The following is a 45998-nucleotide window of genomic DNA, read 5'->3' on the forward strand; positions in this document are numbered from 1 at the left end:
TACTGCTGTTTTTCTGACATTTATGTCCCAGCATCTTTTTGTCTTACTACTAAGCTAATATTAATTTAAAAAATATGCTTCCACTTCTTTCCAACCATTTACACGTGTAAAGCGTGTTTCGTTTACATTATGCGCTGCAGTGTATATAATGGGTTCGCCTTCAAAAATAGCTAATTGACGTGGGTTATCATCAATTAAATAATCAGTTTTCACGATATTTTTTCGTCCACAAAACACAAAGTGTTGAGGATCTAAAAATGGAAAGTGTTGTAATAACCATTCATATTTATCATGAAATGATGTTGGAACATCCATCGCAGCCGTAGCAATATATACATCGTACTGTGCCGCTAATTTTTCTACAACTTCTTGTGCAGCTGGTAATACTGGTAACTGTCTAAAGAAGCCAGGCGCATTTAAAATCTCCCTAACTAAGCCATCATGTTCAGGTATCATGTGCTTTAATTTTTTCCCATTTAAGCCTTCCATCGTTATTCCCAAATTCGTTTGTTTATTCACCGCTTCAATAATAGCTCCCAAAGTATCGGCTAATACTTCATCCATATCTATCGCAATTTTTTGTCGGGTCATTCCTTTGATCGCTCCGTTTCTATTTGTTTGTGTAGTTATACAGTATGAGTATAGCAAAATTTTGTTATACTTTCAGACTGTAGCCAAATGCTTTTTCATTTCATTATCATGCGTTTGTCTTGCTCATTTACACTTGGTACAAATCTGTTTATTTGTAAATTAAAAAGTCATACTCTTACTTAAAAAGTAAATAGCATGACTTTGCTTATATATTTATTATGTCTTATCGTTTCGATTTTAATAATCAAATTGTTGTAAGACTTCAATCATTTTATCGTTTTGTTCTGGAAAACCAATAGTGATACGCACACCTGTTGGGAATGGTCTTGTAATGCATCCTACCTGTAGTAATTGTTGATATAATTCCTGAACTTTATCTGTCACTACAAAAATAAAATTCGTTTGACTAGGTAAGAAGTGCTTACTTTGTGGAATCGCATAAAATTTTTGGCGCTCTTGTGCATTTTTTTGTGTAATATCATGTAAATAATCTTGATCTTCCAATGCTGCGATTGCTGCATATTCTGAAATACGCGTCACATTAAATGGCGGACGAATAATATTCCATTTATCAATTGCTTCATTCGTTGCAATAACATAACCAACACGTAAACCAGCCAAACCATATGCTTTAGAAAACGTACGCAGTAAAAATGCATTATCAAATTCTTCTTGTAACTTCAAAGTATCTGGATAATCTTCAGCCGTCACAAATTCAAAATACGCCTCATCAATTAATACTGGGACGTGACTTGGAACACGTGATAAAAAGTCATGCAATTTTTCATGTGTAAAATACGTCCCTGTTGGATTATTAGGATTACACAACCATACTAATGCCGTTTGTTCATCAACTTCATTTAAAATACCTTCTAAATCAAAGCCGCCATTTTTAAGTGGTACTTGAACCACATCTGCAGATTCAACGATCGCATTATGATAATATTGTCCAAAGGTTGCTTCACTTGTAACAATCTTATCGCCAGGCGTTAATACCGCCCTAGAAATCATTAAAATGACTTCATCAAGACCAGCACCAAATAAGATGCGTGACTCATCTATATGTAGGTGAGCACTAATCGCTTTTCTTAATGAAGGTGAACCAGTTTCTGGATAATAATACAATTCATCTAAATGATCTGTTATGGCTTGTTTGACTTTCGGAGAGGGCCCATACAAGTTTTCATTAGATGCTAACTTATATAGTTCTCCCTCAATACCAAACTGCTGTTTCAATGCTCTAGGGGATAATCCAGGTTGGTATGCAGATAATTGATCTAGTTGCTTTTTCAAAGTTAACCACTCCTCCGATAATTGTCTGAAATTTTAAAAAACTTAATACTAATTATAACGTGTTTCCTAGTTACATATCAAGTTCATTATATGACAATTAGCATCGAAAATCAGGCTTCCTATTAATGTACACCACGCATTGCTCGAATCACTATAGGTGAAATTAAAAATAATAATACACCAATAATTAAGGTAAACAACCCTGAATACATGAAGAATTGTTGTTCTGAAATGCGTTTGAAAAATACGACTGTTTGGCTATTAATACTTTGTGCTGTGGCATTGCTTAGCATCCATAGCGCCATCATTTGTGCAGATAAATGTTTAGGTGCTAATTTAGATGTTACGGATAAACCTACTGGAGAAATACAAAGTTCTCCGACAGTAATAAATAAAAAGCTAAGTGCTAACCACAACGGGTGTGTTAATTCTGTAGAACTCATCAAAGGAATCATCATCACTAAATAGGATAGTCCGGCAAAGATTGCACCAAGTGCAAATTTGTGCACTGTGCTTGGATTATGTTTACCCAGCCTTGTCCATAAGTTAGCAAATACCGGAGCCAACACAACAATAAATATTGGATTAAGTGATTGGGCCCAAGCTGCTGGTATTTGAAAATCAATCAGTCCATTTGTCAGCTTGCTCATACTGAGTTGAGTGTTTTGATCTGCAAAATTAGCTAACACGGTTGATCCTTGTTCTTGAATCATCCAAAATGCGACTGATGTTATAAATAAAGGAATATAACTATAAATACGCTTACGTTCAACTTCATTTGTTTTTTTATTCGTAATCATATAAATAAAAATATATATAGGTAAAACGATACCAATAATAGTTACTATTAAGGTAAAACTTTCAAGACTAAGTAACCCGGTAAATTGTAAGACAATTAAGATAATTGCAAACATAATAATTGCACTACCCACCATTAAACTTAATCGTTTAATTTCTTCTTTTTTTAATGGATTGGGAACACTGAGTCCAGCTAACCCTAAAAATCTTTTATTGGTAACCACATAGACCACAAGACCAAGGAACATACCTACAGCTGCTGCCGCAAAACCAACATGGAAACCAAGACGTGTTTGTAAATATCCAGTTATAAATGGCGCAAGTAAGCTTCCAAGGTTAATACCCATATAAAATATTGTAAAGGCACCGTCCAAACGTACATCATCATGTGAATATAAATCGCCTACAGTGGTAGATATATTAGGCTTTAATAATCCGGTACCGGTAATTAATAATAATAATGCAATAAGCACTAATGTAAAGTTACCTGGTATTGCCAACAGGATATGCCCAAACATGATTAAAATACCACCATAAAACAACGCGTGTCTTGTACCTATAATCCTGTCTGCAATCCAGCCACCTATAGATCCTGACATGTAGATTAACGCACCATATATTGAGACAATTTGTAAGCCTGTTGCTTGGCTTAACCCAAAACCGCCATCCGTTACAGCGTAATATAAATAATACGCTAAAATAGCTTTCATCCCATAATAACTAAAACGTTCCCAAAATTCAGTAAAAAACAGTGTGCTTAATCCTTTTGGATGCCCAAAGAAACCTTTTTGTGGCACACTACTAACGATTTCTTGACGTGTATAATTCTTGTTATTCATTTCCCCACCTCATTCGTAATACCCTCAATTTTATACTTCATATGAATTAATCACAAGTAAAATCAAAAGAAACACAATTAAATTTAGTTACAATATGTTACTAAAGTTTTATTATTACAATTTATCATTTGAATATATTTCTTCTTACATTCCTTTATCATACACCTATATATCCATGCTTCTCACGCTAAAAAAGACGCAGAGAACAACTTGATTTAATCGTTGTTTTCCGCGTCTTCAGTTCAATATGGAGGCATTTTATCTTATGAAGTATACAGTGCTATTTTATAAGCCCTTCTTTTTTGAGAAACGCTTTAGCAACTTGATATGGATCTTCATTTTTCACAGTAACTTTATAATTCATTTCTTGCATTTCTTCATCTGAAATTTTACCTGCTAATCGATTCAATGGTGCTTTAATTTCCTTATGTTCATTTAAGAATTTTTCTTTAAACATTGGCGCACCTTGATATGGTGGAAAGACATGTTTATTATCTTTGAGCACAACCATGTCATATTGTTTCAGTTCTGCGTCAGTTGAGTAGGCATCAATTAAGTTGATATCTCCCTTTTCTATAGCAGAATAACGCAATTTGGGCTCCATCGTTTTTACATTATTAATATTTAAGTTGTAAGCCTTTTTGACTGCTTTAAAACCATCTGGACGATCGTTAAATTCTAATGTAAATCCTGGTTTCAATTGGTCAGTAACCTTGGCTAAATCATCAATTGTTTTAAGATGATGCTTTTGAGCAAAATCCCGTTTAACTGCTAAAGCATAAGTATTATTATACTTCATTGGCTTAAGCATCGTCATATCATATTTTGATTGTAAGCTATCTTTAGCTTGTTGATAAACTGCTGCCTCTTTTTTAGATTTTAAATCTTCTTTTGTCAATTCTCCTAACACTGTACCAGTAAATTCTAAATAGCCATCTATATCATCGGATTTTAAGGCGTTGAATAGAAATGCTGTCTTACCCATACCATCTTTCACTTCGACAGTATCATCCGTTTCTTCTTCTATTAAAATCTTATACATATTCGTAATAATAGATGGTTCTGATCCTAATTTCCCTGCAAGCGTAATCGTATCACCTTTATGACTAAGCAATGGTGCAACAATCGCAATAATGATAACTAATAAGATGGCACCCGTTGCCAGCATTAATTTTTTATAAGATAATTTTGCCATTAATCTTAAAATAACATCAAAAATAATAGCCAGTAACGCAGCAGGAATGGCACCAATTAAGATAAGCGATGGATTGTTACGGTCAATACCCAAGAGAATCAGATCTCCTAAGCCACCTGCACCAATGAGCGCAGCAAGTGTAGCTGTACCAATAATTAGAACCATTGCTGTACGAATACCTGCCATAATCACCGGCATGGCAATCGGTAATTCAACTTTCGTTAAGCGACGAAATGGTTTCATCCCAATCCCTTTTGCTGCTTCAATTAACGATGGATCTACTTCTTTAATTCCGGTATATGTATTGCGTAATATTGGTAATAATGCATAGACCACTAAAGCAATAATGGCAGGCACACGGCCTATACCAAACAATGGAATCATTAAACCTAGTAATGCTAGAGATGGAATAGTTTGTAGGACAGCAGCGATATTCATCACGATTTCAGAAATACGTTTTGCTTTTGTTAATACAATGCCTAACGGTACAGCAATCAAAATAGCAATAAGTAACGCAATAAAAGAAATTTGGATATGCTCTATTAAAGTAGCCAATAATTCTTCTTTACGCGCGTTTAATGTAGTAATAAACTCATTCATGCTGTTTCACCTCTTTGCCCTTGTGCTAAATATTCAAAGACATCTTCTCTTGTAAGAAGTGACTGAACATGAGTGTCATGATTTTCTACTAACAATGCCTCATGTTTGCTTAACATATCAAATAAGTCATCAATATACTGGTCTGCGCTCACGACTGGGTAATCTGTTGACGCAGCCATTTCATTTAACGGTGTTGTGATATCTAATTCTTTCAACTTAATATGTTGTGATACAGATGTTTGTTGTAAATAATTCCCCATAAATTCTTGGACAAACTTACTTTGTGGGTGTGTTTTAAATCCTAATGGTGTATCGATTTGTTCAATATGGCCTTGATTCATGACACAAATACGATCACCAAGTTTCATGGCTTCTTGAATATCATGTGTTACAAAGACAATCGTTTTGTTAATTTTAGTTTGGAGTGCAAGTAAATCGTCTTGCAACTTTTCTCGACTGATAGGGTCAAGTGCACTGAAAGGTTCATCCATTAAGATGACTGGAGGATCTGCTGCCAGTGCACGCACTACACCCACCCTTTGTCGCTGTCCACCAGATAGTTCATCAGGCTTGCGATTTTTATATTTATCTGGTTCTAAACCAACCATTTCTAATAGTTCGTCTACGCGCTGGTCAATCTCTTTCTCTTTCCATTTTTTCATTTGTGGAACTTGTGCAATGTTTTCTTTTATTGTCATATGGGGAAATAGCGCGATTTGCTGTAGTACATAGCCAATGTCCCATCTCATTTCATATACTGGAAAATCACTTACTGGTTTATCTTTAAAATAAATATAGCCTTCAGTTAATGGGATAAGTCGATTAATCATTTTTAACGTTGTCGTCTTCCCACAACCTGAAGGACCAATGAGCACAAAAAATTCGCCTTCATTGATTTTAAAACTAAGGTCATGAACCGCAATATTTTGGCCATAACGTTTCGTTACATTTTTAAATTCAATCACATTTACACCTCTATTACGCAAATTAATAATATTTTGTCTATTATTTATAAAAGATAGACATCATTACAACGCGTACATTTTTCTTTGTTATTCCCTTTTATCATAAAGTTAATGATAATACTAGAAAATTTTACTTTTATATATTAAAAAGATGAGTTTGAATGCCATTGCCATTCAAAAACTCATCTTACTTATTTTAAGTGTATGCTATTACTTTTATGATATGTTTGCTTTGTAAGATTGAATGCGTTCTAAAAAGTTAGGACAATAATGTTTTAATTTATAACTACCTACACCTTCTATAGCAATCATTTCTTGTTTCGACGCTGGTTTACGTTTAGCAAATTCTTCTAACGTATAATCCGAAAAGATACTTACTGGTGCAATGCCTAACTTATTACTTAATTGTTTACGTACATCAACAAGTTCATTGTATAGCGCGCGATCAACGCCTTCGACAGTATTGATATAAACCTTTTCTTTAGATTTTTGTCTGAATGGCGTTGTAAATATCGTTACGTCTTCCTTTAATAAACTTTGCACACTTTGGTCACAAATCAATATTTCGTTATGTTCATTTAAAAATCCTTTGAATCTTAACTCATCAATAAGATGACTTAATTCTGACGTTGTATATGCTTTCATAATGCCATAAGTAGATAGCTGATCATAGTGATTGTATTTAATATAATCGCTTTGCTCTCCTCTTAATACTTGAATAATGACACTATAATTTTCTTGCTGTCGCATTCGCGCCACACAACTTACTATCATTTTGGCTTCTTTGGTCATATCATATGTTTTATTTTCTTGAACACAATTGCTACATTGTTGACATTCTTCTAACTTTTCATTGGGTTCAAAATAATGCACAATTGTGGCTTCGAGACATTTTTTAGTCTTGGTATATTGCAACATTTTAGTTAATTTTTCACCCATTTTATCTTTGTAGTCATCATCAGCTTGAGACACAGAAATAAAATATTCATGTAAACCTTTATCGCGCTCACTGTATAATAAGATACATTCACTTTTTAACCCATCTCGACCAGCACGTCCTGCCTCTTGATAGTATGATTCTAAATCACCAGGCATATTATAATGAATCACATATCTCACATTAGACTTATCAATACCCATACCAAATGCATTTGTTGCTACAACAACTTTAATACGATCATAAACAAAATCATTTTGTGCTTGTTCTCGTTCTTTGTTTGACAATCCTGCATGATATATCGCTGCTTCAAGATCAATGCTTTGAATGGCCTCTTGCAGTTCTTCAACTTGTTTGCGCGTCGAACAATATATGATACCTGCTTCATCTCGATGCGCTTGCACATAATCAAGGACAAATTTTTGACGCTGATACGTAGGATTAACTTTGAAGATAAGATTACGACGTTTAGTACTTGTCTTAACCCGATTATCTGCAGAAATATAAAGTTTATCCATAATATCTCGTTGCACTTCAGTTGTTGCGGTAGCGGTAAGCGCAATAACAACAAAATCTTGAGGTAGTGTCATTACTTTTTGAATGACATTCTGATAACTCGGTCTAAAATCATGTCCCCATTTAGAAATACAATGCGCCTCATCAAATGCAATTAAATGAATCTCCAGCTTACGCAATATACTTAAAAAATATTGGTTTTCAAAGCGCTCAGGTGCCACGTAAAGAAATTGAATTTTACCAGAAGCCAACTCCTGTTCAATCTGCTTTTGTTGCTTTTGACTTAGACTACTGTTCAAGTACGCTGCATGAATTCCCATTGCTTTAAGTTGATCTACTTGATCTTTCATCAATGAAATAAGCGGACTAATAACAACAGTTGTACCACCTAACTTCAGCCCGGGAATTTGATAACAAATCGATTTTCCCCCGCCTGTTGGTAATACACCTAATACATTATGATGAGCTAAAATTTTAGTTATAATTTCTTTTTGACCTGGTCGAAAAGATTGATAACCAAAATAATGCGATAATATTGCTTCCATTTCTGCATTCCCCTTATACCTCTTTTAATTCTTCTAACTCGCTCCATCTCGTTATATCTTCATCATATGTCTGTTCTAGTTGTTGTTGTTCAATAGTTAAATCTTTGATTTTAGCGTAATCCGCACTTGCCTCAATCATTTCTTGTTCAATTTCTGACAAGCGTATTTCGGTCTCTTCTATACGCGACATCAATGACTCGTATTCACGCTTTTCTTTATACGATAGTCCTGTTTTTTTACGTTCTTTTATCTGAGTTTTTGATGTGTTGGTTGCTTGCTTTTCTATTGCTAGCTGTTTATCCTTTTCTTTTTTATATGTTTCGTAGTCTTCAAAACTACCAACAATACGTTCCATCATGCCATCATGAATAAACCAATATTCCTGAGCAACCTTATTCAGAAAGTAACGGTCATGGCTAACCGTTATTACTGAACCGCCAAACGAAGCAATATAATCTTCAAGTATCGTCAATGTCTCAGTATCTAAATCATTTGTTGGCTCATCTAGTAATAACACGTTTGGCTGATGCACAAGCAAGCGCAATAAGTATAATCGCTTTTGCTCACCGCCAGATAACTTATAAATCTTTTTACCATGTGTTGAACTTGGAAATAGAAATCGCTCAAGTAGTTGAGTGATTGACACTGTCGTTCCATCTTTTTCTTTGGCGACTTCACTCTCTTCCCTTAAGTAATCAATCATGCGGATATCACGATTTAACGTTTCTTCAGTTTGTTTAAAATAAGCCACCTTAACAGTCTGACCTATCTTTAACGTTCCCTCAAATTGTTGATCTTCGCCGCTAAGTATATTGAGCATCGTTGTCTTTCCTGCACCATTGGGTCCAACGATACCAATACGTTGCCCACTCTGTATAATTTGAGTTATATCTTGAAATAGCGTTCTGCCATTAATTATTTTTGTTAGACTATCAAGCTCATATACTTGTTTGCCTAAACGAGAATAAGCTAAATTTAACTCGCCTTTATCTTGTGTCTGTTGCTGCTTTACATCTGCCTCTAAATCGTTGAAGCGATGAATACGTGCTTGTTGCTTCGTAGAACGTGCTTTTGCTCCTGCACGCATCCAAGCTAACTCTTGTTTATAAAGCGCACGTTGTTTATCATTTTGCTTTTGTTCAATTACTTCTTTTTCGGCACGCATCGCTATATAGTCTTCATAATTTCCAGGGTATGTCGTTAATTTTCCACGGTCAAGTTCAACAATGCGTGTTGACACTTCATTTAAAAAATATCTATCATGCGTTACAAATAATACGGTATAAGGATATTGTTTAACATAATTAATCAACCAATTAATCGATTCGAAATCCAAATGGTTCGTTGGTTCATCTAACAATAATAAATCAGGTTGTTCAATCAACGTTTTAGCTAACACGACACGTTTTTGTTGTCCACCTGATAAAGAACTGACTTGTTTTGTCGTGTCATGAATACCTAATTTAGATAAAATCGTTTTTATCTCCGCATTATAATCCCATGCTTCATGTCGATCCATAGCTTCTTGTGCAGCCATCATTGCTTGAAAATTTCGGTCGGTCTGTTCAACTGTATATTGTTGTACCGCTTGTTCATAGTGTTTAATGATTTGTAATGTGCTTGTCTCTGAACTGAGCACGGCTTCAAACACCGATAAATTACCATCTAAATCTTGTTTTTGAGAAGAATACCGAATACGATATTGATTAGGATGTGTGATATCTCCAGTAAAATCATCATCTATACCACCCATTACTTTGAGTAGCGTGCTTTTACCTGTACCATTGATACCAACTAATCCAATTTTTTCATGATTTGAAATCGCTAAACTCAAGTCATCGAAAATAACTTTATCTGCATATGACTTATTAAGATGTTCTATTTTATATGCTTCCATGACGTGATTTCCTCTTTTACTATCGAAATTTCAAAATGATTTTGATAAGCTTAATTCAGTTCTATATATTATACACCTTTTTACAGGTAAATGATACAAGGAGTCACGTTTATGGAAGAATTATTTGGAAGCTTACCATCCTATTTCCAAGCACTAATCGCTGGAATAATTACCTGGCTTCTTACAGCATTAGGTGCAGCTGGTGTATTTATTTTTAATAAAGTAAACGGGAAAGTTCTTGCTTCCATGCAAGGATTTGCAGCTGGTATCATGATTGCTGCCAGTTTCTGGTCATTATTACAACCTTCGATTGAATTTAAAGAAGGTACTACATTACCTTGGTTACCTGCTGCAATTGGCTTTTTACTAGGTGGCTTATTTATTCGGTTGCTAGATGCTATTATTCCTCATATACATCAACGTATTGGTGATAAAAGTCATTATCGTGAAGGTGTAAAAACGTCATTAAATAAGAATACTTTGCTCGTTTTAGCAATCACATTGCACAACATCCCAGAAGGTCTATCAATTGGCGTTGCCTTCGGAGGTATTGCCTCTAGTAATGAACATGCGACCTTTCTAGGTGCACTGGGCTTAGCTATAGGCATTGGCATTCAAAACATTCCAGAAGGTGCTGCTTTATCAATGCCTATTCGTGCTGCTGGAGCTTCAAAATGGAAAGCCTTTAATTATGGGCAAGCATCTGCACTGGTTGAACCCATATTTGCTATACTTGGTGCTGCACTTATAGTAGTTATGACACCAGTTCTTCCCTATGCATTAGCATTTGCTGCTGGGGCAATGATATTCGTTGTCGTGGAAGAACTCATTCCAGACTCACAGTCAGGTAATAACACAGATTTAGCAACATTGAGTTTAATGATTGGCTTTACAATCATGATGATATTAGATGTTGCTTTGAGTTAATATTATATGAATTAGAATACAATAAAAAGGCAGTCTGACTTCATTCGTTCAGACTGTCTTTTGTTTGGTCGCTAATAATTATAGAGGTAATTGCGCTGTTTTTATATTCAAAATTTAAAAATCGGGCTAGTGATTTAAATCACCAGTCCGATTTATTATAGAACCAATTATTTTTGATTGCCTTTTGGTCCCGTCTTATATTCATATTTAGCTGGATTGACCTTTTTGAAATCTGGATTGTTGTAAAATCTGAATAAATCACCATTCAGAATACTATCGCTCATTTCAAGGTCTTTTTCAACTTGTTGTTTATTCTTATCAAAGTCTTTTGGTTTCTTTTCTAATAGTTTGTTGTCTTTATTAGAATATATTTTACCATTAACATATTTATAATTTTGGGTAATGAAATCACCATTTCTAAATGGTATCACATCTTTATGCTCTTTTGATAACAAGTCGGTACCCATCATAATATAGTTCTTCGTATCAATACCAACTAAATGTAAAATCGTAGGCATAACGTCCATTTGGCCAGCGTATGTTTTGTCAACTGTACCTTCTTTGCCTGGTATTTTTAACCAGAATCCCGTACGGTTTAAGTCTGTAAACTTGGCTGGTGTAATTTGTTCACCTAATAATTTTTCCATTGCATTATTATGATTTTCAGAAATACCATAATGGTCACCATAAATCATAATAACAGAGTCGTCATATAAACCTTCTTTTTTCAAGTCATTAACATACTGTTCTAACGCTTGGTCTAAATAATGTGCCGTTTGAATATAGCCATCTACTGTAGAATCTCCCGTATTTGGTTTATCTATATCAGCATCTTTATCATCTAAAGTAAACGGATAGTGGTTCGTTAATGTGATTAGATGTGAATAGAATGGTTTTTTCATTTTCTTTTGATAACCTGCTGATTCTTTAAAGAACTCTTTATCTTTTAAACCTAAGTTCACGACATTATCTTCAGACATATCATAGTATGTTGCATCGTAAAATTTATCAATACCAAAGTGTCGATAGATTTGATCACGATTCCAGAATGTTTTGTAATCACCGTGCATCACGTTAGACGTATATCCTTGCTTTTGATCTAAAATCGCTGGCAATGATTGATACGTATTGTCTCCTTTTAATGAAAAGGCTGAACCTTGTGGTAAACCATATAAACTGTTATCCATCATAAATTCAGAATCAGATGTTTTACCTTGTCCTGTTTGATGGAAAAAGTTTGGATAATATCTGAAATCCTGTTTACCTGAAGATAGTTTATTTAAAAATGGTGTTACTTCTTTACCATTTACCTTTTTATTGATTAAAAACGTTTGGAAACTTTCTAAATGAATTTTAATTATATTTTTCTTTTTTGCTACCCCGAAATACTCAGGATTTGCTTTAGTTCTTTTTTGCTTCGTATAGTTTAAAACTTTAGTTAAATCATCTTCGGATGCTAAAGCTTTCTGTTGATTATTTTGAATTGTTTTAACGCCGTCATAAACCGTAAAATTATATGGTCCTAAATATTTCACCAAATATTTATGGTCAAATGTACGCGTTAATAATTCAGGTCTGTCTGTTTCAGCAAATGCTAAGTTTAAGAAAAATAAAGCGACTGAAGCAGCCATCACAACAGGTACAAACTTCTTACTAAATACGCGTTTATCTAGCCAATTGTTTTTGAAAATCAAGATAAATAAATAGATGAAAGTATCAATAAAGTATACAAAATCATACCATTTAAACGATGCGGTTACTGCGCCCCCCATAGATTCCACATTACTAGCTTGATTCAACGTACTAAATGTTAAAAAGTCAGTAAAGAATCGGAAGTAAACCACATTGGCATAAAGTAAAAAAGTTAATAAAAAACCAGCGATAAAAATAAACCAATATGCTTTTTTTCCTTTAAAGAATAGGAAGACACTTAAAATAAGTGCTACTAAACTATATGGATTCATTAATAATATTAAATTCTGAACTAATCCCTTAACACCCAAGGAAAAATCAACATAGTATGAAAAATACGTTTTCAGGGTTACTGTTAACACAGTTAAGATAAAAAACGTAAAAAGACTTATTTTCTTTTTGCGTATGCTCATGTGTGTTTCCTCCGTTTATAATTATTCCAACTTTAAAAGACCTGTACTATTACTTGCGATAGGCGCTTTATCTTTCGTTCGCCTTCACTATCCCATGCTAAAAAAGTTAGGAAAAAGATGAAACGATGTGCTATCACAGACGCATCGTGCTTGTTTCAACTTTCAATATTTCTTTAAAATTGCGTTGTGTTCCTCTGGTTTCAGTGCCCACGTTAATCAATGATGCGTTTAACCCCATTATATGTAAAACGTATCATAACGATTGTAAATGGACCGTTCAAATCTATAGTAGTATCGTTGTTGTTTACTGTAGTTATGAATAAGCGAAAAATCCCCTACTTAAAACATTAACTTTGTTAATATTTTATTAAGAAATTTCATTCATTGTAATTGAATTGTAACAAAAGTGCATAGTTCAATATATAAATATATAGTATATTTGACCATCTTTCAAGTAAAAAGAAAATAATATCACTGCATAAACTACAAGACAATACCATATTATAACTTTTTTTCTTTTAGTTTTAATCAGCCTAAAGGCTGACCTCTGTTATTTTAACATTTCTAATTTCATGCGATACTCAATCGCATGAAAGATTTGATTAACCCAATGGCTATATTTGACAACATTCTTTTCTGCGGTTTCAACATCGATAAATTGAAATTTTAGTCTTGCGCCTTGTGGTTTTTGTGCTAATTTAGATAAATGATAACTTGCAATTGTGCCAATTTGAGGATAACTTCCTAGCGTATAATGATCATTAAGTAAAATAATAGGCGTACCGTCACGTTTAACTTGAATGGTTCCCCGCTTCACACTTTGATGTGCCGGCATGTCCTCGTAATAGGCTTTGATACTTTCTCCTTGTAAATACATTCCCATGCGATTAGCTTTACTAGTAACTTTATAATCTCCTAATGTAAAGCGCTGTACAGTAGCTTCATCAAAATCTTCTGTCCCTTTATTTTTAATTACATGAAAGACATCTGAAATATAGTTAAATGATAATGCGTATCCGTCTATTCCCCAATCGGTTTGATTGCTTTCGGCTAAATTTTCAAATAACTTGGTGTGTCGATGTGAGTAGTTATTTTTTAATTGTATCGTATCACCAGCTTGAAGTGTTCTTCCTTTAAAACCACCAATATGCGTATTAAAGTCGGTAGAACTAGAGCCCAACCATTCATCTAATTGAAAGCCTCCACCTACTGCAAGATACACACGAGAAGTACGGCTTGTTTCATTGAATGTTAATGTGTCGCCCGCTTGAATTAAATATAATTTATAAGGTGTGATGGTAAGGTGCTCTGTCTGTGCTTTAAAATTACTACCAGTTAATGCAATTAAAGTCGGTTCAGTAAACTGAAGTGTTGGCAATTTATGTGTCATTTCTAGTGTCGCTTCATTCTTATCATTAGCGACAAGTCGATTGGCAATTTCATGGGCAAGCTCATCTAAAGCACCGCCTGGAATAACGCCATCATGCTCGTATCCGCGACGTCCAAAATCTTGAAAACTACTAAATAGTCCTTCTTTTATAACTTTAATCGACATGGTTCATATGCTCCTAATTCTATCTCATCTTCAGCAATCGCTTTAAAGGTTACTGAATCTCCTAATTTGATTAATGTGAAATCGGCTTGGTCAGGATAAAATAATTGTAGAGGAGTATACCCTATCACTAGCCAATCATTGTAAGTGTCTGTAGTCACAATGCCACACTTTTTACCTTCTAAAATTACTGACCCAGCAGGTACTTTTTTCTTGTTTGCACTCGTATGATTTACATATAAGCTTTCATTTAATCCACTTAAATAAGGAAAACCTGGTGAATACCCCATCATTGATACAAAATACGCTTCAGATGTATGTAAATTCACAAACGTCTCAAAATCAAGCCCATATTCTTGTAATAATGGTTCTAAATCTGGACCATAAGTACCACCATACACAACAGGTATGTCACAAATTTGTTTCGTTTGTGTGGCAGCTGTTTGTTCTAAATCAGCTTGACTTATCTGTTCTATTAAATGTTTCATGTGCTGATAGGGGGATTCAATATGATGATGTTTAATCATATCGCGGGCATCATAAACAATCATCATATCAGATTCAGTTGGCACAATCTCAACAATAAATGGTAAGTCTTGCTTAACTAGATAATCTCTCAGTAATAACAATTGTTGTGTTACATCTTTAGACACATCTTTTTGGATAGCCACTATAATAGCTTGGTCTCCTTGGCTATATATTTTCATAAACACACCTCTAATATTTTTAGACTTGTAAATTTCGGACAATTATTGTGCAGGCACACTGACTACAAAACTATTTGATTAATGATAAAAAACATCCATAATGCGCACTACATATGGAATAAGCGACTGACAGAAATAGTATACACATACACATTGACAACAAATTGACACGGTCGCTATTACTTTTGCTCGTATCAAGCGTTCTGTTTTATAATAATGATTAAATATGAATTTACTTATTATCCCAATCACCACTATACTTATCAACCATACTACCAACATTGTTATCCCACTTTTTTAAAATATATTTTTAATACTTTATTCCTTTATATTTTATAGATAAATTGATACATCGGCAACCTCACGCAAGCTGTTTATTAAATATATTTTGATTTCTTGCTTTTGAAGACCTTCTTTTAACATATCCACGGTGTAGTCCTTTTCGAAAAGCTTCCCCTGATCAATCATCTCTTGTCTTTTACATCCTGGTAAAAAATCATGCTGATAGCTTGGCGTATAATATTTTCCTTGTTCTTCAATCATGATATTACCAATATCAAACTCTAATATTTTATATTCGTTATATAATAAGATTAAATCGGTCGTATGATTATGTGTTAGATGTTGTCGTTGTGATGTTTTATTAATAAGTAACGACGTCTCTGTCGCATTGTCAATCGACTGTAATTTAGCTGTGAAATAGGGTTTGTACATTAATGGTTCAACTTTAATTTCAAATGTGCCATCTTTACTTAGCTCTATTTTGAGTCTATAGATACCTTGATTATAAGTGGCTTGAATGCTACTAAGTTTCGACTCCCATGCTGTTTCGTTAAATAAAAATCCTAAAGCTGCACTAGAAGAACGTATACGTTTTGTATGATAATAAACACGAGGGATTACGCCTTGCTCTATCCGCATAGTCTCAAATATTTTCATTTATAGCATCTCCAAAATTTTAGCTTTATCACGAAATTCTTGCACTTCATTTTCAGGATCAGAATCAATAGTAATACCCGCGCCGACACCGTATATCGCTTTATTATCACGATATTCAATTGTGCGAATAGGCACATTAAAAATCATCTTGTCATCTGGCATCAATATGCCAAGCGTACCACAGTAAATATAACGCGGTTGGTCTTCTAATTTGTGAATATATGACATCGTGTTTAATTTAGGTGCACCTGTTATGGAACCACAAGGAAATAGCGCATGAAATAACGTTGCTAATGGTAATGTTGCATTTGAGAGTTGACCTGCAACCATACTTGTCATTTGATATACAGTGGCATAAGTTTCAATAAAAAACGGACGATACACATGTACCGTACCTTTTCGTGCAATTCTAGCAATATCATTTCTCAATAAATCAACAATCATGACATTTTCTGCTCTATCCTTTAATGATTGTTGTAAATATTTATAATTATATTGATCTTGCTGTTTGACATCTGACCTTGGCATGGTGCCTTTCATAGGCTTACTCACAACTACATTATCTTGACCATCAAATGGCCCTTTCTGAAAGAATAATTCGGGTGAAATAGAAGCGACTTGTACGTCTTCAGTATCCATTAACATGGTGTAATTGCCATTTTTAGTTTGCGTTAATTTATCATACAGGTCTTTAATTGGCATTTGTACTGGCGAACTCACTCTTGTTGTATAGTTTACCTGGTAAGTTTCGCCATCAATAATTGCTGCTTGTACTGCTTTGATATGTTGAATCATAGTTGCCTCTTTTACTTGAAAGGCAAACTGGTGTTGTGGCTTATTATTATAATGCTTTATTGACGTCTCTTGTTGTATGGGCTGTGCCGATTGATAACTATAAGCCGCTGCTAATATTGCATCGTCTGCAGTTGGATGCACAGCCATGTCAGGATTAAAGTATTGTGCCGCTTCATACGTCATATAAAGCGCCACATATTTCCCTTCTTTCTGCTGTTGTTCTGCAAAATTGATAACGTCTCCCACATCTTTCATCTCATATGCTAGATATTGCCCTAACCTTTCTGTGAGTTTAAGTTGGTGCGTTTCGTAGCGTGAATCGTCTAAATAATATCTATAATTAAATTGTATTGTCACACTGATTCACCCCCAAAGTTTTAATAAACAGCTCAATTTGTGCATGACCATGTTCACTGAGAATTGATTCAGGATGATATTGCACCGCATAAATAGGCCATTGTCGATGCTGAACTGCCATAATAATACCTTCATCATTTTCAGCACTAATTTCAAGTTGTGCCGGCAGTGATTGACGCTCTGCAATCAAAGAATGGTAACGCATCACTTCAAAATGTTGTGGCAGTTGAGCAAAAATACCTTTATTATTATGATTAAGCTTTGTTGTGTGGCCGTGTACAGGTCGTTTACCATGAATAATACGGCCCCCAAAATAATCGTAAATGCATTGAAATCCTAAGCAAACACCTAATATGGGAATACGCTTTTTAAATGCTGCAATAATCTGTGCGATTATCGGATAATCACTAGGCTTACCCGGGCCTGGGGAAATAACTAGCGCTGACGGATTAAGCTGTTGTAATGATTGTATTGTGACTTGATTGATACGATAAACAATGATTTCTATATCAGTAACTGTTTTAAAGTAATCTATCAAATTATATGTAAATGAGTCGTTATTATCTATGACTAATATCATTTTATGCTTACCTTCTTTAGTTTCATTCGTAAAAATTACCACTTTATTATAATATATATGTAAGGGGTTACGTTTCTATTATCCCAAAATATTTCTTGATTTTACATAGTTTCTGTATTATTCTAGCTAGCGTATTCAAAATAAATAATCAGAGGTTCCTAGCCGAAACCCTCTATAAAAAACTAGACACCGAATGTTTCAATCAATATTTAAAGTAACTTATCATCATATGCATTTACTTATTCTGTGGTCTATCTTTTTTATAGAGATAGCTTTTTTTATGTCTAAAAATAGGTTGCATTACCCTCAACGCACTTAAATTGGAGAGATGGACAATGACTGAAACAACTTTAAACAATAACAAAGCCATAGTCGTATTTAGCGGTGGTCAAGATAGTACTACATGCTTATTTTATGCTAAAAAGCACTTTGACGAAGTCGAACTTGTTACGTTCAATTATGGACAGCGTCATAATACTGAAATTGAAGTAGCCAAAAGCATAGCGCATGAACAAGGACTAGCACATCACATTCTTGATATGTCGCTATTATCACAATTAACGCCAAACGCATTAACGCAACACGATATGAAAATCGAAACCAACGATGACGGTATGCCTAATACATTCGTACCTGCACGTAATCTATTGTTTTTATCATTTGCAGGTGCCCTTGCTTACCAACTCAACGCCAAACATATTATCACTGGTGTATGTGAAACAGATTTCTCTGGCTACCCAGATTGCAGAGATAACTTTATTAAATCAATGAATGTGACACTAAGTTTAGCTATGGATAAAGATTTTGTTATTCATACACCTCTCATGTGGCTAAACAAAGCTCAAACATGGGCGCTAAGTGATGAACTTGGTGTCTTAGACTATATCCGTCATCAAACATTAACATGCTATAACGGCATCATTGGTGATGGCTGCGGAGAATGTCCAGCTTGTCACTTAAGAGCACGTGGTTTACAACAATATCTTAATTCTAAAGGAGCGAAATAATATGTTACAACAAATTTACCCGTCTGTCTCACATCCTTACCAATTCGAACTCAATAAAGACTTTAATTTTTCTGCAGCACATTTTATACCATGTAAAGATGCTGGAAAATGCGTACGCACTCATGGACATACGTATTTCGTAAATTTAACAATTGCGGGTGACACGCTTGATCATAATGGTTTCCTTATCAATTTCCAAGAGTTAAAAGCATTGATTCACGATCAATTTGATCATTATTTATTGAATGATTTGCCACACTTTAAAGATCAAAGTCCCTCTACTGAAATTGTGGCACAGACAATATATAACATGATTGAAAATCATCTGATGCAATATACAAATCGTCCACATTGTGTTCAAGTCTACTTAAGAGAAACACCAACAAGTTATGTTGTTTATCGTCCGAAGGTGCAACATTAATGGCTGCTAAAATACCTGTATTAGAAATTTTTGGCCCCACAATTCAAGGTGAAGGCCGTGTCATTGGACGTAAAACGATGTTTGTTCGAACTGCTGGATGTGATTATCGCTGTAGTTGGTGCGATTCCGCATTTACCTGGGATGGCAGTGCAAAAGATCAAATTCAATTAATGAGCGCAACAGAAATTTATGAAAAATTAATTGAAATTGGTGGCGATTGTTTTGATCATGTAACGATATCAGGAGGTAATCCTGCATTAATTAAAGGTATACAAGATCTTGTCGATTTATTTGAAACTGAGCATATCGCAACTGCTTTAGAAACACAAGGTAGTAAATTCCAACCTTGGATGACACAGATTAATGATTTGACGATAAGTCCTAAACCACCTAGCTCTTCAATGACACCTAATTTAGAAGTTTTAGATCAAGTCATTGCACAATGTGTGCCACAATCCTTAAATTTGAAAGTGGTTGTTTTTGATGATGAAGATTATGCTTTTGCCAAAATGATTCATCATCGTTATCCAGACATACCTTTCTATTTGCAAGTAGGCAACCCATACTTAGCAGATGACGTAGCAAATCACACTGAAAAACTATTGTCACGATATGAACAATTGGTTGAAAAAGTAATGCATAGCAATGATATGAATCGCGCTTATGTCTTACCACAACTTCATACATTATTATGGAGCAACAAAAAAGGTGTTTAAATTTATCGCTATAAAATGTTTTGTAAGTGTTATGAAATGATTAAGTTGTGTTAAATTGCTATAATATGGCAATGAAGTATTTGCGATAGGAGTTCATCATGATTATATACGTACTATTAAACATTGCTGTAGTTTTGGCTATCGTTGGGTTTGATTTATATAGGCAGCAATATAAACAACTTAAATTTAGTTCTCTACTATTAGCGATTGTCATTAACACAACAATAAATATGTTTATTATTCAAAAGTATAATTTTATTTCAACTTATACCACTGCATTACTAATCATATGGTTATTACTGCAACTGTATGTTAATTATAAGGTACATCCTTTTGTAATTAATAACCAAAAATTTCTTGCCAGCATATTTGCGATTATTTTAAGCTTATCAGCATTTATTATGGATATTTCGAGCGACCAATCTGTCTATATGTCCATTCCTTATCTGTCACCAGCTATTTTTCTAATTGGGGCAATCATTTTATTTACGGGTACATTTAAATCAACCGAACGCAATCGCTTGCCATTATTCAAACGAATACAAGCCCCTATCATGATAGGAACAATTATTATTGCATTATCATTTGTTGTTATGATGATGTTAACACCATTCTGGTACATATTTTTAGGAATCTATGTATTATTTATAGCATTTATTATTTGGCAAAAAGTATTTCAACATTATTAAAATAACCGGAACACACTTGTCGGCGTGTTTCGGTTATTTATTATATATGCTCTTTTTCTTTATCTTTCACGGTATGCTCATGGTTTATATTACATTGATATGCATTGGGACTATGACCATTTTCATAGGTTAAATTCGAAGCTTGTACAATGTACTTAGGTCTTTGCTTCACTTCATAATAAATCCGTCCGATATATTCTCCGACAACACCTATAGAGATAAGCTGAATACCACCAAGTAACAAAATAGCAGCTATCGTCGTGAAATAACCTGGATTACTAATGCCATTTACGATAATGCCTATAGACAAATAAATAATATAGATAAGGCTAATTGCAAAAATAAATAATCCAAAATAAATCATTGTCCGTAATGGCTTACTATTAAATGAAATTAAACCATCAATACCATAATTAAATAACTTTCTAAAATTCCACTTTGATTGTCCCGCTTCACGTTCTACATTTTTATATGAAAAGACTTTTGTATTATAACCAATCCAAGCAAATAATCCTTTTGAAAAACGATTGTTCTCTTGCAACTCAGCAATTGCACACACAGCTCGTTGACTCAACAATCTAAAATCTCCTACCCCATCGACAAACTGGACATCTTCAACAAATGCATTAATCAATTTATAATACATCTTTGTCACTATTTTACGTGATAGCTGTTCGCCTTCTCTATCACGTTGGGCAATGACTTGATCATAACCCTCTAGATAACCATCAATCATATTGGGTATAAATTCAGGAGGATGCTGTAAATCACCATCTATCATAATGACAGCGTCTACATCAACACTATGGTGAAAACCTGCAATCATCGCTGATTCTTTACCAAAATTCCTACTAAATGAAATAAACTTTACGTGTTTATCTTCTAACGACAATTGCTGTATGTGTTGAATCGTACTATCTTTGCTACCATCATCAATAAATAATAAATCATAGTCATAATTTTTTTCGTTACTGTCTTTCAACATAATTTCAGTCAATCGCTCATATGTTTTTAATACGACTTCTCCTTCGTTATAACAGGGGACAATGACTCTGATTTTCATCCGATTACTTCCTTTACTTATTTCTTAATACTATTTTATCAATTTATTCATAAAACGCGCTAGTATCGTTCTTTAATTTTACAAAAAATTAATAAAGTTGCAAGCGAACTAGTTTTTAAAGCTATTTTATTTTTTTAAGTAGGCTTATCATTTGTACTATTTTAAATCGCCAATGCTAACATCATCAGGATCTTTCCCTTGTCTTGCATTGCGATTCAAACTATCAATTTCTGCAATTTCAGCTAATTCCAAATTAAAATTAAATAAATCGAAATTTTCTTTAATTCGTGAAGGTGTCTGAGACTTAGGTATAATGATACGATTATGTGCTAAGTGCCAACGCAACACGATTTGAGCCGGTGTCTTGTCGTGTTGTTGGGCAATATGTTGAATTGTTGAATCATCTAATAATCCGCGATTGCGCATTAATGGCATCCATGCCGTTACAGTAATATCGTGTTTATCGCAAAAGTCTTGAACATCCTGTTGATTAAAGTAAGGATGCAATTCAATTTGGTTAATTTGTGGAACGATATTGGTTTCTTGCATTAATTTTTCCAAGTGATGAATTTTAAAATTACATACGCCAATCGCTTTTACTTTACCTTCATGATATAAATCCTCTAGTGCTTTATATGTTTCAATATATCGTCCATTCTGTTCACATGTCCAATGAATCAAGAATAAATCAAAATAATCAAGACCCATGTTATCTAAAGAACGTTGGAAATAGGCTTTCGTCTGTTCATAACCTTGATGATCATTCCATACCTTAGACGTGATAAACAATTCTTCACGTGGCACACCACTATTCTTTAAAGCCTGTCCTAATGATGCCTCATTGCCATAAAAATATGCAGTATCAAATGCACGATAGCCGGTTTCTATAGCTTGTTGAATGACTTTCGGCATATCTTCATCAGTGATTTTATAAACACCAAAACCTACTTTGGGCATAGGATAGCCATTATTTAATAATTGCGTATCATTCATCTAAAGTCTCCCCTTTTAAGTTGCCTATTGTTGAGTTAAGCTTATCGTAAGTACAGATTATAATACAAATAAAACATACTCAATTTAACAGTGAAAAATTTTCTTAACAACGTTAACTTAACCATCATGCCATATAAAAAAGAGCAGGAATCAAAGTCAATTATGACTGTGCTTTCCCACTCCAATAAATAAGTCACCCCATATGCTATGCTTTAATCTTTTGCATGAGACTCATCTTCATCTTCTTCGCTAATGGTTGGTCTGTTTTCAAGATATTCATATTTTAAAATAACCCAAATAATTTGATGATTTTCAACTTCAGAAATATACCAACGATCATAAGTTGTATCAACATAATCATCTTTCTGAAGGTTAGTGTTTTGAGCTTGTAGCCAACCACCTATCGTATCAATATCTTCTGAGTCAGCAAATTGAATATCAAACTTTTCATTTAAATCATCTAATAATACTCGACCATTAATTTGATACGTATGGTCATCTAATTTAATAATATCGTTAACTTCATCATCATCAAATTCATCACGAATTTCTCCAACGATTTCTTCTAAGATATCTTCCATTGTTAAAATACCAGCTGTACCACCATATTCATCAATGATTAAACTGATATGCACATGCTCACGTTGCATGCGAATTAATGCATCACTAATTCTTGTTGTTTCAGAAATCATTGGCAATTCATGAATATAGTTTGCAATTTTAATAGGTTTACCAGAGGCATATTCAGTTAAGAATTCTTTAACGTTAATAAATCCTTTGATATGGTCTTTGTCACCATCTTCTGTTATAGGATAACGTGTGAATTGATATTCCTTTATGGTGTCCAAGAGTTCATCAACATTAAATGGTTCATTTAACGTTACCATTTGAGTTCGTGGAACCATGATATCTTTAGCATTTCGTTCGTCAAAAGAAAAAATATTCTGCATATAATTTAATTCTGTTTGATTAATTTCTCCACCATTATAACTATTGTTAATAATAATTTTAATTTCCTCTTCAGACATCGCATCGCTATGTGCATCAGGATCTACACCGAAAATGCGGATAATCACTCTAGCGGAGCCATTCATCAACCAAATCAATGGTTTCATGACGTTACCAAAGTAATATAACGGTCTAGAGTATACTAGCGCTAGTTTTTCGGTATGTTGAATAGCCAGCGATTTAGGTGCCAATTCACCTAAAACAACGTGTAAATAAGTAACAATGATAAACGCGATAACAAAGGAAATTGTTGTTGTTAAAGCATCAGGTAAATGTAACAACTCAAACAATGGATGTAACAATTTGTCAAAGGTAGGTTCTCCTAACCACCCTAAACCTAAAGATGTTACAGTTATACCTAATTGGCATGCTGATAAATAGTAATCTAAGTTGGCGATCATACGTTTAACAATTTTTGCGTTACCGTTACCTTCATCAGCAAGTTGTTCTATCCGAGTTGCACGCACCTTTACTAAGGCAAATTCTGAGCCAACGAATACAGTTGTTAATGCTATTAAAAGAAAAAATATAACTAAATTTATTATGGTCGCAGTTTCCAATTAATCTCCCTATATCTAGGGATTCACCTCCAAAATATATGTCCCATTGGGAAACAAGATTATGAATTCACTTGGTTTCATGACATTAATACTACAAGTTAAATCCTTCCCATTGTGACACCCCCATAAAAAATTGTATTACTCTTATTTTATCATAATATAATTGCGAATAGTGGCATTTCGTTCATTTTAATATCATGTTTAACAAAAACATCAAGTTACAATCTTCTATACATTATCATACGTTTCTATTTTACTAAATATTTTTGCGTTTTTGTGGTATATTTATTCGAACATGATTGGAAAATAGATCCTTTCTTTGGTTTATTAACGCAAAAATACTTTTATGTAAAGTATTTAACAGTCATTGGCAAAAGCAGTACATTATTATACAAATTTTAATAAAAATCCATTCATAATTAAAAGAGAGCGGGACTACGAATTCATAATAAATTCGTAGTCCCGCCCCGGCAATGATGTCCAGACACTTAATGCATATACTAAACAAAAATACCACCTTTGGGATTCAGTATAAATTCATTTATAGTTATTATCTTGATATTAACTTCTCCAACTTCATGAGAAGGTCACTTATTCATCCATTGCCTTAGATGCTTCGATTTCATGTTCTCTTAATTTAGGTTTGAGGAAACCATACATTAAAGCTGACACAATCGTACCAATAATTAAAGCGATAAATGTTTGCACAAGATGATGATAATCTGTTGCAAAAATAACGATAATACCACCATGCGGTGCACCAATGCTTGAACCTAATCCTAATGCAATGGCACTACCGACTCCTGACCCTACCATCATTGAAGGAATCACACGCAATGGGTCTGCAGCTGCAAACGGAATTGCACCTTCTGTAATGAAGGAGAGACCCATAACATAGTTTGGTATGATTGAACCACGTTGTTCTTTCGTAAATTTACGTTTGAAAATAATCATCGCAGTTGCAATTGCTAACGGTGGAATCATTCCACCAATCATTGCTGCAGTTATAGGTGCAGTGTTACCCTCAAATAATGCCGCAGTTGAAAAGACATAAGCTGCTTTGTTGAATGGACCACCCATGTCGATGGCCATCATAGCACCAATAACCAAGCCAAGTAACATAATATTCGCACCTGATAAACTGTTTAAACCATCAAGTAATAATTTATTCAACCAAGCTGCAGGTGGGTTAAATACGTATACCATAAGCAAGCCTGTAATTGTCACACTTATGAGCGGATAAATTAAAGTTGGTTTTAAACCTTCTAGTGCTTGTGGTAATTTACGCGTCATATATTTAATACCTTGAGTTAAGTAACCGGCTAAGAAACCAGCAATGATACCACCGATAAATCCTGAACTACCTGTAACTGCAAGCATACCACCGACTAAACCAGCAGCAAAGCCTGGTTTATCCGAAATACTACGTGCAATAAATCCAGATAATATCGGAATAATTAATTGAAAGGCACTTTTATTACCAATGTTCCAAAGTTGTTCAGCAAAAGCATTATATTCTGAGCTATCAGGTTTAAATGAGTTAGCACCAAATAGAAATACAATGGCCATTAAAATACCGCCCGCAATAACAAGTGGTAACATATTAGATACACCATTCATTAAGTGCTTATAGAATGCTTTCCCAAAACTTTGTTTTTCATTTTGTTCACTCGCATTTCCATGTTGACTATCGCCACGTGCAATAAAAGGTTTGCGACTCGTATCAAGTGCGGTGTTTATCAATTCTTCTGGGCGTTTAATGCCATCCGCAACCGGTACTTCTACCACATTTTTACCATCAAAACGGTCAGTTTCTACATGAACATCAGCTGCAACAATAATACCTGTTGCACGGTCAATATCTTGTTGGGTTAATTTATTTTTAATACCACTTGAACCATTCGTTTCAACCTTTATTTTTATCCCCATTTGTTCTGCTTGTTTTTTCAAAGCATCTCGTGCCATGTAGGTATGTGCGATACCTGTTGGACAAGCTGTGACAGCCAAAACATATGGTTCAGTTGAATCAACTGATGAATTTGCCTCTGCTGCTTCTTGTTCTTGAGCTTCTTTTTCTTCTTCTTTTGTTGCTTCATCATCAGCAGCATCAATAATTCGGAGTACTTCTTCAGGTGAAGTTGCATCTAGCAAACGTGCTCTCACTTGCTCATCCATTAAGATTCCTGACAATTTAGCTAGTGCATCTAAATGTGTTTGAGCACCGCCTTCAGGAGCTGCAATCATAAAGAATAAGTGGGCTGGTTGCATATCTAAACTTTGGTAATCAACGCCTGCTTTAGATTTACCAAAAGCAATCGCTGGTGCATTAACTGCTGCTACTTTGGCATGTGGGATAGCAATACCTTCTCCTATACCTGTTGTACTTTGAGCTTCACGATTATGAATCGCTTCTTTAAAAGCCGTTACATTATTTAATTTTCCTGCAATATTTAATTGATTGACGAGTTCATCAATCACACCATTTTTATCAGTAGCAGTTAAATCCATAGCTATTGTTTCTTTAGTAAGTAGCTCTGTAATTCTCATCAATATCACTCCCCATCAAGTACTGTCATTGTAACTTGATCTTTAATTTTTTCTATATCATCTCGTGTGGCTAAGTCATCATTAAATGCTGTAGCAGTTCCTGCTGCAACGGCTTGTTTAAATGCTTCTTGAATTGACAATCCTGAAGTTAAACCAGCTACCATACCAGCTACTGTACTATCTCCAGAACCTACCGTATTAATAACCTTACCTTGAGGGTTTTGTGCCTTAATACTTTGCTGTTGATCGATATATATAGCACCATCGCCACCCAATGTTATGATTACTGACTGAGCACCTTGTTCTAATATTTTACGACCATAATAAACGACATCCATATCATTTTGAATCGTGATATCAAACATCTCTTCAAGCTCATATTTATTTGGTTTAATAAATAAAGGTTGAAATGGTAGTATCGTATTAACCAAATCCTTTTCAGCATCTACAACAAGCTGTGCACCTGTTTCTTGAGTAATTCGTGCAATTTGTGCATAGGCATCACTTGGAATACTTTGCGGCACACTACCAGCTATAACAACAACATCTTCTGACGTTGTTCGCTTAATTTGATTAAGCAATGCTTCGAATTGTTGTTTACTAATATTGGGACCTGGTGCATTTATTTCAGTTTCTTGACCAGATTTCAATTTAACGTTAATACGTGTATCTTCATCTACAGTAATAAAATCCGTATAAATCTCATTAGCTGCGAGCGTATCTTTTATAAATTCACCTGGAAATCCACCAGTAAAACCTAACGCCGTTGAAGGTATTTCTAATGTGCTTAGCACTCTAGAAACATTAATACCTTTACCCCCAGCAAATTTATGTGTTGTCGTCGCTCTATTTAGTCCACTTAATTCAAATCCATCAGTAAACATAATGTAATCTATAGAGGGATTAAAAGTAACCGTATAAATCATGACAAACCTCCTAAAATATGATAACGTTCTTGGAATTGTGCCAATGATGGTTCTGTTAACGCTTCTTTTGACGTTAAAATGGTCACATCTGCATCATCGTCATTAATCCTTGCAAAATAGACTTGTTTAAACTTCGAATGGTCTACCAAGACAAATGACTCATTTGAACGTTGCATTGCCATTTCTTTGATTAATGCTTCTTTTTCGTCTGGAGTTGTTAATCCATGCTTTAAATCAATACCATTCATGCCTAAAAATGCTTTATCAAAACAATAGCGTCTAACTATCTCTAATGCTGAGGCACCCACCGTAGCTAATGTTGTATCTTTAACTTCTCCACCAACCATAAGCGTTTTGATACCTTTTGCTAACAACTTTTCAACATGCGTTAAACCATTTGTAACTACAACAATGTCTTTCGCTGTAATGAATGGAATCATTTCTATCGTTGAAGATCCCGCATCTAAGAAAATGTATTCTCGATCTTGAATCAAAGCTGCAGCATACTGTGCAATTTCTTTTTTCTCTGTTAAATTCGTTGCAAGCTTATCTGACAATATTGGTTCCAACACCCTGTTATGTACAATGGTTGCACCACCATGAACCCGTTGAAGTTTGCCCATCTGTTGTAGTTTCGATAAATCACGTCTTATTGTCGAAGCACTACATCCAATACGATTTATTAGTTCTTGGAGTGATAAAAAGTCTTTCTTATTCAATTCTTGGAGGATTAAATCATATCGTTTTTCAGTTATCATTGCCTCACCTCATTTCACTTCACATTATAATGTTCGCGCTTACATTTTTCAATCAAAAGTTATCAAAAACTGTCAAAAACAATCACAATTCGCAGTTTTGTCACAAAAACCATTTTTTAATAATATGTTCACACATCAAAATAAAAACCGCAAAATGCTTTTGAAGCACTTAGCAGTTCGTAAGAAGTTTAATACTATTATTCATTTAAATTTATTTCGTAATCTTGGTCTAAGTGTCTTTTCACTATGCTGTTGAAATTATCCATGCTGAATGATATTAGCGGTTTTGGCTTTCGTAAGGTTTATTAAATCTTTGACACCTACAATAATTTGAGCACCTCGATGCCCGCCACTAACGTATATCGATTCTTGTTGCAGTGCTGACTCATCTATAGTCGTTGGGAATAAATGTTTCATGCCTATAGGTGAACAACCACCACGAATATATCCTGTAACTTTTTTTAACTGTTCAAGTGGCATTAAATTTAATTTCTTTTCTTGAACTACATGTGCTGCCTGTTTTAAGTCCAGTGTAGTATCAACCGGTATGACAAATACAAAATGATCGTGATTCGCATTTTCTAGGACCAGTGTTTTATATACTTGTTCAACGGGCGCATGAACAAGTTGTGCAATATGGACACCGTCAACATGTTCTTCACCAATTTCATACGTATTCACTTTATAATCTACACCTGCTTGATCCAACATACGCATTGCATTTGTTTTAGTTGCTTTTTTCTTCTTCATTATTCGTGTCACCTCATTGTCTTCATTCAAATTTATTTTACGCTGAGTAAGCACAATGATTCAAATACAAACAAAACAAAAACACCTTCGATTATCTCAATCATCCGGTGCTAATGTGTATTCTTATCGTTTTCTACTTTGCCATTTTTGTTAATTTTAATATTGTTATCGTGTTGTGTACCAGAATAAGTCACATCTCGACTTGTCTCTTCAATCTTCGTCATATGTGATTCAACTTGTTGCTTTTGTTGCGCATAGTTAGAAGCAATCACTTTGCATTCTTGATCTGTATATTTGTGTGGCTGGTTAGCTTCTATCGTTAAACTTTGTGTCTGTTGTTTATTAGTTCTTTCAGATGCATGTGCTGTAAGATGGTTCACTTTAACTACATTTTCAATAGCTGATACTTTATTTATCTTTGAAAATGTTGATATTGTTTGATGGACTTTAGCCAAAGCTTGTTCATTTGTAGCAATAAACAATAGAAATAACAAACATATCGTTAACAACACTGCGATAGCACTTAAAAAAAGATTCTTCAGTTTCATCTCCTTACCCACATTTCTTCACTTAATTTTTATTCATCTTAACATAAAAAGCCGCAAAATATATTGTGTATAATACAATTTAAACCAACTGTAATCTTTGTAACATAATCATCATTCAAAGGATGCAAATGTTACAAAATCACTATGTATTGTAACCTAAATCTAATGTCTAACTTACTTTAATGATGAAACACTTAAAGCGCATGGTTCATTTAATCTAGTGAAGTCTACTATAATGATGCGAAAGTGCCTTATTTATTAAAAGAACTTCAATGTAAAATCACATGTTATTACGTATTGAAGACAAGACACTTTAGAGAACAAGATAAGCTGGGGCCCCAACAAAGAGAATTCCGACAAGAAATTCACCAAGTAATGCAAGTTGAGGCGATCCCTGACTAAACCAGTTTTTCCTAACAAAGTGAGCTAGGATGACTAAAGCTATCCTCTAAGCAAGTGATCCAATCATACAAACTATTGTATATAAAAACAGTCTGGGAAATAATTATATTTTAGGCTCTGAGTTCTATATTGGCAGTAGTTGACTGGATTGAAAAAATAGGATGATAGCAAGCTTTTTTCAATCCTAGCCAACCTTGCCGGGGCGGAACTTCGAATTCATTATGAATTCTGTCCCGCGCCCTATTGTTTTGGAATTTATGTTCCAGACTGTTAAACATTTTTTAATTCATCTATTAAGTTAAAGATTGTTTTTATTGAGCTTTTGATAAATGTTTGCGCAAGCCTTTTTCTATAAAAATTAGAACAATACCCAATACCATTACTGCAATAGCCATGTATAATGGATACTCAATATTTATATCAAACAATGCACCAGCAACAAGTGGTCCGACAAAATTACCCATACTTGTAAAAGTTGAATTTAATCCTCCAGCAAAACCTTGACGATTTCCTGCAATATTAGAAAAATAATTTGTAATAGCAGGACGAATTAAGTCAAAACCAATGAAAACAATAAAACTAATAATCATAATGGTCCAATAACCGTTTGCCAAGATTAATGTAAATAAGACAATTGCTGAATATAAAAGTGCCCAAACTATAAAAGTTAATTCAGACATATATGATATAAATTTATCAAAGAAAAAGATTTGGAAGATAGCGCCAAATATTCCTCCACCCACAATCGCAATAGAAATATCAGCTGGTGTGTAATGTGCTTTATATGATGTGTATAAAGAAAATAACGTTTCAAAAGATGATAAGCCAAACGCTAAAATCAACGTTAATAAAATAGGAGTTAAAAAGACTTTCCAATCAATTTTAGTAAATACTTCAGGTTGTAATGTATGATGGAACCCGTCTGTTGTTTGTTGTTTTGGACTATGAATTAAAATGAATGACATTATAAAAGCAATAATGCCTAAACTTCCGGCAAAATAAAATGGCAAGCGATGTGAGAATTCAGCTAGAAATCCACCTAATCCAGGCCCAAGAATAAAGCCAGAATTAATAATAGCCGACATATAGCCAAAGTTACGCGCTTTATCTTTTGAAGGTGAAATATCTGCAATTAAACCATTCACTCCTGGCATGACCATTCCAGCACTGAAACCACCAAGTATTCTTGAAATGATAAGCGTGACAAAAGTATGTCCAACAGCAAATAAAAACTCAGAAACTGCAAATAAAATAAGGCCAATACAGATTATTAATTTTTTTCCTAATTTATCAGCCATAGCGCCCCCAGCAGGAGATATAACCATTTGCGCAAGTGCAAAGGCAGCAACTAGAACTCCTAAATCACGTCCCTTTAAACCTAAATCTTCCAAATAAACAGGTAATACTGGGATGACAAGGCCAATACCAACAAAAATTAGAAAAATATTAAAATATAATATGAATAATTGCTTTTTCAATCACTTCACCTCTTTTGTACTAATTTAATTTTTACCCTACATTTTCATTTCCCTAAAAATTAAAAATTCAATATTATGACATTCTATACCAAATAAATGTTTTTTCGCAATAACGGTGTTTTAAAACTTATTACATACCGTTAATAATCGACATAAATATTTAATTTGAAAACTCCTTTTAATTTGATAAATTTAGCATGAAAGCTGTATGATTATTAACCTATACAATTATTTTAATGAACGATAAGTTTGATACGAAAGTAGTGTATATTATGCAGGGACGGTATATTGCCAGAATTTATTTTATAATCTTGATTGTAATTTCATTATTTGAATCACGTATATTTGAGTTTATGACACTCAATATATTTTTAGCATATATTCCTTTTGAATTATGTTTACTATTAAAGCTGTTCAAACCGAAAAAAGTAATTGAATGGCCATTATTTATTATTTTTAGCTTAATTTTCTTACTCATGGTACCAAATACCTTTTATATGGTGACTGATTTAATTCACCTTAATCAATTTACCTTTAACTTTTATTTAACATTAAATTTAATGGAATGGATTTTCTTCACCTATTTATTATTAGGTGTCTTCTTCGCACTCTATTGTATGACCTTAATTTATTTGGAATTGTATTACTTTACTTCTCACCAATGGATAAATATTATCCTTGTGGCTGTAGTCATGTTTCTGAGTGGATTAGGAATATATATCGGACGTTTCTTACGCTTTCATTCCGTTTTTCTGATTAACCAACCTTTTAAAATTATAGAAAATGTAGTGAGCTCACTTAGTGGTAAATCACTCATCTTCATCTTATTAATGGTTGTGTTACAAGCTACTTTATTTATATTTGCGAAAGGAGTGCGTCATACACAATGAGTTTTAATATCATTCTTTTAATAATTAGCATTATTATTTTGCAACTAATCGTTGGCCATTTCTTTCATTCAATCGGATTTAAACTGTCATTAAGTTTGCTGTTAACCTGCCTTCCATTTGGCATTGGTGTATTCTTAATGCAATTATGCTATTTTGAACGCCGATATCCACATTGGGAAGTCCCATACCGTACTAAATTACGGTTGAAATATCTATATATTGCCACATTTTTTGAATTTATAATGCTATATATATGTTTATTTTTAATTGCTTAGAAATAGAAAAAGTGGACAATGTATCCTCCCATTAATGGTAATGCTTGGCGCATTACTCTTTGATGGGGCCCCGGGTTATATGGTTGTTATTTGTCTGCTTGTTTTTTAAACTGTTCCATCACGTGGGCTCTGGCTTGTTGATGATCAACGATAGGCCACGGATAGTTTGTTCCTAAATCTATGCCATAATCTTTTAGTGTTTGCGCATGTTTCCACGGTTCATGAACATAGCTGGCAGGTACATTAGCCCATTTGGGCAAGTATGTTTTAATGTATAAACCTTTTTTATCAAACCGCTCACTTTGACGAATCGGATTAAACATTCTAAAGTATGGCACGGCATCTGTACCAGTAGATGCTGACCATTGCCATCCATGCACATTAGAAGCAGCGTCATAATCTATCAATAAATTTTTAAAATAATTTTCTCCCCATGTCCAATCTATAAATAACTCTTTAGTTAGAAATTGAGCCGTTACCATACGCATTCGATTGTGCATAAAACCTGTTTGTTTTAACTCATGCATCGCAGCATCGATAATTGGATATCCTGTTCGTCCCTCTTTCCATGCATTAAAATCTGATTGATTTTCTGACCAAGTTATATGTTTATACTTATCATTAAATGATGTATGTGCCGTTTCTGGATAATAAACCATTAAAACATAATAAAATTCCCTGAATAATAGTTCACGAATAAAGGCCTCATAATTTTCCTCATTATCATGATAACGTTCAAGTAACTGGCGCATGATCTCATTAATATCTAGGAAGCCATATGCAAGTGCAATGCTCAACTGACTTGTCAGTGTTTCTGGTAAGTACTCTCTATAATATTGATAATGCTCAATATTATTATTTAAAAATGCTTGCCATTGTTGCTGACTTTTGGCCTCCCCAATATTTATATGCTCAGTCACTTTTTTAACTGATATATTATCAGCATTGATGATTTGTTGCTTTAATTTATCAAGTTGATAAGGATAACGTCTTCGTTGTCTCAATTGAGGGCGATTTGCTTTGTAGAAGCTAGTGAATACCTTATATGGTTGTCCTTGCTGATTTAACGTGCGACTAGGTTGAAAATAATGATTTGCACGTACATTAACGATTGCTATTTTTTGCGCTTGTATCTCAGATTTAACATGTAAAATATCGCATTCACAATTGTGAAAACTCATAATATCGCTTGGAAATACTACCGTGTCGATTTCTTTCTGTTCACAAAATGAAGCAAACGCTGTATATGGAAACACAAAGGGCTTAATTCCTATCTCAATCAGTTGTTGTATAAACTGAGTAACTGCCTGATGGTAAAATGTCCGTTTTAATGGTGCTTCATCTTCAAATAATTCTAAGGGAATCACACAGTAACATCGTTCGATATCTGCTTGATTATGATTTAAGTACTCAAACATTGGATTTTGTTCTAATCTGAATACTCTATTTAATACTAAAGCGATATTCAAACTACATCACCTCACTTTAACTTTGATATTTTATTACCCCATCTTGTCTAACAACAAGCATGATAAAGATGGACGATTTCGGACACAAAATCCACTAGGTTTTGTGCCCGAAATCGTTCAATTGATTATTCTATTGATATATTTAACATTTTCCTATATTAGCCCTAACCAATTCCAGTAAGTCATACTAAAAATTACAATCAAAATATAACCTACAATAGTCAGCGGTACCCCAGTTTTCAAGAAATCCTTAACTGTAAATGTCCCTGTACCATATGCCAACATATTTTGAGGTGCACTTACCGGCAACAAGAAACCAAAGCTGATAACAAATTGTTGAATAAGTACAAATCCAATAGCTTGATCTCCTAAATGTAGCGTTGATGTCAATGAGATGAATACTGGAATCAGCGCAGAAGATAAGCTGGTCGCACTAGCAAAACCCAGATGAATTAAGATATTAAACAATGTTATCAAAGCAATCGTCGCAATCAATGGCATTGATTCAAGCCCAAGTAATCCAAATGTCTTATCACTTAACCACTGAGCTGCACCAGTCTTCAACAATACATTACCAAGTGATATACCAACTCCAAAGACAATAATCGTCCCCCATGGAATTGTTTTTACTACACCATCCCACTTTATAACACCAACTTTAGGCATAAGCATAACACCTAATGCGACAACTGTAATTGAAGCTGAGTCAATAGGATGTACCACTTTTTCTGTTGACCAGAATAATAACAATAAGATAGAAATAACGATTAATCGCCATTCACGTGCTGAAACAGGGCCTAAATCTGTTAACTGCTGTTTAATCAAGTCTTTACCACCCTCAATAGCATTATGTTCAGGTGGCATTACTTTCATCATAATGAAAAATAACGCTATCGACATAAGTATTGACCAAGGCGCTGCAAATAAAAACCATTCGCCCCATGAAACATCGTGTCCCAAACTTTGATTGATAAAATTGATGGCAACGATATTTTGTGCCGCAGCCGTTTTAATACCAATATTCCAAATGGAAACTGCTTGTACCGAAGTAATAATTAATAACGCTGCTAAACGACTGTCTTTAGAAACTTTAAATGCTGCAATCATACCTAATAAAATTGGCACAACCGCACCTGCACGTGCAGTTGCAGATGGTACAAAAAACGCTAATAAAATGGATACTAAAATAGCACCAATAACTATGTTACGCGTTTTATTTCCAACAATTGATAATACGAGTAAAGCGAGACGTTTATGCAAATTAGTTTCTTGCATAGCTGCAGCTAAAAAAAGTGCAGCAGCAACTAAAGCTACAGCTGAAGATGAAAACCCACTAAATGCTTGAGTTAAAGCATTACCAGTTCCTAACAAGTCATTACCAGTTAAGATAGCATCGCCTGCTTTAGGGTTTCCTAAATGCTTCGCTAAATCCTGTACTGGACTAAATCCCATTATTAAAATAATTAATCCTAAAATTAACGTTGCAGAAACTGGGTAAATCACTGCTTCTGTCACCCACATAATAACAGCAAAGGCTAAAATAGCTAAGGCACCTTTAGCCATTACTGGTAATCCTGTTGGTGTTGGTAATAACAAAATGACAATTAAAGCAATAAAGCTAATAACAATCCAAATAGGTTTGTATCCCTTTGTCTTTTCTTTTTTGCGTGTGTGTGGTATATCTTGACTCCCTTTCTCCATCATATTTCACCCTTTGCTTATTTTTCATTTTTAGTATAACAACTAAACAACAGTAATGACGTGAAAATTTGCAAATAACACACATTTTTCACACTTTTTAGATTATTACAAATAAGCAATATTATTTAGCTTGTTTTAATGATTGTTTAACTTTCATAACTGCATCTGCAGATAAATCGAGTTGTTCTTGCTCTGATTCTGATAATTTAAGTTCTATAACTCGTTCGACGCCTTGTTTGCCAAGTACGGTTGGGACGCCAAGGCAAATATCACGATAGCCATACTCCCCATCTAAAAATGCAATAGTTGGAAGAACACGTTTTTGATCTTTTAAAATAGCTATGACCATTTCGTATAACGCAGCAGCCGGTGCATAATATGCTGAACCATTGCCTAATAAATTTACAATTTCAGCACCACCATCTCTTGTACGTTGGATAATATATTCTAGTTCTGAAGGTGATAGTAGCTCGGTAATAGGTACACCGTTTACTTGAGTAGACGATACGATAGGAACCATAGTATTACCATGACCTCCAAGTACAAGGCCAGTAATATCCTGTACGGATAGATGTAATGCTTCGGCTATGAATGTTTTGTATCTTGCCGTATCTAAAATGCCTGACTGCCCCATTACTTGGTTTTTTTCAAAACCAGTGGATTGCAGCACGGTATAAGTCATCGCATCAACCGGATTGGTTAAGACAATAACAAATGCTTTTGGACAATAGCGGACAATTTGTTGAGAAATATCTTCCATAATACTTTCATTAATTTGAACTAAGTCATCACGACTCATACCAGGTTTTCTTGGTACACCTGCAGTAATAATGACAATATCTGAATCTGAAATATCCTCATAATTTGACGTTCCAGTCACAATACTATTAAACCCTAATATTGGTCCACTTTCTTGAATATCTAGCGCTTTTCCTTTTGACATACCTTCGAATTTAGGCTGGTCAACAATAACGACATCTCCAACCTCTTTTTGTGCTAATAAGAAAGCTAGTGTTGCACCTGTATTTCCTGCACCAATGACTGATATTTTATTTCTGTTTATCATATGGTTTCGCTCCTTTTATATTATTTTATAAAAATTTTAATGCATATACGTATTTTGCATACAAAATCATTTGTAGAAACCGCTTACATAATTGCTTATAAATACAATTAAAATACTTCTGTCTGGGTGCATCTATTAATACTATTTCATTAAGATTTTAGATACACACCAGATAGAATGTTTAAGCGCTTATTCATTATTATATGAAACTTTTATAATGTTTCAAGCATATATCATCTTTTATTTATCCAAATATCTGATGGTGCAAACCAAAAACATAAATAATTGTAAAGAAAGCTGCTCCAGACAATAAAGTCAGTATTGCTGTTAATATTAATGTACGTTTAAAGTGTCTAACAAACGCTACAAATAATAACCCTAAATTATAGGCAAAAAACAAACCAAAAAAAGTCATTGTAATAATAATTTGAGAGTAAAAAATATTTGATAATAAAATAATTACTGCAAATATGAGATAAGGAATCATAATAAATCTAAATTCAAAGTTAAGCTGCTTTTGTTTAAAATCTTCATTATTCATTAACTTTACCTCCTGCTTAAAACGAAAAAGTTTTCTTACATATAATTTTATGTCAAAATCCACACTACAACAACATAAATGAGTTACTTTAAATTCTGCTCGTAAATAGCAACACTTTATTTTAACTTAATTTATTTAGAAGCAATTATAATTAAATCATTACAAGAACGAAAAAGTAGTATTCATTTAAACAACACAAACTTCATCGAACAATTATTTTATGTCACAACGTTAATATGTGTCGTTCTAATATACGACATTGCATACTTTGCATTTTCCCAAGCCACAGTGTTATAATATGGTTAACAAGGATTTCCACATGGAAACACCAATCCCCTCACTACTTGCGATAGTGAGGGGATTTTTTAGGCGTTGGCTATGCGTCGCCTATTTTTTCTTATTGTTACGCGTACGTAGCCAATACGTAAATAACGCAACAATACAACCACTAATAACTGTGGTTGTGATGTGAACAAGGATTTCCATCATGGGCAACACCTCCTCCCTGCGTCGACATTTGACGCCTGAGAGGTAGGCGACTTTATTATTATATCATCTATGTATTTGTAAAGATATCTCACTTCTGATATGCCATGTCATGTAAATTGAAGCATATCGAGATTATTGCGCAAACGTTCAACATCAATATGTTCACCAATGATAACTATTGTAAGTGGTACCTCTTTGTCTACCTCACCATAACTAGGTAATCCATGTGCATATTGAAACTCATAAATCACATCAGCACAGTCTCTAAAACGGACAAAACCTTTCAAACGAAAAACATTTTGCGGTAACTTTAATATAAATTGATAAAATAATTGTCTATCTATTGGTCCACTAAATGTATACTGCATGCTCTTAATGCCATGATGATGTGCATGCTTAGCTGGTGACTTCATATTATCAACATGCTTAATATTATTAAATGTAGTGATATCTAATTGACCAAACGTAGTGTAGCATGTGGTTGCTTGCGGATTAATTTGGGTTAACTCAGCGCTCAGTTTTTTCTGCTCCTGATCATTAATTAAATCCATTTTATTGATAATAATCGTTGAACTATAGGCCAATTGTTCTTCCATTAACTCTACCGTTGTCAATGAATAACGATGTCTATGAAGAAATCGAGAAGCATCTAAAATCCCTATCATCTTAACTTCACTAATTAAATGAATCACTTCAGGATCCTGACATGCCATCATGATTTCTAAAGGATGTGCAATTCCAGTTGCCTCAATAATGATGTGTGTTGTTTGACCATCCGCAATAATATTTTTTAACTGCGCTACTAAATCTGCTTTTAAATCACAACAAACACAACCATTAACTAAAGCATTTATGGCAACCTCATTATTGAATGTTAAACTGTCAACGTCAAAAGTACCAAATTCGTTCATAATAATTGTGATTTTCTCATCAGTTTTTAATAAATATTGCATATACTCTTGTAGAAAAGTGGTTTTACCACTACCTAAAAACCCGGAAACTATAGAAATATATGTGTTTCTGCAATTATGTTTTTTCAATTTTTATTCTCTTTTCTATTTAAAATTTCTAAGTAAATGATAATGAATATATAAAAATTTATGTTTATACTTGATTATACGTGTGTTTTCTTCTAAACTTTAGTCATACTTTAATTTTATCATGACATTGAAATGAAATGTGTCAATAAATATATTTTGCACAACACTAACGGGATTTAATCCGAAAAAGAGAAAACGGATAGAATGTCTGGAGGAGAACTTTAATGTCTGAACATCACAATTTAAAAGAGCAGCTATGTTTTAGTTTGTACAATGCTCAAAGACAAGTAAATCGCTACTACTCAAACAAAGTCTTTAAAAAGTACAACCTTACTTATCCACAATTTCTAGTATTAAGTATATTGTGGGATGAGTCACCAGTAAATGTTAAAAAAGTCGTTACTGAATTAGCATTAGATACTGGAACAGTTTCACCACTTCTTAAACGAATGGAACACGTTGATTTAATCAAACGTGAACGTTCTGAAGTTGATCAACGTGAGGTCTTTATACACTTGACAGAAAAAAGTGAAGGCATCAAACCTGATCTTAAAGATGCTTCTTCTAAAGTGGCAACCGCTTCATCGCTTAGTGCAGATGAAGCACAAGAACTGAACCGTCTTCTAGGTAAAGTTATTAACGCATTTACTGAAAACAAAGAATAATTATAGTATCAGCGTCATGTGAATTAAAGTTGTAACTGTTATTTTTTTAAACGAAATCTTTAAATAAAATGTCCCATCAATTGATATTAATTGATGGGTTTTTTATGTACACATTGTATTCTTCTACCTAGCTCCATAGAAATGACTACTTTTTCCCTTTCCACTTTAATTTACTACGTGAAGGTTAAACATATCCATTCAAAAATAAATCGTCATTTCATGACGTATTCATAAATATCGTTTAATATACAACTTTAGTCTAGTTTATAAGTTCTAAACTAATAATCAGTAGCTAGGAATGAATTTAATATGCTATGATAATGTAGTAATTTTTTAAGATTCATGAATATAAATAAGATATTTAAGAAGGTAGGTTAATCTATGTTTTTACTTGAGTTAATCAAAGGTATCATTCTCGGTATCGTTGAAGGACTTACTGAATTCGCTCCTGTATCATCAACAGGTCACATGATTTTAATGGATGATATGTGGTTGAAATCCACTGATTTTCTAGGAAGTGAATCTGCTTTTACATTTAAAGTAGTCATTCAATTAGGGTCTGTTTTTGCTGCAGCTTGGGTCTTTAGAGAACGTTTTTTCGAATTATTACATATTGGAAAACAACATCAAGCACCGATAAGTGAAGAGTTTCGTTCTAAACCACGTCGTTTGAACTTGTTACACGTACTTGTCGGTATGATTCCAGCCGGTATTTTAGGTCTAATGTTTGATGATTTAATTGAAAAATATTTATTCAGTGTTCCTACTGTAATGATTGGGTTATTTTTAGGTGCTATTTATATGATTATTGCGGATAAATATAGTGAAAAAGTTAAGCACCCACAAAATGTAGATCAAATTAATTATTTCCAAGCATTTGTCATTGGTATTTCTCAAGCCATTGCAATGTGGCCTGGATTTAGTCGCTCGGGTTCTACAATTTCAACGGGTGTACTTATGAAAATGAATCACAAAGCGGCATCTGACTTTACATTTATTATGTCAGTACCAATTATGCTAGCAGCAAGTGGTTTATCTTTAATTAAACACTATGAATATATTCACTTAGCACACATACCATTTTATCTTTTAGGTTTCCTAGCAGCATTTATCGTTGGGTTAATCGCAATCAAAACTTTCTTACATTTAATCAATAAAATTAAATTAGTACCATTCGCTATATATCGTATTATCTTAGTAGTAATTATCGCTATTCTTTACTTTGGTTTCGGCATTGGTAAAGGGATTTATTAATTTAATACATTGTGTATAGCACTATTTACTGATGGTGTTATTCATGAAAAGATTATGGAAAATATAGATACGTCTCTAATCAAATAATAATGGCAATTTCTATTGGAATAATGTAGAAATTGCCATTTTTGTTATTCAAACTATATTTACCATGTTGTAGTTATAGACCTACTATTTTTCTTAAGATCAGGAATTAGTTCCTGAGTCCCTTTTTATAATAATGTCATTGCTATTTAAATGAATATTTAGACATATACCAATACAGTATATTTATCGTTTATACTAGAGTGTCATAGGGTAATGAATAAGATAAGCATATGAACTGGAGGCAATATCTATGGATCAAAAGAAAAGACATCTAATTAAGACACTAATAAACGTTTTACCTATTTTTATTGTGCCCTTAGTTACTGAACGTAAACATATCAAAAATCATTCTGAAGTCAAAAAAGTAACTGCTGCAACATCACGTGCATCTAAAACTGTAGCTAATAAAGCTACTGACGTTAAAGAATTTGTTATTGATAAAAAACAAGAACATGATAACAAACGAGAATTGAAAAAAATTGCAAAAGAAAATGATCCTGAATATATTGAGAAAAAAGGCGAAAAATTAGCGAAGAAAAATCGCAAAGAAGCCGATAAAATGGATAAAAAACTTCAAAAAAATATCGAACAACGTCATAAAGAAGAAGCAAAGGCACGTGAAAAAAATGAGAAACAGCGTATAAAAGATTTAAAGAAAACTCAAAAGTATCAAGAAAAAGTAGGCCTAACACCCGGCGCATTAGATGATGAAACAGAGAAAAAAGGCGAAAAATTAGCTAAAGATAACAAACATGATATTAAAAAACTGGCTAAAAAGTTACAAAAAAACATCGAACAACGTCATCATGATGAAGAAAAAAATCGTGACAAGAATAAAAAAGCACGTATTAAAGAAATAAAAAAATATGAAGAACATGATGCTCAAAGTGTAACTAAACAAAATAATAAAGAAACACATCATGAGTCTTAACAAGATGACATCGATTATCATTGATGGAGATGCTTGTCCTGTCATTCAATCTGTTATTGAATTAACCTCAGGGACAGGCATTTTTGTTATAATTGTACGTAGCTTCAGTCACTATACAACGCAGACTTATCCAGAACACGTTAACACGATATATGTCGATGATGGACCGGATGCAGTGGATTATAAAATCGTTCAATTAGCGCAAAGTAAAGATATCGTTATCACGCAAGATTATGGTTTGGCGAGTCTATTGTTAAACAAAGTTAAAACAGTACTACACCATAAAGGCTATATATACAATAGTACTAACATTGACATGTTGATACAACAGCGTTATAACCATGCTCAACTTAGAAAACAAGGTGGTCGGCACAAGGGACCGACTCCTTTTTCTAACAAAGATCAGCAACACTTTGAACATATATTTCGACGTGTACTCTCTCAAATATAGGAGGCATTTATCATCATGAAAAAAATTGCAGTTTTCTGTGGCGCAAGTAAAGGCAGTAATCCAACCTATGTCAACGAAGCATATAACTTAGGAAAATATATGGCGCAAAAAGGTTATGAACTCATTTTTGGCGCTGGTTCTGTAGGCATTATGGGTGCCATACAAAATGGTGTATTAGATCACAATGGCACTGTTATTGGCGTCATGCCTAAAGAATTAGATACTAAAGAAATTACGAGTCAACGGGTTTCTGAACTTATTCTAGTGGATTCGCTTCATCAAAGAAAAGAGAAAATGGCAGAATTAGCAGATGCTTTTATCCTCGCTCCAGGCGGTGCTGGTTCGCTTGAAGAATTTTTTGAAATCTATAGTTGGACACAAATTGGTATTTATCAAAAACCGATTGGTATTTATAATTTAAACGGTTTTTTTGAGCCATTACATCAACTTATTATTCACATGATTCAAGAAGGCTTTATTGACGAAAAATATAAAGCTTTAGCACCTCTATATCACACAAAAGAAGACTTACTACATGGGCTTCAAAACGCTAAACCACTTGGCGAAAGAAGCTATGATTAAAAAAATAGTCGCCCACACGAGCGGCTATTTTTTATTTAAGATTTTTATAATACCTAACTTGCATTTTAAGTGGATGATATTTATTCAATTCAGGAAATTCGAAACGATCAAAGACTTTCATCCCTATTTTCTCCATCACTTTTCGTGACGATAAATTTGTCTCTGCCGTTAGACTGTATATGTCATAAACTCCCTTTTTTTTTGCATATTTTAGCACAGCTTCAGCGCCTTCAGTTGCAATACCATTTCCCCATACCTCTGGAATTAAACGCCAACCTATTTCATAAAATGGTAAATTATTAAATGGATATTGGCTATCTTTTGGAATATAATTCAGACCAATAAACCCAATCCACTCATTAGTTTCTTTTAATTCTACTGCAAATAGACCTATCCCCGTTGCTGTAATATTTTTTTGCATTTGTTTCATATCTAACGCTGAACGGCGATAACTTAATAAACTAGGAAAATAACGTCTAACTTGTGGATTTGCATTCAATTTTTGAAATGGTAATAAATCATTTTCTTCCCAATCACGTAATTTCAATCTTTCCGTTTCTATATAAACAGTCATTCTGCTTTCACCTCATCGCTTCATTCTGTAACAGTGCTCTATAAAAAGAAGCGCGTTATGAACAGAAACTCTTCATACCGCGCAACCTACTATATGTTTGTTCTTTGTATCAACTAAGCTTTCGAAATATAACTAATTAATTCGATATGCACAGGAATCTCTTTTAAACGATTACGCTGAGCTTTCGGTGCTGTAAAAATAGCATCAATGAAATCATTTTGATGATTTAATTTATATGTAGCAACAAATGTATCAAAATCCGAATCAAAGTTTGGCAAGTGTGCCACTACTCGATTGATTTCACCTGTAGAATCTACAATTGTACGTCCAGTTAACGTTTCTAATTCACGCCCTAATTCTGGTAAAGTAATATCTTGGCCTTCTAAAATACGAAAATCTTGTTCATGCATTGTTGCTCGCTCCTTTTAAAATCGATATGTAAACTTGTTCATATACACGTTCTGTATTTATGGTTATACATACCCGGTAACATCAGACATAAAACGGCACAAATTTTTTAACTTGTGACATTGAATCATTGTTGTTGTTTTGGTTGCTTTGATTGCTTCTGTGTATCATTCTTAGTAGATTGTGATGACTGTTGTTTATGCGTCTTATCTTTATCTGTCTGTGTGTTATCTGTATTGTTTGAATTTTGATGCTGATTTTGTTGATCTTTATTTTGGTGGTGCGTTGTTTGATGTTGTGATGACTTCTCTTTACTTTTGTCACTCGTTTTTTCTTTATTATCTTTGTCATCATCTGATGAAGTACTTTGCATCTCTTCTACTTCTTTTTCTAAAGTCTCACGTTGACTTTTATATTTCTCTTTATCGCTTTTAAGTTTCTCTTCTTGCTTTTCTAAATCTTTTTTCTCTTTTTCTAATTTTTGTATATCTTGTTCTAAAGATTGCTTTTCATCATTTCCCTTACCGCATGCTGTTAATAAAAAAATTGCTGCTAATAATAGCACAAGCCCTTTCTTCATGTTTGACTCCTTTGAATATAAGTGAATACTATTATTTTAACATGAAACCACTTTCTAATCATTTGTTATAACTAATCGTGCTTTAATAAATGTTTATCTAGCTACTTATAGTAATTACGATAATTAATTTATTTCAACTTCTATGATATGATTAATCATAATTGATATAATAACTATTATTACTATATCTAAAGGAGCTTAAAATAATGTATGAAATCTACGTCTCAACTCATGCGGGAAAATAATGTCAAATCACTACGACTAAATAATACGGATAGAGAAATATTCGAGAATTACATGACGTATGTACGAGCAGAACTCAGTGTCAATCCGTATGATTCAGAACTAATGCTCAATCGTATATTAAAGCAATTATTGAAGGCAGAAGATAATGGTACCCTTGCTTTGGAATTTTTCAATCACGACCCTAAAGCACACGCAAAGCAGGAGATCCGCGCATTGCCAAACGAAACAATCAATAATATTTTTAACTATATTTATCAAAATTTTATGTTTTTAATAGGTATTTTTTGTTTTTGTAAAGGATTTATTGGGTTCTTTATCGGCGGCAATAACAACCGCATATATCTATACACCTTTCCAATTATTGTCATCATTGGTTTATTTATCATTTTTTTATTTATATGGATGATTTTCAAAACGGTTCAACTTCAATGTTTTAATAATAAAAACTTAGTATGGATATTAACCTACATCGTCATAGGATTACTTATTTCAGCACTCGTCTATGTATTCTTTATCCCACAATCATTCCTTGCAATCGGACCCTATATCACAATTAGCAACTGGCACTTTATTATCGCATCACTCATCATTACACCCATCGCATTCTACACAAAACACCGACACACCAACAAAAACGCCAACACAAGACTATAGGGGCCCCAGCACAGAGAAATGCAACAAACATTTCTACGTGCAACGCAAGCTGGGGTGGGGGCCTCAGCACAGAGAAATGCACCAAGCATTT

General features: G+C 33.7%; 44 protein-coding genes. 13 read left to right on the forward strand and 31 right to left on the reverse strand.

Annotated features, from left to right (window positions below; genetic code table 11):
- Nucleotides 1-60: 60 nt before the first annotated feature.
- From HMPREF2597_RS03305 to HMPREF2597_RS03335, 7 genes are all read right to left on the reverse strand, one after another.
- Nucleotides 61-591, reverse strand: a complete 531-nt coding sequence (locus tag HMPREF2597_RS03305; RefSeq protein ID WP_002479359.1) for a 5' nucleotidase, NT5C type — start codon at nucleotides 589-591, stop codon at nucleotides 61-63.
- Nucleotides 592-828: 237 nt separating this feature from the next.
- A complete protein-coding gene (hisC, locus tag HMPREF2597_RS03310; RefSeq protein ID WP_002459751.1) occupies nucleotides 829-1884 on the reverse strand; it encodes a histidinol-phosphate transaminase in 1056 nt (351 codons plus the stop codon).
- A gap of 122 nt (nucleotides 1885-2006) precedes the next feature.
- Entirely contained in the window at nucleotides 2007-3521 is a 1515-nt protein-coding gene (locus tag HMPREF2597_RS03315; protein WP_002459752.1) for a peptide MFS transporter, read from the reverse strand.
- Between the two features lie 280 nt (nucleotides 3522-3801).
- Entirely contained in the window at nucleotides 3802-5316 is a 1515-nt protein-coding gene (locus tag HMPREF2597_RS03320) for an ABC transporter permease/substrate-binding protein (RefSeq protein ID WP_002479360.1), read from the reverse strand.
- Nucleotides 5313-6281 (reverse strand): ABC transporter ATP-binding protein, encoded by a 969-nt coding sequence (locus HMPREF2597_RS03325; RefSeq protein ID WP_002459754.1) that lies wholly within the window; start codon nucleotides 6279-6281, stop codon nucleotides 5313-5315. The genes HMPREF2597_RS03320 and HMPREF2597_RS03325 overlap by 4 nt, the downstream gene beginning before the upstream one ends.
- Before the next feature lie 216 nt (nucleotides 6282-6497).
- Nucleotides 6498-8279, reverse strand: coding sequence for a DNA helicase RecQ (gene recQ, locus HMPREF2597_RS03330; protein ID WP_002459755.1), 1782 nt, complete (start codon nucleotides 8277-8279; stop codon nucleotides 6498-6500).
- A gap of 13 nt (nucleotides 8280-8292) precedes the next feature.
- Nucleotides 8293-10176: an ABC-F family ATP-binding cassette domain-containing protein gene (locus HMPREF2597_RS03335; protein ID WP_002479361.1), complete on the reverse strand. Its 1884-nt coding sequence runs from the start codon at nucleotides 10174-10176 to the stop codon at nucleotides 8293-8295.
- Nucleotides 10177-10287: 111 nt separating this feature from the next.
- Here HMPREF2597_RS03335 and HMPREF2597_RS03340 point away from each other — a divergent pair, with 111 nt between their 5' ends.
- A complete protein-coding gene (locus HMPREF2597_RS03340; RefSeq protein ID WP_002479362.1) occupies nucleotides 10288-11103 on the forward strand; it encodes a ZIP family metal transporter in 816 nt (271 codons plus the stop codon).
- A 167-nt stretch (nucleotides 11104-11270) separates the two neighbouring features.
- Here the strand turns inward: HMPREF2597_RS03340 and ltaS are convergent, their stop codons facing one another.
- From ltaS to HMPREF2597_RS03370, 6 genes are all read right to left on the reverse strand, one after another.
- Entirely contained in the window at nucleotides 11271-13208 is a 1938-nt protein-coding gene (gene ltaS / locus HMPREF2597_RS03345; protein WP_002479363.1) for a polyglycerol-phosphate lipoteichoic acid synthase LtaS, read from the reverse strand.
- Nucleotides 13209-13758: 550 nt separating this feature from the next.
- Nucleotides 13759-14763: a 5-oxoprolinase subunit C family protein gene (locus tag HMPREF2597_RS03350; protein ID WP_002479364.1), complete on the reverse strand. Its 1005-nt coding sequence runs from the start codon at nucleotides 14761-14763 to the stop codon at nucleotides 13759-13761.
- Complete coding sequence (locus tag HMPREF2597_RS03355; protein WP_002459760.1) at nucleotides 14745-15467, reverse strand: 5-oxoprolinase subunit B family protein; 723 nt, start codon at nucleotides 15465-15467, stop codon at nucleotides 14745-14747. Before HMPREF2597_RS03355 ends, HMPREF2597_RS03350 begins: the two co-directional genes overlap by 19 nt.
- Nucleotides 15468-15800: 333 nt before the next feature.
- Complete coding sequence (locus HMPREF2597_RS03360; protein ID WP_002479365.1) at nucleotides 15801-16406, reverse strand: aminotransferase class IV; 606 nt, start codon at nucleotides 16404-16406, stop codon at nucleotides 15801-15803.
- Nucleotides 16407-17558: a chorismate-binding protein gene (locus HMPREF2597_RS03365; RefSeq protein ID WP_002459762.1), complete on the reverse strand. Its 1152-nt coding sequence runs from the start codon at nucleotides 17556-17558 to the stop codon at nucleotides 16407-16409.
- On the reverse strand, nucleotides 17542-18138 hold the full coding sequence (locus HMPREF2597_RS03370; protein ID WP_002479366.1) for an anthranilate synthase component II: 597 nt from the start codon (nucleotides 18136-18138) through the stop codon (nucleotides 17542-17544). The genes HMPREF2597_RS03365 and HMPREF2597_RS03370 overlap by 17 nt, the downstream gene beginning before the upstream one ends.
- Nucleotides 18139-18473: 335 nt before the next feature.
- Between HMPREF2597_RS03370 and queC the strand changes: the two genes are divergently transcribed.
- The 4 genes from queC to HMPREF2597_RS03390 all read left to right on the forward strand — a co-directional run bounded on the left by queC (nucleotide 18474) and on the right by HMPREF2597_RS03390 (nucleotide 20971).
- A complete protein-coding gene (gene queC, locus HMPREF2597_RS03375; RefSeq protein ID WP_002459764.1) occupies nucleotides 18474-19145 on the forward strand; it encodes a 7-cyano-7-deazaguanine synthase QueC in 672 nt (223 codons plus the stop codon).
- Between the two features lies 1 nt (nucleotide 19146).
- On the forward strand, nucleotides 19147-19566 hold the full coding sequence (gene queD / locus HMPREF2597_RS03380; RefSeq protein WP_002459765.1) for a 6-carboxytetrahydropterin synthase QueD: 420 nt from the start codon (nucleotides 19147-19149) through the stop codon (nucleotides 19564-19566).
- Nucleotides 19566-20282, forward strand: coding sequence for a 7-carboxy-7-deazaguanine synthase QueE (gene queE, locus HMPREF2597_RS03385; protein WP_002459766.1), 717 nt, complete (start codon nucleotides 19566-19568; stop codon nucleotides 20280-20282). Before queD ends, queE begins: the two co-directional genes overlap by 1 nt.
- A gap of 98 nt (nucleotides 20283-20380) precedes the next feature.
- Nucleotides 20381-20971 (forward strand): hypothetical protein, encoded by a 591-nt coding sequence (locus HMPREF2597_RS03390; protein WP_002459767.1) that lies wholly within the window; start codon nucleotides 20381-20383, stop codon nucleotides 20969-20971.
- Nucleotides 20972-21011: 40 nt separating this feature from the next.
- Here the strand turns inward: HMPREF2597_RS03390 and HMPREF2597_RS03395 are convergent, their stop codons facing one another.
- The 9 genes from HMPREF2597_RS03395 to norA all read right to left on the reverse strand — a co-directional run bounded on the left by HMPREF2597_RS03395 (nucleotide 21012) and on the right by norA (nucleotide 32004).
- Nucleotides 21012-22034 carry a glycosyltransferase family 2 protein gene (locus HMPREF2597_RS03395; protein WP_002459768.1) on the reverse strand — a complete coding sequence of 341 codons (1023 nt, stop codon included), beginning with the start codon at nucleotides 22032-22034 and terminating at the stop codon, nucleotides 21012-21014.
- Between the two features lie 156 nt (nucleotides 22035-22190).
- Nucleotides 22191-23027, reverse strand: a complete 837-nt coding sequence (locus tag HMPREF2597_RS03400; RefSeq protein WP_070817153.1) for an aldo/keto reductase — start codon at nucleotides 23025-23027, stop codon at nucleotides 22191-22193.
- Between the two features lie 212 nt (nucleotides 23028-23239).
- On the reverse strand, nucleotides 23240-24595 hold the full coding sequence (locus HMPREF2597_RS03405) for a hemolysin family protein (protein WP_002459770.1): 1356 nt from the start codon (nucleotides 24593-24595) through the stop codon (nucleotides 23240-23242).
- 591 nt (nucleotides 24596-25186) lie between these two features.
- On the reverse strand, nucleotides 25187-27142 hold the full coding sequence (locus HMPREF2597_RS03410; RefSeq protein WP_012990944.1) for a PTS fructose transporter subunit IIABC: 1956 nt from the start codon (nucleotides 27140-27142) through the stop codon (nucleotides 25187-25189).
- 5 nt (nucleotides 27143-27147) lie between these two features.
- Complete coding sequence (pfkB, locus tag HMPREF2597_RS03415) at nucleotides 27148-28068, reverse strand: 1-phosphofructokinase (protein ID WP_002479370.1); 921 nt, start codon at nucleotides 28066-28068, stop codon at nucleotides 27148-27150.
- Nucleotides 28065-28826, reverse strand: coding sequence for a DeoR/GlpR family DNA-binding transcription regulator (locus HMPREF2597_RS03420; RefSeq protein WP_002479371.1), 762 nt, complete (start codon nucleotides 28824-28826; stop codon nucleotides 28065-28067). Before HMPREF2597_RS03420 ends, pfkB begins: the two co-directional genes overlap by 4 nt.
- A 258-nt stretch (nucleotides 28827-29084) precedes the next feature.
- Entirely contained in the window at nucleotides 29085-29576 is a 492-nt protein-coding gene (gene ybaK / locus HMPREF2597_RS03425) for a Cys-tRNA(Pro) deacylase (protein ID WP_002459774.1), read from the reverse strand.
- Nucleotides 29577-29686: 110 nt separating this feature from the next.
- Nucleotides 29687-30124 carry a hypothetical protein gene (locus tag HMPREF2597_RS03430; protein ID WP_002479372.1) on the reverse strand — a complete coding sequence of 146 codons (438 nt, stop codon included), beginning with the start codon at nucleotides 30122-30124 and terminating at the stop codon, nucleotides 29687-29689.
- A 713-nt stretch (nucleotides 30125-30837) separates the two neighbouring features.
- Complete coding sequence (gene norA / locus HMPREF2597_RS03435; RefSeq protein ID WP_002479373.1) at nucleotides 30838-32004, reverse strand: multidrug efflux MFS transporter NorA; 1167 nt, start codon at nucleotides 32002-32004, stop codon at nucleotides 30838-30840.
- A gap of 272 nt (nucleotides 32005-32276) precedes the next feature.
- On the opposite strand from norA, the gene HMPREF2597_RS03440 reads away from it, so the two are divergent.
- Together HMPREF2597_RS03440 and HMPREF2597_RS12850 are read left to right on the forward strand one after the other, a co-directional pair.
- The gene (locus tag HMPREF2597_RS03440; protein ID WP_002493005.1) at nucleotides 32277-32894 is read left to right on the forward strand and encodes a DUF1361 domain-containing protein; all 618 of its coding nucleotides are present in this window, start codon (nucleotides 32277-32279) and stop codon (nucleotides 32892-32894) included.
- Nucleotides 32891-33169 (forward strand): hypothetical protein, encoded by a 279-nt coding sequence (locus tag HMPREF2597_RS12850; protein WP_002479374.1) that lies wholly within the window; start codon nucleotides 32891-32893, stop codon nucleotides 33167-33169. Before HMPREF2597_RS03440 ends, HMPREF2597_RS12850 begins: the two co-directional genes overlap by 4 nt.
- Before the next feature lie 86 nt (nucleotides 33170-33255).
- On the opposite strand, the gene HMPREF2597_RS03450 is transcribed toward HMPREF2597_RS12850, so the two are convergent.
- From HMPREF2597_RS03450 to HMPREF2597_RS03470, 6 genes are all read right to left on the reverse strand, one after another.
- Nucleotides 33256-34638 carry a cryptochrome/photolyase family protein gene (locus tag HMPREF2597_RS03450; protein WP_070817154.1) on the reverse strand — a complete coding sequence of 461 codons (1383 nt, stop codon included), beginning with the start codon at nucleotides 34636-34638 and terminating at the stop codon, nucleotides 33256-33258.
- Between the two features lie 153 nt (nucleotides 34639-34791).
- A complete protein-coding gene (locus tag HMPREF2597_RS03455) occupies nucleotides 34792-36339 on the reverse strand; it encodes an SLC13 family permease (protein WP_012990949.1) in 1548 nt (515 codons plus the stop codon).
- Between the two features lie 121 nt (nucleotides 36340-36460).
- Nucleotides 36461-37402, reverse strand: a complete 942-nt coding sequence (mdh, locus tag HMPREF2597_RS03460; protein ID WP_173362272.1) for a malate dehydrogenase — start codon at nucleotides 37400-37402, stop codon at nucleotides 36461-36463.
- A gap of 247 nt (nucleotides 37403-37649) precedes the next feature.
- On the reverse strand, nucleotides 37650-37946 hold the full coding sequence (locus tag HMPREF2597_RS03465; protein ID WP_002479378.1) for a hypothetical protein: 297 nt from the start codon (nucleotides 37944-37946) through the stop codon (nucleotides 37650-37652).
- Nucleotides 37947-38333: 387 nt separating this feature from the next.
- Nucleotides 38334-38435 carry a type I toxin-antitoxin system Fst family toxin gene (locus tag HMPREF2597_RS12535; protein ID WP_014533356.1) on the reverse strand — a complete coding sequence of 34 codons (102 nt, stop codon included), beginning with the start codon at nucleotides 38433-38435 and terminating at the stop codon, nucleotides 38334-38336.
- A gap of 107 nt (nucleotides 38436-38542) precedes the next feature.
- Nucleotides 38543-39475: a CobW family GTP-binding protein gene (locus HMPREF2597_RS03470; RefSeq protein ID WP_002479379.1), complete on the reverse strand. Its 933-nt coding sequence runs from the start codon at nucleotides 39473-39475 to the stop codon at nucleotides 38543-38545.
- Between the two features lie 224 nt (nucleotides 39476-39699).
- Between HMPREF2597_RS03470 and HMPREF2597_RS03475 the strand changes: the two genes are divergently transcribed.
- From HMPREF2597_RS03475 to HMPREF2597_RS03495, 5 genes are all read left to right on the forward strand, one after another.
- Nucleotides 39700-40140, forward strand: coding sequence for a global transcriptional regulator MgrA (locus HMPREF2597_RS03475; protein WP_002459784.1), 441 nt, complete (start codon nucleotides 39700-39702; stop codon nucleotides 40138-40140).
- 381 nt (nucleotides 40141-40521) lie between these two features.
- Nucleotides 40522-41394 (forward strand): undecaprenyl-diphosphate phosphatase, encoded by an 873-nt coding sequence (locus tag HMPREF2597_RS03480; protein ID WP_002459785.1) that lies wholly within the window; start codon nucleotides 40522-40524, stop codon nucleotides 41392-41394.
- A 337-nt stretch (nucleotides 41395-41731) separates the two neighbouring features.
- Nucleotides 41732-42412: a hypothetical protein gene (locus tag HMPREF2597_RS12695; RefSeq protein WP_002459786.1), complete on the forward strand. Its 681-nt coding sequence runs from the start codon at nucleotides 41732-41734 to the stop codon at nucleotides 42410-42412.
- A 4-nt stretch (nucleotides 42413-42416) separates the two neighbouring features.
- Nucleotides 42417-42863, forward strand: a complete 447-nt coding sequence (locus HMPREF2597_RS03490) for a YaiI/YqxD family protein (protein ID WP_002479381.1) — start codon at nucleotides 42417-42419, stop codon at nucleotides 42861-42863.
- 15 nt (nucleotides 42864-42878) lie between these two features.
- Complete coding sequence (locus HMPREF2597_RS03495) at nucleotides 42879-43445, forward strand: LOG family protein (protein ID WP_002479382.1); 567 nt, start codon at nucleotides 42879-42881, stop codon at nucleotides 43443-43445.
- Nucleotides 43446-43476: 31 nt separating this feature from the next.
- Here HMPREF2597_RS03495 and HMPREF2597_RS03500 read toward each other — a convergent pair whose 3' ends face one another.
- The 3 genes from HMPREF2597_RS03500 to HMPREF2597_RS03510 all read right to left on the reverse strand — a co-directional run bounded on the left by HMPREF2597_RS03500 (nucleotide 43477) and on the right by HMPREF2597_RS03510 (nucleotide 45007).
- On the reverse strand, nucleotides 43477-44019 hold the full coding sequence (locus HMPREF2597_RS03500) for a GNAT family N-acetyltransferase (protein ID WP_002479383.1): 543 nt from the start codon (nucleotides 44017-44019) through the stop codon (nucleotides 43477-43479).
- Between the two features lie 113 nt (nucleotides 44020-44132).
- Nucleotides 44133-44429, reverse strand: coding sequence for a hypothetical protein (locus tag HMPREF2597_RS03505; RefSeq protein WP_002459790.1), 297 nt, complete (start codon nucleotides 44427-44429; stop codon nucleotides 44133-44135).
- Between the two features lie 125 nt (nucleotides 44430-44554).
- Entirely contained in the window at nucleotides 44555-45007 is a 453-nt protein-coding gene (locus HMPREF2597_RS03510; RefSeq protein WP_002459791.1) for an SA0632 family lipoprotein, read from the reverse strand.
- Between the two features lie 210 nt (nucleotides 45008-45217).
- Between HMPREF2597_RS03510 and HMPREF2597_RS03515 the strand changes: the two genes are divergently transcribed.
- Nucleotides 45218-45907 carry a DUF1129 family protein gene (locus tag HMPREF2597_RS03515; RefSeq protein WP_002479384.1) on the forward strand — a complete coding sequence of 230 codons (690 nt, stop codon included), beginning with the start codon at nucleotides 45218-45220 and terminating at the stop codon, nucleotides 45905-45907.
- Nucleotides 45908-45998 lie beyond the last annotated feature (91 nt).

Source organism: Staphylococcus sp. HMSC063A07, from assembly GCF_001836955.1.
Classification (GTDB): Bacteria; Bacillota; Bacilli; order Staphylococcales; family Staphylococcaceae; genus Staphylococcus; species Staphylococcus lugdunensis.

What these genes read in the sequence shown, in the direction of transcription:
- HMPREF2597_RS03305 (WP_002479359.1), bottom strand. Translation starts at nt 591, where the DNA reads ATGACCCGACAAAAAATTGCGATAGATATGGATGAAGTATTAGCCGAT.
- HMPREF2597_RS03315 (WP_002459752.1), bottom strand. Translation starts at nt 3,521, where the DNA reads ATGAATAACAAGAATTATACACGTCAAGAAATCGTTAGTAGTGTGCCA.
- HMPREF2597_RS03320 (WP_002479360.1), bottom strand. Translation starts at nt 5,316, where the DNA reads ATGAATGAGTTTATTACTACATTAAACGCGCGTAAAGAAGAATTATTG.
- recQ (WP_002459755.1), bottom strand. Translation starts at nt 8,279, where the DNA reads ATGGAAGCAATATTATCGCATTATTTTGGTTATCAATCTTTTCGACCA.
- HMPREF2597_RS03335 (WP_002479361.1), bottom strand. Translation starts at nt 10,176, where the DNA reads ATGGAAGCATATAAAATAGAACATCTTAATAAGTCATATGCAGATAAA.
- HMPREF2597_RS03340 (WP_002479362.1), top strand. Translation starts at nt 10,288, where the DNA reads ATGGAAGAATTATTTGGAAGCTTACCATCCTATTTCCAAGCACTAATC.
- ltaS (WP_002479363.1), bottom strand. Translation starts at nt 13,208, where the DNA reads ATGAGCATACGCAAAAAGAAAATAAGTCTTTTTACGTTTTTTATCTTA.
- HMPREF2597_RS03350 (WP_002479364.1), bottom strand. Translation starts at nt 14,763, where the DNA reads ATGTCGATTAAAGTTATAAAAGAAGGACTATTTAGTAGTTTTCAAGAT.
- HMPREF2597_RS03355 (WP_002459760.1), bottom strand. Translation starts at nt 15,467, where the DNA reads ATGAAAATATATAGCCAAGGAGACCAAGCTATTATAGTGGCTATCCAA.
- HMPREF2597_RS03360 (WP_002479365.1), bottom strand. Translation starts at nt 16,406, where the DNA reads ATGAAAATATTTGAGACTATGCGGATAGAGCAAGGCGTAATCCCTCGT.
- HMPREF2597_RS03370 (WP_002479366.1), bottom strand. Translation starts at nt 18,138, where the DNA reads ATGATATTAGTCATAGATAATAACGACTCATTTACATATAATTTGATA.
- queC (WP_002459764.1), top strand. Translation starts at nt 18,474, where the DNA reads ATGACTGAAACAACTTTAAACAATAACAAAGCCATAGTCGTATTTAGC.
- queD (WP_002459765.1), top strand. Translation starts at nt 19,147, where the DNA reads ATGTTACAACAAATTTACCCGTCTGTCTCACATCCTTACCAATTCGAA.
- queE (WP_002459766.1), top strand. Translation starts at nt 19,566, where the DNA reads ATGGCTGCTAAAATACCTGTATTAGAAATTTTTGGCCCCACAATTCAA.
- HMPREF2597_RS03390 (WP_002459767.1), top strand. Translation starts at nt 20,381, where the DNA reads ATGATTATATACGTACTATTAAACATTGCTGTAGTTTTGGCTATCGTT.
- HMPREF2597_RS03395 (WP_002459768.1), bottom strand. Translation starts at nt 22,034, where the DNA reads ATGAAAATCAGAGTCATTGTCCCCTGTTATAACGAAGGAGAAGTCGTA.
- HMPREF2597_RS03400 (WP_070817153.1), bottom strand. Translation starts at nt 23,027, where the DNA reads ATGAATGATACGCAATTATTAAATAATGGCTATCCTATGCCCAAAGTA.
- HMPREF2597_RS03410 (WP_012990944.1), bottom strand. Translation starts at nt 27,142, where the DNA reads ATGAGAATTACAGAGCTACTTACTAAAGAAACAATAGCTATGGATTTA.
- pfkB (WP_002479370.1), bottom strand. Translation starts at nt 28,068, where the DNA reads ATGATTTATACGGTTACTTTTAATCCCTCTATAGATTACATTATGTTT.
- HMPREF2597_RS03420 (WP_002479371.1), bottom strand. Translation starts at nt 28,826, where the DNA reads ATGATAACTGAAAAACGATATGATTTAATCCTCCAAGAATTGAATAAG.
- ybaK (WP_002459774.1), bottom strand. Translation starts at nt 29,576, where the DNA reads ATGAAGAAGAAAAAAGCAACTAAAACAAATGCAATGCGTATGTTGGAT.
- HMPREF2597_RS03430 (WP_002479372.1), bottom strand. Translation starts at nt 30,124, where the DNA reads ATGAAACTGAAGAATCTTTTTTTAAGTGCTATCGCAGTGTTGTTAACG.
- HMPREF2597_RS03440 (WP_002493005.1), top strand. Translation starts at nt 32,277, where the DNA reads ATGCAGGGACGGTATATTGCCAGAATTTATTTTATAATCTTGATTGTA.
- HMPREF2597_RS12850 (WP_002479374.1), top strand. Translation starts at nt 32,891, where the DNA reads ATGAGTTTTAATATCATTCTTTTAATAATTAGCATTATTATTTTGCAA.
- HMPREF2597_RS03455 (WP_012990949.1), bottom strand. Translation starts at nt 36,339, where the DNA reads ATGGAGAAAGGGAGTCAAGATATACCACACACACGCAAAAAAGAAAAG.
- HMPREF2597_RS03465 (WP_002479378.1), bottom strand. Translation starts at nt 37,946, where the DNA reads ATGAATAATGAAGATTTTAAACAAAAGCAGCTTAACTTTGAATTTAGA.
- HMPREF2597_RS12535 (WP_014533356.1), bottom strand. Translation starts at nt 38,435, where the DNA reads ATGATGGAAATCCTTGTTCACATCACAACCACAGTTATTAGTGGTTGT.
- HMPREF2597_RS03475 (WP_002459784.1), top strand. Translation starts at nt 39,700, where the DNA reads ATGTCTGAACATCACAATTTAAAAGAGCAGCTATGTTTTAGTTTGTAC.
- HMPREF2597_RS03480 (WP_002459785.1), top strand. Translation starts at nt 40,522, where the DNA reads ATGTTTTTACTTGAGTTAATCAAAGGTATCATTCTCGGTATCGTTGAA.
- HMPREF2597_RS12695 (WP_002459786.1), top strand. Translation starts at nt 41,732, where the DNA reads ATGGATCAAAAGAAAAGACATCTAATTAAGACACTAATAAACGTTTTA.
- HMPREF2597_RS03490 (WP_002479381.1), top strand. Translation starts at nt 42,417, where the DNA reads ATGACATCGATTATCATTGATGGAGATGCTTGTCCTGTCATTCAATCT.
- HMPREF2597_RS03495 (WP_002479382.1), top strand. Translation starts at nt 42,879, where the DNA reads ATGAAAAAAATTGCAGTTTTCTGTGGCGCAAGTAAAGGCAGTAATCCA.
- HMPREF2597_RS03500 (WP_002479383.1), bottom strand. Translation starts at nt 44,019, where the DNA reads ATGACTGTTTATATAGAAACGGAAAGATTGAAATTACGTGATTGGGAA.
- HMPREF2597_RS03505 (WP_002459790.1), bottom strand. Translation starts at nt 44,429, where the DNA reads ATGCATGAACAAGATTTTCGTATTTTAGAAGGCCAAGATATTACTTTA.
- HMPREF2597_RS03510 (WP_002459791.1), bottom strand. Translation starts at nt 45,007, where the DNA reads ATGAAGAAAGGGCTTGTGCTATTATTAGCAGCAATTTTTTTATTAACA.
- HMPREF2597_RS03515 (WP_002479384.1), top strand. Translation starts at nt 45,218, where the DNA reads ATGAAATCTACGTCTCAACTCATGCGGGAAAATAATGTCAAATCACTA.